The organism is Lysinibacillus sp. YS11 (assembly GCF_002896375.1).
GTDB classification, from domain to species: domain Bacteria; phylum Bacillota; class Bacilli; order Bacillales_A; family Planococcaceae; genus Lysinibacillus; species Lysinibacillus capsici.
In genome coordinates this window covers 3,305,506-3,363,176 of record NZ_CP026007.1, presented here as the reverse complement: position 1 = coordinate 3,363,176, position 57,671 = coordinate 3,305,506, and the positions used below count along the sequence as shown (strand labels likewise).

Here is a 57,671-nt window from a genome sequence, read left to right as displayed (position 1 = left end):
CTAATTCGAAGGTTTGCAAAGGGCCATGTGTTTGAAGAAGACTTAAAAATAGTGCCTGCTTTGTAGTTAATGTTTCATCTAATAGGGTGGAGAATTCTTCTGTTAGCATCACATTTGTTTCATATTCTACTTGGTTCAGCTCTTTGACCAGCTGTATCAGCTCTTTTTCCATTTTTTTCACCGCCTCAATAGTTAATGCATATTAATTATAAATATATATAAACTATAATGCAATTATTTAAGAATATGAATGTTTAGTAAAAAAGAAAACATGTATAAATATTCGCTTTGACGAATTTTTGACACATTTAATAACAAATGAATAATAATTAAGATTAATTATAAAAATTCAGTTGATTTTATATTTATGCATGTTATACTAATTTCAACAGCAACGATATAAGGAGCGAAGGCTATGAAATTACTCGAAGAAGTACAGTTAAAGTTAGTGTCTAGTTTAAAGGGAAAAGATTTACTAACTTTGCTAGACTATACAAGTCAAGAGGTCCAGGATCTTATTGAATTAGCAACACAGCTTAAGATGATTACAAAAGAGGGAAAATGTCCAAGATTACTAGAAGGTAAAACGCTTGGCATGATTTTTGAGAAACATTCAACTCGTACACGTATTTCATTTGAAGTTGGTATGAATCAATTAGGTGGGAAAAGCATGTTTATGCATGCGCGTGATTTGCAAATTGGTCGTGGTGAATCAATTTACGATACAGCGCATGTATTATCTGGCTATTTAGATGGCATTATGATTCGCGCAAACTCTCACAAAATGGTCAAAGAGCTTGCAGAGCATGCAGCAATCCCTGTCATCAATGGATTAACGGATATTTATCATCCCTGCCAGGCATTAGCTGATTTAGAGACGATTGCAGAAAATAAAGGCATGTTAAAAGGACTTAAAATTGCCTATGTAGGTGATGGCAACAATGTAGCACACTCACTCGTAGTAGCTTCAGCACACGTTGGCATAAATGTAGCTGTTGCGACACCTGTAGGATATGAATGTGATGGGGAAGTCATCGCTAAAGCACAGGCCATTGCGGCAGCAAATGGCAGTACGATTATAATCACGAATGATCCTGTTGAAGCAGTATTAAATGCAGATGTCGTCTATGCTGATGTTTGGACATCTATGGGTCAAGAGGAAGAAACAGCAAAACGTTTACAAGATTTTGCTGGCTATCAAATTAATGATGAGCTAGTAGCCTATGCAAAACCAAATTATATGTTCTTACATTGCTTACCAGCACATCGTGAGGAAGAGGTTGCGACTTCAGTTATTGACGGACCTAATTCTTACATCTTTGAGCAAGCCGAAAATAGATTGCATGCTCAAAAAGCTGTATTAGCATCGATTTTAGCTTAAATTGAGACATATGCTTTCTCGAGTTGAGAAGTACGATAGATAGAGTTTACATGGACAACAGAGGGTGCTCATGTGAATAACATAAAAGTGGTAGGCAGACAGAGGGATGTTCACCACGTGCGATGTTTGTTGTCAAGATGGATGGCTACATCGCTACATAGTAAAGTAACCTGGGAGACGCTGGGTTACTTTTTTTCTTTGTCAAAAATATAAAACATGGTTTTCTTATAAGTTATAGAGAATATAAGGAATTATTTATATAATAGGTTAAATAAGTAATGAAGGAGTGAACTCCTCGTGAATATAGACCATATCGAGGCATTTTTATATGTTGTCCATTACAAAAGTATCCATAAAGCAGCCAATGCATTATTTCTTTCACAGCCGACTGTAACTGCACGTATTAAGTCATTAGAACGAGAGCTAGGTGTTGAGTTATTTTACCGAGATGGAAGGAGTGTGAGCGTATCAGAGAAAGGGAAAGATTTTTTACCATTTGCCACGCAAATTGTGCAAACATTTCAGCAAGGAAAGAAGCAATTAGAAGAAACGCAGGAGACCGATGAGGTATGTATTGGTGCAAACGGTGTAACAGCCCAGTATTTTTTAGCCTATGCATTGCCTAAATGGAAAGAGCAATTTCCTTATTTGCGTTTTCAATTATTTACAGGTTCCACAACAAACATTTTAGAAAAGCTACAAAGCCACCAAATTCATCTAGGCTTTATTCAATATGTACATGGAGATGACATAGAGAACGAGCTTTTATTGAACAATACAGTGAAACTTGTCAAACACCGTGATCACCCATTACAACTAAATGAACTTATTCAAGCAAAAGAATTAGCTCAACAGAAAATGGTGTTTTTTGAATGTGGCGCGTTTGATTGGAATTATGTGCATAAAATGTTCGAGGTAGAGGGAGTAGCAGCCAATATTGAGGTACGAACAGATCATTTAGAAGTTGCCAAAGAGTTTATTCGGACAAAAGACTATCTAAGCTTTTTACCACATCTATGCATTAAAAAGGAACTGGAAAGCGGTGAATTTGTGGAGATAGACGTTAAGCATTTGCTGGATATGAATCAACATATATTTTTAACCTATAAAGAGAAAGAGACGTTGCCATCAGCCTTTTGGCAGACAATTTGTGAAACAGCTAAGCATTTTGAAAGCATAGGAGACACGTATTGATAAAAAATTTTATCACCACATAAAATTTTTTCTATTACTGTACCTATTGCATATCGTCTAAAGGAACGGTAATATCATTCTCAATCCAACAAAACATACTTAACCACTATGTTTAGTAAAATAAAGATTGAGGAGGAATTGACATGGCTAGACAGGATAAAATTCGATTTGGAGCAATTATTCATGGGGTAGGAGGAAATATTTCTGGTTGGCGTCATCCAAAGGTGGCGAGCAATCAAAGTGTAAGCTTACCTTTCTATATTCAGCAGGCTCAGAAAGCAGAGCAGGGAAAATTTGATGTAGCATTTATTGCGGATGGTTTATTTATTAACGAAAAATCCATCCCTCATTTTTTAAATCGATTTGAACCTATTACAATCTTATCGGCTTTAGCAGTAGCGACGAAAAACATTGGGTTAGTTGGAACAGTCTCAACTTCCTATAGCGAACCATTTACAGTAGCACGCCAATTCGCTTCATTAGATCATATTAGTGCTGGGCGTGCTGGATGGAATGTTGTAACGACACCATTAGAAAGTACTGCTTTGAACTATAACAAAACAATCGACCAACATCCTAGCCATGCAGAACGCTATCAAATTGCGGAAGAATACTTAGAGGTTGTCAAAGGCTTATGGGACTCGTGGGATGATGATGCGTTTATTGCAGATGTCAACAAAGATCAATTTTTTGATCCAGAAAAATTACACACATTACATCATAAAGGGCGATATTTTTCAGTCCAAGGACCACTCAATATTGGTCGAACAAAGCAAGGCCAGCCCGTTATTTTCCAGGCTGGGTCGTCTGATGCAGGCATTCGATTAGCTGCAAAAGATGCAGATGCCATTTTCACACATGGGGCATCTATTGAAGAGGCACAGAAATTTTACTCGAGAGTAAAAAAAGAGGTGGCAACATTTGGACGAAATCCCGAAGAAGTAAAGATTTTTCCAGGTATATCACCAATTATTGGCGATACGGTGGAGGAAGCAGAGGCGAAATATCAAGAAATTGTTGAGTTAGTTTCCATAGACCGTGCTCTTGCTTATCTTGGACGTTACTTTGACCATCATGATTTTACCCAATACGATGTGGATGCACCGTTTCCTGATCTAGGGGATATTGGAGCCAATAGCTTTAGAAGCACAACCGATTATATTAAACGTTATGCTAAGCAGGAGGGTCTGACATTACGTCAAGTCGCTTTACGCGAGGCGACACCAAAAACAGCCTTTTTTGGGACAGCTGAGCAAGTAGCAGATCTTGTACAAGAATGGTTTGAAAAGGAAGCAGCAGATGGTTTTATTATTGGCGTGACAGTACCTGGTGCTCTTGAAGATTTTGTTGATAAAGTAGTGCCAATTTTACAAGCAAGAGGGCTATATCGTAAAGATTATGAGGCAGATACTTTGCGTGGGAATTTAGGTTTACCATTCAAGGAAAGTCGCTATGTTAAACAGTCTGTCTAAAAACCTAGTAAGTTTATTTGAATAAAAGAAATTAGGAGGGGTTATATGAGTTATACATTAGGCATATTAGATCAAAGCCCTATTATTGAAGGAGCAAGCAATGAACAAACATTACAAAAAACGGTGGCTTTAGCACAACGAGCTGAGCAGTTAGGCTATTCACGTTTTTGGGTATCGGAGCATCATCATACAGAGTCATTAGCAGGTTCTTCTCCAGAAGTATTGGTTTCTTATTTACTTGCTAAAACCAAATCCATTCAAATTGGATCAGGTGGGGTTATGCTACAGCATTATAGCCCCTATAAAGTAGCCGAAAATTTCCATGTTCTAGCATCATTGGAGCCGGGACGCGTAGATTTAGGAATCGGTAAAGCCCCTGGTGGCTTGCCACTTTCCACGAAGGCTCTACAATATGGCACACTCAATCAAGGGGAAGATTTTGAAGAGAGACTAATATTTTTACAGCAATTAATTGAGCAATCCATACCAAAAGAGCACGAATTATATGGCATACAAGCAACGCCGATTCCAAAGGCAAAGCCGACATTATTTTTGCTTGGCGCTAGCCCTGAAAGTGCTGCTCTTGCAGGAAAACTAGGCATTGCATTTGTCTTTGCTCGATTTATTAATAGTGATAATGATGTTTTGGCGCAAGCGGCTAGAATCTATCGCAGTCATCATCCAAACGGCACTTTTGCGATTTCCATTGCTGCACTTGCTGCTCCAAGTAAAGAGGAAGCGAAAGAGCTAATAGGAGATCAAAAAATTACAAAGGTGCATTTAGCAAGTGGCAGAAGCCTGACGCTACAATCAGTAGAGCAAGCAGAGAAATTTGGTCAGGAATCTGGAGAGGAATATACAGTGGAACAGTATGAGGCCGATATTTTATACGGTACAGCAGAAGACATTAGAGCCAATTTAGATGACTACCATGTACGATTCCAAATTGATGAATTTATTTTGCATACGCCCATCTTGAAGGAATTTGAACGTCAACGTTCGTTTGAATTATTGGGACCAGTACATTTACAGCAAAAAGAAGCGGTAAGCTGAGGAGGCAAATTTAATGACAATAAATAAAGATGTAATCGTTTGGTCAAAGCAAGGCTGTAGTTACTGTAATGAGGTAAAAGCGTATTTAGAAGAAGAGGATATACCTTACAAGACAGTGGATGTAACGCATAATGATGCTTTCCGAGATATTCTTGATGCAAAATATGGAATTCGTTATGTACCCGTTGTAGAAATTGGTTCAAGTGAAAATGGTATCTATCAAGCAGTTACAGAACTTGGTCTTGAGCATTTAAAGGCTGCACTGGCTGGAGAAAAAATACAGTTGTAAAACGTAATATAGAAATGGGGTGTATTAATGATAAAATTAATTGTTAATCGTGGCTTAGTAGCAATATTTGTACTACTGGGTGCCCTTTTTTCAGTTTTTTCAATCAATTATTTTTTACCCACTGATATCGTTGATACATTACTAGCTGAAAATGCTACAAGCACTGAGGTAGCCGAAAATTTACGTAAAGAATTAGGGTTGGATTTACCATTTACAAAACAATTTTCTGATTATTTAGTAGATTTAATGCATGGTGATTTTGGGCAATCAACCATTGATGGCGAATTTGTGATAGAAAAAATATGGACACAATTACCTGCAACTGTTGTTCTAACCGTTGCAAGTCTACTGATTGCCGTCATTGTAGGTATTACACTTGGAGTGTTAGCAGCTGTTCATCGTAACACGGTAATTGATTATATTGCACGTTTAGTTGGACTCTTTGGGATTTCCATGCCTACATTTTGGTCGGGAATTTTACTAATCTTAATTTTCTCCATTTCGTTAGGCTGGTTTCCTGCGATGGGCTCAGATGGTTGGCGTTCTGTTATTTTGCCTGCTATTACATTAGGTCTTTTAGGTGCAGGGTTTATTGTTAGAGTAGTTCGAAATAGCATGCTAGAGGTTTTGAACGAACCTTATATACTGACGCTTAGAGCAAAAGGACTGACAGAGCATATCGTTTTATACCGACATGCCCTTAAAAATGCATTAATACCTGCAATTACAATGATTGGCGTGCTACTAGGTGATTTTTTAGGTGGGACGGTTGTCATCGAAACGGTATTTGCTAGACAGGGTCTTGGAAGAATAGTGGCAGATGCCATAACAGCTAAGGATTTGCCAATCATACAAGGTGTTGTATTTTTTATAGCTATTGTGTATGTCATAATTAATCTATGTATTGATATTTCATATTCCATCATTGATCCTCGAATTCGAAGTAGGCAGGTAAAGGGAGGATAAAGATGCAAAAGTTAGAAACTATTAAAACGAAATCAGTTTCAAAACTTAAATTAAAGCGATTTAGTAAAGGTATTCTTCACTTTGAAAAGATGATGTTAGCAGCTGCTATTTTCATTATCGCCTTTTTTACTATTTGTGCCCTAGTCCCACATTGGGTGGCGATGTATTCGCCTACAAAGATGTTTCCTACTACTATTTTACAGCCTCCATCATTCAAGCATCTCTTTGGGACAGATTATTTTGGCAGAGATGTATTTAGTTTAGTTGTATACGGTAGTAAAACTTCACTTTTACTCGGCATAAGCGCTGTTGTTGTAGGTGGATTCATTGGTGCTCTAATTGGAACTTTAGCGGGCTATATCGAGGGCATTGTCGACATGATATTAATGAGAATGATTGAAATCATACAAACAATCCCAAGTGTTTTATTAGCGCTTGCCATTGCTGCTGTATTGGGATCTAGCTTTACCAATCTTGTCATTGCCGTATCAGTATCAGCTATTCCGACGTATGCTCGGGTAATGAGAGGCCAAATATTAAGTATAAAAAATCGTCCTTACATTTTAGCGTCAAAATCGATAGGCATGAGGAATTCTGTCATTTTCTTAAAGCATGTGCTACCAAATGCTTATTCGCCATTATTAGTTATGGCTTCAAACGGTTTAGGAATGGCTATTTTAACAGGTGCCGGTCTCAGCTTTTTAGGATTAGGTGTGGTGTCAGAAATTCCGGATTGGGGTTTTTTATTATCACAAGGCAGAAACTATATAGCAGCTGGTTGGTGGATTTCAACGTTTCCAGGGTTAGCAATCGCACTCTTTGTGTTAGCAGTCAATATTTTGGGGGATAGTTTACGTGATCAGTTAGATCCTAAAAAGCGTTTGTCTTAAGGAAGAGGTGTTTATGATGGATAATTTATTGACAGTGGAAGGATTAACAGTAGATTTTAAATCTAAATCTAGTGTTCTAAACGCTGTATCTACTATTTTTTTCACTATAAAACCTAGTGAAACAATTTGTTTAGTAGGTGAATCTGGAAGTGGGAAATCAGTCACCTCGAAGGCAATCATGCGTTTAATTGAATATGAAAATGGTGTGATTACGAAAGGAACAGTGACGTTAGGCAACAGAGATATTGTCAAGCTTTCAAATCGTGAGTTGATCAATATACGAGGTAAGAAGATTGCCATGATCTTTCAGGAGCCCTCTACTGCCTTTGACCCCGTGTTTACGATTGGGCAACAATTGGTGGAGATGATGCAAAGGCATTTAAAATTATCCAAAAAGCAAGCATATGAACGAGGAGTTCAATTATTAACAAGAGTTGGATTATCAGATCCTAACGTACGTATGGAACAATTTCCTCATGAATTGTCTGGAGGCATGTTGCAACGTGCCATGATCGCTATGGCTATAAGTTGTAATCCTGATTTGATTATTGCTGATGAACCTACTACTGCACTCGATGTTACCGTTCAAGCACAAATTATTGCATTACTAAAAGAGCTGAAAGAGGAATATCACACGTCCATTTTACTGATTACACATGATTTAAGTGTAGCATCGCAGTTAGCTGATCGAATTTTTGTTATGTATGCGGGAGAAATTGTGGAGCAGGCATCCATGGAGCAGTTATTTTCTCTGCCTTATCATCCTTATACAAAGGGCTTATTACAATCCATTCCAAATGAACATCAGATCAAACATAAGAGACTGCCCTCTATAGAAGGTACAATCCCCACTCTTGCTGAGATGCCAGCTGGCTGTCGCTTTCATCCTCGCTGCACATTCGCCACTGAAAAATGTAGAGAAGAGAGACCTCCTCTAAGAAATTTTCAAGGACGAGAAAGTGCTTGTTGGCATATAAAGGAGCTAATTCAGAAACCGGAATGGTTGGTTAAAAACCATCCTGTTATAGAGGATGAGGTAGACTACAGGGAAAATCAAGAGCGTGAAGTATTGCTAGAGATAAAGTCTTTACACAAATATTATCCAATTAAACAAGCAAACAAGAAAATAAAAGCAGTGAACAACGTTTCATTTCAAATTTTTAAAGGTGAGACAGTAGGATTAGTAGGTGAATCTGGCAGTGGGAAATCTACTCTAGGCAGAACAATATTACAGCTAGAAACGCCTACTGCCGGAGATGTTCTATTTAATGGTCAATCCATCGTGCATTTAAGAAAGTCGGCTATGCGAGATAGAAGGAAACATATGCAAATGATTTTTCAAGATCCTTATGGTTCAATTGACCCTAAATGGACCATTAAGGAGATTATTGCAGAGCCGTTAAAAGTCCATCTTAAAGGAATTTCGGCTAATGAAATGGAAAATCGAATACAGCAATTATTACAAGTAGTGGGTTTAAATCCAGAGTGGAGCTCTCGTTATCCACATGAGTTTTCTGGAGGGCAACGCCAACGAATTGGTATTGCTAGAGCTATTGCGATCAATCCTAGTTTTATATTAGCAGATGAAGCAGTATCTGCATTAGATGTGTCCGTGCAAGCACAAATTATTAATTTATTGAAGGATTTACAGCAAAAGCTAGGTCTCACCTATTTATTTATTGGGCACGATTTGAATATCGTTCGTCATGTTGCAGATCGGGTGGCGGTGATGTATTTAGGTAAAATTGTAGAAATGGCACCAAGTGAGAAGCTTTTCCAAGATCCGAAACATCCGTATACAAAAGCCCTAATTGCAGCTATGCCTAAAATAAATAGTTCACATATTACAGAGCAAATTTCACTAGACGGAGAAATTCCATCACCAGCTAATCCACCGTCTGGTTGTGCATTTCGAACACGTTGCCCTTTTGCGACAGAACATTGTAGTCGAGAGGAGCCAGACTTTGTGGAAATAGCGCCAAACCATAGTGTTCAATGTCATTATGCTTTGAATTAAATCAATGACTTATAAAAAAGGAAGATGTCTATGTTTAATAAGAAACCATATAGTCTGATTATTACTGTAATAATGGTTATTCTATTAGCGCTAACAGGTTGTTCATCAAGCACCTCCAAAACAGAAGTTAGTGTGAATAAAACTACTGATTCAGAAAACAAAGAGAAAGAGCAGTCAGTGCAAGCGGGTGGCGATTTTACGTTCGCTTTATCAACAGCACCTGATACACTCGATCCTCATGCAAGTGGTATGGCAGTAGCAACACGGGTAATTAAAAGTATTTTTGAATCACTGGTCTATCAAGAAAAGGATAATACGATAAAACCATGGCTGGCTACGGAGTGGTCTGTATCAGATAACAAAAAAGAGTACACATTCTCATTACGTGAAGGGGTTAAATTCCATGATGGCACAGATTTTAATGCAGATGCCGTAAAGTATAATATTGAGCGAATTTTTGATGTCAAAACAAAGGCCTTCACATCTGCTACCTATCTGTCAGATGTTGAGTCTGTTGAGGTTGTAGATACTCATAAGATTAAATTCATTTTAAAGCAACCCTCTGCAACATTTTTAACGATCTTAGCACATTCTAATTTATCGATTGTGTCGAAGGAAGCGGCTGAAAAGGCTGGAGATAAATTTGGTTTACATCCTATTGGAACAGGTCCATTTAAATTTGTGGAGCAAGTTGAAAATGATCGGATTGTTTTAGCAAAGTTTGAAGAGTATAACGGCGGTTATCCATTTGCTAAACACGACGGTCCAGCCTATTTGGATAAACTAACGTTTAAAATTGTACCAGAGGAGGCTACTCGAGTAGGAAGTGTACAAAGCAATCAATTACAGGCGGCAGAAACGGTACCGCCACAGGATATTTTAGCGATTGAAAAGAGTGGTCAGTTAAAATTATGGGAGGTAGAGACAGCAGGCTTACCATATACACTCTTTATTAATAATACAACGGCTCCTTGGAATGATGTAAAAGCACGCCAAGCACTAAAAGCTGGAATTGATGTTGAGAGTATTGTGAACACCCTGTACCTAGGTACATATAAAAGAGCCTGGTCTGCACTTACTTCTACAACTTTAGGCTATGATGAGAGCTTAGAAGGTAAAGATGGGTTTGATGTGAAAAAATCCAATCAATTATTTGAAGAGCTGGGTTGGGAAAAAGGGAAGGATGGTATCCGAGAAAAGGATGGCAATAAATTGACATTGCGTATTTTAAATGATGCTATTAATCGTGAAAAACGCCAAGATATTAGCATTATGGTAAAAGAGCAATTAAAGGCCGTCGGTATTGATGTCATCATAGAAACAACGAGTGAGGCAAGATCAGTCTTAGCAGACGCTGCAGCCTACGATTTACGTGGGAATAGCCGTGTAGCGATCGATCCAGATGATTTACGCTTGTTTTATCATTCCAAGCAAACGACCGATAAAGGTGGCATTAATTTAGCTTGGTATCAAAACGAGGAGGTAGACCAATGGTTAGAGGCGGCAACGACTGAGCAGGATGCTGCAACACGTGAAAATTTGTATAAACAAATTCAAAATAAGCTTATTGAAGAAGTAGCGATCATTCCTATATATGTTTTTCCTTATACAGTTGCAGCTTCACTTCAGGTGCAAGATTTAGCATTTGATTCTATTGGTTATCCATTATTTTATGACGTTAATCTTACACAATAAGGAGAGGGATTATGAAATTTGTTGTTGGTAATTTGATTAATAATCTACCAAATATAAAAACTGGTCGTATATTAACAACACAGGAGGTTTTTACACATTTAATTGAGCAGGCTGTGCTAGCTGAAAATCTAGGGTTTGATGGATACGGCGTAGGAGAAAGGCACGGTACACCATTTTTATCATCATCTCCTACTGTGCTATTAAGTGCACTAGCGATGAAAACCTCAAAAATTCGACTATTAACAACCGTGACTGTGTTGAGCGTTCTTGATCCTATACGAGTTGCTGAGGATTATGCAACGCTGGATCATTTATCAAAAGGACGATTAGATGTCGTTATTGGCAAAGGGAATGACCCTAGACACTATCCTTTATTTGATGTCAAAGATGAGGATCAATGGGCAGCCTTAGCTGAAAAATATGAGCTTCTAAAACGCTTATGGAACGAAGAAAATATAAGCTGGCAAGGTAAGTTTCGTTCGAAAATTGATTCTGTAACGACTGAGCCTCGACCTTATCAGCAACAGATACGAATTTGGCATGGCAGTGCTTCAAGTGAACTATCAACAGAACTAGCAGCAAAAAATGGAGACCCTATTTTTTCCTCCAATACCTTTCATGAAATAGAAAAATATCAAGCCCTTATAGACCATTATCGCAGACGTTTAGATCATTATGGCTTTGATCCACAGCAGGCTGTCGTAGGTGCGGGTGCGAGAGGTTTATACATTGCTGATACAAATGAGGAAGCGATTGAGAAGTATCGACCTTATTATGAAGGTTTTATGAGCAGTGAAGCCTCCAAGGTGAATAATTCACCATTCAAAAACCTAAAGGACCATATTGAGCGTGGCTCCGCATTAGTTGGTAGTCCAGATGCAATTATTGAAAAAATCATCAAGTATCATCATGCTTTTAACCACCAAGTCCAAATGCTTAGTGTGGAAGGACTTGAATTGTCTGAGCAAAGTGAACAATTAGAGCGTTTTGCAACTGAAATCATGCCTGTTCTCAAAAAAGAGCTACCAAGCACGATTTGGGACAAAAACGAAGCCATCACGCTGCAATAAATACTACTATTTATCTTGGTTTACATCGATTAAAGTGAGGGATAATATGAAAAAAATTATATTTTTAAGTTTGCTATTATTAACATTGCTTCTAACAGCTTGTGCAAGCACTGAAAAGCTTGAGGGAGATACGAGTAAGAATGATACAGCACAGAGTGGCAAGGATGTTCAAAACATTATAGTTGGTACGGGAACACAGTTTCCAAACATCTGTTTTTTAGATGACAAGGGAAATTTAACTGGTTATGATGTAGAGCTTGTTCGTGCAATTGATGAGAAGCTACCAGAATATGAATTTGAATTTAAGACAATGGAATTCTCAAATTTATTACTAAGCTTAGAAACAAGAAAAATTGATTTTATTGCCCATCAAATGGAAGTCAATAGTGAGCGCGAGGAGAAATTTCTATTTAATAAAGAGCCTTATAATGTATTTCCATTAAAAGTAACCGTTAATGCAAAAAATAATGATATTCATTCGATTGATGATTTAAAAGAAAAAAATGTGAGTGTTTCTCCAACAAGTAATTCAGCAGTCTTTATTGAGAAATACAATAAGGAACACAATCTAGGTGCTAATCTCGTCTATTCATCAGGGTCAGTGGATGTAAATAATCAACTTGCGACAGGTCGTGTGGATGCTATTATTACAACACCATTTGCCGTGAAGTATTATAACGAAAACAATGAAGCACAGCAAAAGGTAGTGGGAGACGCATTATTAAATTCAAAAGTATATTTCTTATTAAATAAAGATGAGGTTACCCTACAACAACGCCTTGATGATGCTATTCGTGAATTGAAGGAGGATGGCGTTGTTAGTGAGCTAAGTAAAAAGTGGCTAGGTGATGATTATACGGTAGACTTTTAAAAAAATAGAGAGGATGAAGGAAGTATGGCAAATGACTTTGACATCGTGCTTATAGCAAAAGTACTTCCAATATTACTTCAATATTTACCAGTAACATTTGAAATTTTAGTGTTTTCTATTCTTTTTGGCATGCTGTTTGGTATAGCTATTGCTATACCAAAGCTGCTCCATATCAACGTTTTGAGGCAAATAATAACAGTCTATATTTCGTTTATTCGTGGCACACCGATATTGGTACAATTATTTCTAGTGTTTTATGGTATACCCGCGTTATTAAAGATTGTGCATATTGATGTAACCAGAATGGATGCCATGTATTTTGTCATTATTACTTACACCTTAAGTAATGCTGCTGCATTTGCAGAAATTTTTAGAGCCTCCATTTTAACGGTGGACCGAGGGCAAATAGAGGCTGCATATTCTGTTGGCTTAAACGGTAAGCAGGCTTTTGTACGGATTATATTTCCTCAGGCTCTTCGTGTTGCCTTTCCAAATATAACGAACACAATGATAAGCTCCTTAAAAGACACTTCGCTCGCATTTTCAATTGGGGTCATGGATATGGTCGGGAGAGGAGAGACGCTTATTGCCTCCACGACAAGGGCGCTAGAAATTTATTTAGCACTCTCTATTGTCTATTATGTCATTGTGCTGCTGTTAGAAAAGGTATTAAAGAGTAATGAGCGCTATCTTAATCGCTATATGCCGAAGGAAGCTGTATCTAGCTAGGAGGTAAGAGTTATGACCATAGATTTTGCATTTATTTTCGAAGCTTTTAAAGAAATTAGCAAGGTATTGCCGTTAACCTTATTTATGACAGCTACACCTGTCTTACTGGGTATTCTCATCGGTATCATTGTTGCCTTTGTTCGAATTCAGCAAACTAAATTTTTTGCACCATTATTAAATTTTTATGTGTCTTTTTTTAGAGGTACACCTATTATTATGCATATAATGCTCGTTTATTTCGGAGTACCTATTATAGTGGATGTCCTTGCGAAAGCATTAAAGCTAAATATTCAATCAAGCTCTATCCCCATATTATTTTTTGTTTTACTTGCTTTGACATTGAGCGCAGGTGCCTATGCCTCCGAAATCATTCGATCAGGAATTTTAAGTGTACCTAAGGGGCAGCTAGAGGCAGCTTATGCAATTGGTTTAACATTTTCACAGGCAATGCGTCGGTATATATTACCTCAGGCATTTAGTAAATCTATTCCTAATTTCACCAATGTTTTTATAGGCTTTTTACATGCTACATCGCTTGCTTTTTTTCTTTCAGTGAAAGAATTAACAGGTGTAGCAAATATTGTAGCCTCTATAAATTTGAAATTTTTGGAGGCATTTATCGCTGTCGGTCTTATTTATTGGGGTGTTTCAGCCATCGTTGAATGGCTCGCCCATCGCCTTGAAAAAAGAGTAACTTTCTATAATAAGGGAGGCATTTGACGAAATGCCTGTAAATTAGTTTGATAAAAAGAAAGGGGAATAAACAATGACAGTAGTGGAAATAGTGATTGAACAGTTGAAAGAGGAAGACCATGCACGTTATTTAGAAGTTCTTGTAGAGAGCTATTCACAATATGAGAAAGAATACAATAACCCTGAAGATTGGGCTTCATATTTAAGTGCTATACGTGCATCTGTAGGCAATCCTGACGCAGAAACAATTTTAGTGGCAAAGCGGGGATATGAGATTTTAGGAGGGCTTCAGCTATTTACGGATTCTGAAAAGGCTTATGGTTTGCCAGAGCTTACTATACATTCTACCATTGTTCGTTTACTTGGCGTACACCCTCAGGGAAGGGGATTAGGCATTGCGAAAAAATTATTATATGAAAGCTTTGCCTTCGCACGCGCTCGTCAGGATCAAGCTTTATATTTACATTCGGGCGATATCATGCAGGTTGCCATCAACCTTTATTTATCATTAGGCTTTATACGTGATGAATCTAAGGATTTTCGTAAAGGAGATACGCTAGTAAAAGGCTTCCGTTATGATTTGTAATAAAGAGTTAAGTTTCGTACGAATATCCCATTTAAAAGATTATTGACTCGGTATTGCCAGAACGCTTTTTCAGAGTCTGAAGTTTTGGTTTTAGATGAAGCAGATCCCCCAAATGATTTTCAAAACAATGAGCAAGGGAGCGTGAGATTACTTCTACCCTTTTCCTTAACCATGTGTTTTATCTATCGCAACAGATGTTAATGTCAGCGAAAGATGACAAAAGGAAGGATTAAGGGATATTTTGCAATATGATTAAAGGAAGAAGATACCACGTAACAGAGTGTGTCAATTGTTCTAGCAATCTTTAATAAAAAACACGATTCCGTCTTCATGACGAGATCGTGTTTTTTTGCAAGATTACATAGTGAAAATTTTCCCCGGGTTCATAATATTATGGGGATCAAGCGCTGCTTTTATGCTTTTCATGACGACTAAAGAGGTACCGTGTTCAGTGGCTTGGTATTTCATTTTGCCAATGCCAACACCATGCTCGCCCGTACATGTGCCACCTCGAAGTAATGCATATTGCACTATTTGTTCATTGAAGCGATCCGCTTTTGCCTGTTCCTCGGCGTCATTTGGATTTAACATTAAAAGTGCATGGAAATTTCCATCGCCCACGTGGCCCACAAGCCCACCTGCGAGTCCAACATGATCAAGCTGTTCTCGTGCATATAAAATGGTTTCAGCAAGCACAGAGATTGGTACACAGACATCCGTTGACATGAGCTTCTTACCAGGATAAGCATGAATATATGCATAGGCTAAAGAATGTCGTGCTTCCCAAAGCTTATTACGAGCAGCATTATCTTGCTCGAATTCGACGGATAGACAGCTGTAGTCCTCAAAAATTTCTGTAGCAAATGCGATGTCCGCATGCATACCCGCTTCGTTTCCGTGGAATTCTAAAAACAATGTTGGTTTTTCGCTAAAGGATGTATCGTTATAGACATTGGCCTGCTTCATAGAGGATTCATCGACCAATTCCACTCGACCAATTGAAATACCAGCCTGTAATAAGGCGGTAACAGCACTAACAGCATCTCCAACTGTGTCAAAAACAGCTTGCCCCGCTGTCACAAATTCAGGTATACCATACACTTTTAACGTTAACTCCGTAAAGCAGCCAAGTGTTCCTTCAGAGCCGACAAATAGACCATTTAAATGATAACCAGAAGAGGATTTCGCGGCTAAATTACCTGTATGGATGACAGAGCCATCTGCAAGGACAACCTCTAAATCACGAACCTGATCACGCATAACACCGTAACGCACAGCAGTCGTACCACTAGCATTCGTCGCAGCCATGCCACCTAGTGTTGCATCTGCACCTGGATCCACTGTGAATTGTAGACCGTGTTTTTTTAACTCCTTATTCAGTTGAGAGCGCGTGACGCCAGGCTGAACTTTTACAAGAAGGTCGTCAGGTCGAACTTCTAAAATCTTATTCATTTCAGAGAAATCAATAGAAATACCATGTGCAATAGGAATCGCGTTTCCTTCTAAGCTGGAGCCAACACCGAATGGTACAACTGGTACACGTTGTGCATGTGCAATTTTTAAGATGGCACTGACATCAGCTGTGGAACGGGGAAAGACAACGATATCAGGTAATCTCATCATATGATGAGATTCATCCTTTCCATGTAGCTGTCGTACCGTTTCGTTTGTTGACACTTGTTCTTCTAATAAAACCTGTTTGAGTTGATTGACAAGTAATTCTACTGCAACAGTCATTCCAATCCCTCCAAATTTTCTGATAAGTAAAACTTTATCACGCATTTATTGGAAATGGAATGCACAGTTCATTAAAAATCAGTTAGCAAATACTTTTTCTAGTTTTTGAACAAATTCATCTTGTTCTGATGGACTGGATTGCTTCCACCATTTTTCAAAAAACACCCCAAGCCCTGGTAGTAAATGCTCTTCTCCACGATTAATAGCATCTTCCACAATGTCTTTGAATTCTGCGGCAGATTGACCATGTACATTCGCTGTAATTGCATCTCTTATTTGAAAATTCATCTATATCGCCTCCTTAGTAGTAATTTGTCCAACTATCGTTTAAATATGTATGAAATACCAAAGAAAATAGATAATTTTTGCAATAACTTTGGAGGAATTATGACTAAATATGCCAGGCATTTTATTCTTTCTGCGCGCTGAAATGTTGAAAATGGGCATTAGCTCTCAAACAACATGACAGTCTAAGATTGTGTTACCTAGGAATATTAAACTGTGCACAGTTGACAGGAAGAGTGGTATGTCCATTCGCAACAATCACAAGCTTTCATTAACACAATCTTTTGAAGAAATTTTAGAGGCTGTGCAACCAATGATTACAGCCATTTTTACGCAGCTTCATATTTACAAGGATTTTGATTACTATCGTCATATTGCTTCTATTGCGGTATGGAGGGCATGGCTAAAAGCAGATCCAGCAAAGGGACAATTTTCTGCTTATCTTTATTCCTCGATAAAAGGTGAGATTCTAAATGAATTATCAAAGGAAAAAAACTATTCAGAGCGAATAACGGTTGTTGATGGTGAAACACTCAATTTTATTCTTAGTGATATGGAGGGATGGGACAATCAAAAAAATCCTAGCTTACTTGAAATTAAGTTGTCTCAGCTTAAGCAGATAGAAAGAGAAATATTACTACTTTATTATGTAGAAGGTTACAGTGATCAAGAAATAGCTAATGCATTAGGCTTATCCGCTGTTGCTATTAAAAAAAGAAGAGGTAGAATCATCCAGAGATTGAAACATCAACTTTCCAGGGTGGAATAAAGAACTAAAAATATCAAAAGTATGCTAATATTGAAATAAAATGAATATTAGCATACTTCACATAGGTGCATACAAATTCCGATAAAAGTGTTATGATTTGTAAGAAGTCAAAGAAATATACAATTCAAATTTAAATAATCGATATAGATAGATAAAATTTCCTAGTGAATGTTTATATAGTAGTATGGAGGGTTTGGAGTGGAGAGATGGTTTAATCAGATAGAGAAAAAAGAAATTTGGTACATGGTATTACCCTTATTACTTGTCATACCATTACTGAGCTTTAGCAATCAAATATATGGTGTTTTCCAAGGTAACATGTATCAAGATATAAAATTGGTGATACAAATATTAATCATTGTTTTTACAATGGCAATTGCGATCCAATCCTATTTAGTATTTTCACACTTATTATCCAATCAAACTTTATACATAGGAAACATGTTTTTCATTATTGCCTTATTAGAATTAGTTAGCTTGTTTTTTAGCCAATCTAGAGAATGGAACTTTATGAACGAGCCCCTACATATATTAATACGTTTATACTTAGCCATTGGATTTATACTTATTATTTTAAACCCTAAAAAGCGATTAACCATGAATCATCGGATACTGACATATGGTTGTTCGATGCTTTTCGTTCTAGGAAGCGTTTTTCTGGCTTATTATTCGCCCAAAGTATTGCCTAAAAATTGGTTAGATACGATTGATAATATGGTACACTTAATTGCTATTATTCTTCAAATTTTAACCATTGCTATTGTTAGTACATATGTAAAAAAATTACCAAAGCGTTCCATGTGGCTAATTAGCGCAGCTATTTCCCTTATTGTGAGTGATGTCTTCTTTATTGTTAGTCAAGATCAAAATGCGATATGGGATTTCTCAGCACTGATCTATCAGTTTTTAGCATTCTATTTTTTCCTAAAGGCGATTTATTATACATCTGTGGAAAAACCCTTTCAGCAGCTGTTGAAAATTAAAAAGGATCTTGAACAATCTCAAAAAGAGCTTCGATTTCAAGCTTATCATGATGATATTACATTGTTGCCAAATGAACATTTTTTACTTAAGACGTTAAAAGAAAATTTACATGAACATAAAGCGCAAAAGGCTATCATTGCCATAGAAATTGATCGCTTTGCGGCGATTCGTTCGTCCATTGGGATTAGTAACTCTAATAAAATGATGAAACTTGTTGCAGAGCGAATTCAATCGATTGTACCTCCACATTATTTTGCAACTAAACTGCGTGAAGGACAATTTGTTATTTATATTGACCATGTAAAGACGATTGAGGAACTACTACAATTTTGCTTAAATCTTAAAAGTGCCATGACAGATCCTTTACAGGTCCAATTATTTTCATTGAATGGCAGTCTAAATATTGGGATTGCTCTTTATGAGGAGCAATGGACTGGTGAAGAGCTATTAATGCATGCACAGTTAGCGATGCGAGAAGCTAGACAAATACCTCAAAGATTTCTTTTTTATAAACCATACATGTCTAAAGGTATTGCAGATCGAATATTGTTAGAGCAAGACTTACATAATGCGTTAGCCAATAATGAATTTTATTTAGACTATCAACCACAGGTCAACTTAAAAACAGGCACCATTGAATCGGTCGAAGCTTTGGTTCGCTGGCGTCATCCAACTCGGGGATTTGTTCCACCTGATGTCTTTATTCCTATTGCTGAAGAATGTGGCCTTATTATCCCGCTAGGTAAATGGATTTTAGAAAACGCATGCACTCAAGCGAAAATATGGGAGAAACAAGGCTTACCTCCGATGAAAGTGGCAGTGAATTTATCACTTGGCCAGTTATTTCAACAGGATTTAGTAGAAATGGTACAAGATATTTTACATCGTACCAATTTAGATCCGTCATTTTTACAATTAGAAATTACAGAAAGTATGACGATGAATATTGATCAAATGACACAGCTATTACATGAGTTAAAGGCATTAGGCATCCAAATTGCTGTAGATGATTTTGGAACAGGTTATTCCTCTCTATCTTATTTAAAGGAATTCCCAATTGATTGTTTAAAAATTGACCGAACATTTGTGAGAAACGTGCCACATAATCCAAATGATGAAGCACTTGTTTCCATGATTATTTCGATGGCTAAACATTTACGTTTGAAGGTTGTGGCAGAGGGCATTGAAGAAGTGGAGCAATTATCTTTTCTAATAGATGGTGGCTGTGATTATATTCAGGGCTATCTATTCAGTAAGCCAATATCCCCACAGCAAATTACGGAAACCTATAAAGATTTACATCATCGTGTGGAGGAAGTATTAACACAACTTCAATATATTGAAGATTATAGTATTTAAAAAAAGAACCTGCTTATTGCTATTGAGTAAGCAGGTTCTTGCTGTTTAGTGAACGAGATATTCTTCTTTTAATTCGGATATAGCTACTTCAGATCGCTCTTCTAAAGAACGGCGTAGGTGAACTGTCGCTGTTTTTTCATCATCGTGGAGCTGATCGATCCAGATGGAAACGCCATTATAGCTCACTTCAAATTCTAAAGGTGAGGCGACAATTTCTTGTGCACGTTGAAAATCCAACTGAAGCCCCCCTTATTTTTTCTGCTTATTCTTATTTTGCGTGACTGTGTTAATTAACTCCATAAACTCTTGAGAAAATTCCTCACTCACCTTGTTTGGTGCAATCTTTTGGTTTTTTGGCGTTTGAGGTAATGAGCCTTTATTATTGCTTTGACCTTGTTTATTGTCTCTTCCCATGTGAGTTGCTCCTTTCCTGTTGATATAAATTAATATGGCTTTGAAATGAACTTTTTATCCCGTCAGCACAGATCGCACTTCACAAGGGAAAATTCGCATAGCTCTTTGTTTATTGCGAACAATAATGAGTATTAAGATTGTTTAACAGAAAAATTATCGTTTAATAAAACCCAATTTTGAGGAAACGGGAATCCTAATGCCCAATAACTAATGCCACGTAAGTTGTAATGTTTAGTCATGTCAAATTTGGCTTGTGCACTTCTCGCATCTTCAAACCATACCTCGTGTTGCCTTCCTTGCTCATCAACATATCGATAAAAAGGAGATTGTGCCGTTGGATCATATTGGATTGTTGCCCCGTACTTGATGGCCCTATTGAGCGCTTCCTGCGGGCTAAACGTTTCGGCTTCTTGGCCTTTGACATGAGGCAAGAGCCAATCACGCGCATACAACTCAAAACCCAATAAGATTTTATCAGCTGGTATTTCAGTTAAAGCATACTCCACGACTCTTCGCATTTCATTAATCGGGGAAATAGCTTGTGGAGGGCCAAAACGATAGCCCCATTCATATGTCATTAATACAACAAAATCTGCTATTCTCCCATGTGCTTCGTAATCATGCGCTTCATATAATGTCCCAGTTTGTGAAGCACTTGTTTTAGGTGCGAGCGCTGTTGAAACTAAATAGCCTTTTGGATGAAGGGTATCCACAGCCAATTGAATAAAGGCATTGAAATTTTCGCGATCAGCAGGTAAAACATTTTCAAAATCAATATTTAATACTTGATAACCTTTATCTTGCATCACCTGTAATACATTATTCATGACCTTTTTACTTAACTCTGGACTGGACAAGACGACATGTGCTAAATTAGAGCCTTCTTCTGTAGAAGTAAAATTAGTGAGCGTTAACATTGGGATAATATGTTTAGCCTTTGCTGCCGCTATCATATTTTCATCATTAATGGGCTGTAATGTCCCATCTTCCTTCATCTTATAAGCAAAAGGACTAAAATAAGTTAGTAGATGACCAATAGCATTAATGGAGTCTACAGCTTCATCTGAAGGTTGGTAGGAATAAGCATTGACTTCAATCGTTGGTAATTTTCTTGGAATCATCAATTGTGAACCAACATAAAGCATATTGGGATTGTTTAGTTTATTTTCTATAGCAATGGCTTGAACGGTCGTACCATAGCGCTGTGCTATTTGCCATAAAGTTTCACCTGGCTGCACGATATGAACAATGGGTGGAATAATTAATTTCGTTCCTGGTGTTAATTGATTGGGATTCGTTAGATGATTTTCTAATATGATAGATTGCAAGGGAACGCTAAATTTTTGTGCGATTGACCATAACGTATCTCCTTTTTGAACGGTATAAATTGTATAAGGAGAAGGGATAACCAGTGATTGTCCGATGGCTAATTGATCAGGAGTAGTTAATGCATTTAATTGGCTAATAGATTGAACGGGTACGGCATAACGATTAGCGATTTGCCACAGTGTTTCGCCAGCACTTACCACATGGATAAGCATAGAACACCTCCAACACGTTGTTGTTATTAGTGCATCATATGTTTCAAGTGTGAAAAAGAGTATTTTAGTGTGATTCTAGAAAAAAGCTGAAATTTTAAATTCTTTATCAATGAGTTGCATAGGATAAGTATCATTGTGAGAAAGGGGCTTGATGTTGAAAAAGGCGAAGCTCACAGGAAGAATCGTCACGCCTGAAGATTCGGATTATGAACAAGCGAGAACGAATAATAATTTAAATAATCCCAAATATCCGAGTGTCATTGTGTTTTGTCAAAAAACGAAAGATGTGGTTAATGCCTTAAAATGGGCTAGAGAAAACAATGAGCCTTTCAGAATTCGAAGCGGTCGTCATAGCTATGAAAATTTTTCTTTAGTAAATAAAGGGCTTGTCATTGATGTAAGTGATATGAATGATATTTCGGTAAATCTATCAGAAATGACGGCTAGAATTGATGCTGGAGCTAATATGGGAAACGTATACCGTACATTATGGGAGCATGGTGTTACCATTCCTGCTGGTACAGAAAGTAGTGTTGGGGTGGTCGGTTTGACCCTTGGTGGTGGGATTGGGATGCTATCACGACCATTTGGATTAACTTGTGACAATCTTATTGAAATCGAAACGGTGGTAGCTAGTGAACATGAGGGTGCTCAGGTAATCAGAGCGAATAAGCAACAACATCATGATTTGTTTTGGGCAAGTCGTGGTGGAGGAGGAGGCAATTTTGGTATAGTCACTTCTTTGACATTCAAGCTTCATGCGATTAATGAGGTATCACTGTTCTCTATTACATGGGGATGGGATGACTTTGAAGTGGCCTTTGATGCATGGCAAAAATGGGCTCCCTATACAGATAAGCGTCTAACCTCACAGATTGAGCTAAAAACAAAGGAAGTAGGTGAGATAGTCGCACAAGGTGAGTTTATAGGAACAGCAGCTGAATTAAAGAAATTGCTTCGCCCTCTTAGAAATACAGGCTTGCCAACAAGTATTTGGATAAAGGAAGTGCCATATAGCAAGGCAATAGAATTTTTTGATTTACCAAGCGGTAATCAGCCTGCGTATCGAAAAAGATCAGGGTCATTTTTGGAGAGACCGTTTCCATATAAGGCGATTCAGAGGATGAAAGAATTTTTAGCCCATGCACCTAATTCAAATACAACAATATGGCAACAGTCTTTAAGAGGAGCAGTAGGTGAAATTGCTCCCCAGCATACAGCCTATTACTATCGCAATGCGATAATAGCTCAAGAATATAATACTTCCTGGAAAAAACCGAAAGAGGAAGAACAAAATATTAAGTGGGTAGAAAATTTACGTCAAGCTTTATCACCTTATACGTCTGGTGATTATGTGAATTTTCCAGATCGATATATTAAGGACTGGCATACAGCCTATTACGGACGTAATTTTAGAAGGCTTCGTGAAGTGAAAACAAAATATGATCCGTATAATGTATTTCAATTTCAGCAGAGTATCCCACCTATTAGGAAGTGGTTGTAGCTGGAGAATGGAGCAGGTGAAGCGGCACTCCTGCTCCTTTTTGATTTTCACGTTTTAGCTTGATAAATACTGTTTAAGGGGTCACAATAAAACTATTACATATATTTCTAAAAGGATTGATTGGAATGGAAAATATTGTTGTTCGTAATAATGTAACAATACTCGGACAAGGGGACCAACCGCTTATTTTTGCACATGGATTTGGCTGTGATCAAAATATGTGGCGTTTCATTACGCCTGCATTTATGGACAAATATAAGATTATATTATTCGATTATGTAGGCTCAGGTAACTCAGATATAAATGCTTATTCATCAGAAAAATATCAATCGTTACAGGGCTATGTACAAGATTTATTGGACATTATTGAAACGCTATCATTACAAAATAGTATTTTTGTAGGGCATTCCATTAGTGCCATGATAGGACTGCTCGCATCTATCCAGCACCCTGACTATTTTAAGAAATTGATTATGATTGGTCCTTCTCCCTGTTATTTAAATGATGATGGTTATCGAGGGGGATTTGAGCGAAGTGATATAGCAGAGTTACTAGACATGATGGAAATGAACTTTACAGGTTGGGCTAGCTATATGGCACCTATTGCAATGAGTAATCCTGAACAGCCAGCATTAACACAGGAATTGAAGCAAACCTTTATAGCAGCAGACCCTATCATTGCAAAGGAATTTGCTGAGGTCACATTTTTATCTGATCATCGAAGTGAATTACCAAAGGTCTCTGTTCCTTCGTTAATTATCCAATGCTCGGAAGATAGTATTGTGCCAAGTAGTGTTGGAGATTATTTGCATCAGCATCTCAAAAATAGCACGTTACAATTAATGGAAGCAAAAGGTCATTATCCACATATTAGTCACCCAAATGAAACGATACAATGTATTGCAGATTTTTTGTAGGGAAAAATGAAAGGATTTTCAACAATGGAAAAACGACTCAACAATGCACCATGTGGATTTCTTTCCATCACACATGAAGGGCTTATTTCAGAAATCAATCGAACCCTGCTAGATTGGATCGGCTATGAGCAAGAGGAATTATTACATATGCATCTAGAAATTCTTCTATCTACGCCCAATAAGATGATTTTTCACTCTTATTTTTATCCTATGATTAATCTAGAGGGGCAAGTAGAGGAATTATTCATTCATCTCAAACAGAAGGACGGAATGTCGGTTCCGTTTTTAATGAATGCCAAATTGTACAAAGAGGATTTGGTAGAGCGCATTGATTGTATTTTAGTAAAGATGAAAAAGCGCATAGATTATGAACAAGAATTACGATCAGCCAAAAAACTACTTGAGGCTGCCTATCAAGAAAAGGATCGTGCATTAGCTAATTTGGAGCAAATTCATGTAGAAATAGAACATCAGCAGGCGAAATTATTGGAAATGAATGCTGCTTTAGTAGAATTATCAATGACTGATAAACTGACCGGCTTGAAAAACAGGAGATTTTTCCAGGAACAACTCGAAAAACATTTTAATCATTTTCATGAGACAGCAGAAACTTTTTCGTTATGCATTTTAGATATCGATCATTTCAAAAAGGTCAATGATACTTATGGTCATCAAGTTGGAGACGATGTCCTCGTACAATTGGCACAACTATTACAAATACAAGTACGTCTAGAAGATATCGTCGCTCGTTATGGTGGGGAGGAGTTTATTATCATCTTACCAGAGACCGAGATACCTGTGGCAAAAGAAATCGGTGAAAAAATTAGACACACTGTGGAGCAGGATGGTTGGCCAACAGGCAGTCTTACGATCAGTATGGGAATTGCCACAGTAACTTCAGAAGATACAGAGACGACATTGATAAAAAAAGCAGATAAAGCATTGTATGGATCGAAAGAGAATGGACGAAACAAAGTCACTCATTTTCATGAGATAAAGTGAATAGCCTTTACAATTTTGCCATTAATTTTTGAATAGAAGGAAGATCTGCTGGAGCAAATGGAAGGTCAAGCAATTGGTTGCGGGGAACCCATCTTGCTTCAGCATGTTCTAGAATTTGGGGTGTGCCTTTAATAATTGAAGCTTTGTATGTTTCTAAATGAACGAAAAATTGTTCGTATTCATGGAGTGTTACAGCCACTTGTTTACCTACTTGAATCGTACAGTTAAATTCCTCAAGAATTTCTCGAGAAAGTGCCTGTTTTGGTGTTTCACCCTGCTCTATTTTACCGCCAGGGAATTCCCAATAATTTGCTAATACCATTTGGGGGTTTCTTAAAGCACAGAAAATTTCTTGTTGCTCATTTTCAATTATAGCCCCTACTACATGTATTGTTTTTTTCATTTATATACCTCACTTTGTGTCTTCGTTAGATATGTATGATTATAGCATGTTTAAGTTGTACGCCACTTGCCACCACAGGAAAATAACAGTTTTCTTACTTAGCTATGAAATTTGCTATTTCGTAGGGTATAATAGTGGTCAATATATAGGAAAAAGGCGGTAAGAGGTAGCGATGAAGAGAATTGAATCTACGCAAAATGCGTTAGTGAAATATTGGAAAAAGTTAGCGACAACAAGAAAAGAGCGTGAACGTTCGGGTGAATTCCTAGTAGAGGGCTTTCATCTTGTTGAAGAAGCATTAAAAAATAAAAACCAAGTATTACAAATTATAGTGCGTGAAGGTATCGATTTGCCAATGTTATGGCCAATCGATGATATAGCTATTGTAGAGGTATCGACTGCGGTAGCGAAGGAATTTGCGGAGACAGAAACTTCCCAAGGTGTTTTTGCTGTATGTAAACAGCCCGTCTTAGAGGATAATTTGATGACTACTTGGCGAAAAGTGTTATTAATTGATGCTGTCCAAGATCCTGGTAACATTGGAACAATGATTCGTACAGCAGATGCTGCAGGTTTAGATGCTGTAATTTTAGGAAAAGGCTGTGCCGATCTTTATAATCCTAAAACACTACGTGCTGCTCAAGGTTCGCATTTCCATATTCCGGTAGTGCGTGGAGATTTAGCAGAATGGATAGATATATTACAGGATCAAGGTGTACCAGTATTTGGTACTGCATTAGATGAGGAAGCGGTGCCGTATAGTGATATTCAGCATACGGGTGCATTTGCGATTATTATGGGGAATGAAGGAAGTGGCATTCAGCCTCAGTTATTAGCGATGACAGATCAAAATATGATCATTCCTCTTTTTGGACAGGCCGAATCATTAAACGTCGCAGTAGCAACAGGTATTGTTTTATATGGCTTTGCCAAGTAATTAATTGCTCATTGTGGGATTGAGGCAGTTGTCTCTTGATTTGCTACAGTCCATTATTGTATAATTTATTCTAAAATGTATGTTTAAATAATAAATGCTTTGACCGGGAAGTAGTAAAGATTGTGAATGGACGACAGGGAGCGTAGGCCAGAGATTGAGAGCCAACGCCGTATCAATGCAGTTTTGAATTCAGCCCGCGAGCAGCTACCGGGACCAGTGTACTGCTGTAAAGGTAAGCCGGCTTTATCAAGTCGTTATGTCAATGAAGTGATTGTAAGGCTTTGCTTTGCAATAACTAGGGTGGTACCGCGAAAATGTCCTCGTCCCTTTTTAGGGGCGAGTTTTTTTATGCCTAAAAAACAGGCATTTATTTTCTGAGGAGGTTTTAACATGGAAGAGCAATTAAAACAATTAGAGCAAGAAGCACTTGCTAAAATTGAAGCAGCTGCAAATTTAAAAGAATTGAATGAAGTACGTGTTGCGTATTTAGGAAAAAAAGGACCTATCACTGATTTACTAAAAGGGATGGGTAAATTATCAGCTGAAGAACGTCCGAAAATGGGTGCTTTAGTGAATAATGTTCGTGAAAATGTAACGGCAGTATTAGAAACAAAGATTACCGTGTTGGAAGAGGTAGCTATTGCTGAAAAATTAGCGAGTGAGTCGATTGATGTCACTTTACCAGGTCGTGAAATTAAAGTGGGGAACCGTCACCCTTTAACACGTGTCATTGAAGAAATTGAAGATTTATTTATTGGAATGGGCTATGAAATTGCTGAAGGTCCAGAAGTGGAGAAGGATTACTATAACTTTGAAGCACTAAATTTACCAAAAGGTCATCCAGCTCGTGATATGCAAGATTCGTTCTATATTTCCGAGGAAATATTATTACGTACCCATACTTCACCAGTACAGGCTCGTACGATGGAAGCCAAAAAAGGTGAATCGATTCGCATAATTTGTCCTGGTAAAGTATTCCGACGTGATAATGATGATGCAACACATTCACATCAGTTTATGCAAATTGAAGGTTTAGTCATTGGCGAAAATATTCGCATGAGTGACCTAAAAGGAACATTAGATACGCTAGCGAAAAAAATGTTTGGTGCAGACCGCGAAATTCGACTACGTCCGAGCTTCTTCCCATTTACTGAGCCATCTGTAGAGATGGATATCTCTTGTTTCAAATGTGGTGGAGCAGGCTGTAACGTATGTAAGGGCACTGGCTGGATTGAGATTCTAGGAGCAGGTATGGTGCATCCAAACGTATTAGAAATGGCTGGCTATGATCCAAAGAAAGTTTCTGGATTTGCATTTGGTATTGGTGCAGAACGTATTGCGATGTTGAAATATGGTGTTGACGATATTCGTCATTTCTATACAAGTGACACTCGCTTCTTATCACAATTCGAGCGAACAGAAGCGTAAGGGGGATAAAACATGTTAGTATCATTAGAATGGTTAAAAGATTATATCAATACGCAGGACTTAGCACCTGAGCTATTAGCAGAAAAAATTACACGCTCTGGGATCGAAGTAGATGCAGTAATTGATCGTGCTAATGCTATGGATAAAGTTGTAGTTGGTTATGTAGTTTCTAAGGAGAAACATCCAGAGGCTGATAAGTTAAATATTTGCCAAGTTGACGTTGGCGAAGCAGAGCCTCAACAAATAATTTGTGGTGCACCGAATGTTGATGCTGGTCAGAAAGTCATTGTTGCTCGTCCAGGTGCACATTTACCAGGTGGCATTAAAATCAAAAAAGCAAAACTTCGCGGTCATGAATCGAACGGAATGATTTGTTCCTTACAAGAGCTTGGAATCGAAGGAAAGCTTGTTCCTAAGGCGTATTCAGAAGGTATCTTTGTCCTACCAGCAGATGCAGAAGTAGGCACAGATGCACTGGCTATATTGGGCCTACGTGATACAGTGTTAGAACTAGGACTAACACCAAACCGCTCAGATGCCCTTTCAATGCTAGGTGTAGCGTATGAAGTAGGTGCCATTCTTTCAGAGGAAATTAAATATCCAGAAATTTCCTATCAAACTGCTAGTGAAAAAGCACAGGATTACCTGAAGCTTCATGTAGAAGATTTACAAGCAAATCCTATGTATGTAGCAAAAGTTGTGAAAAACGTAAAAATCGGTGAATCACCAATGTGGCTACAAAATCGTCTAATGGCTGCGGGAGTACGTCCACACAATAATGTCGTAGATGTAACGAACTATGTATTAATGGAATATGGTCAACCTTTACATGCTTTTGACTATGATAGTCTAGCAACGGGTGAAATCGTTGTTCGTAAAGCAACAGAAGGTGAAAAAATTACAACATTAGATGACCAAGAACGTACATTAAAAGCTTCAGATTTAGTCATTACAAATGGCAAAGAGCCAGTAGCCATTGCTGGTGTAATGGGTGGTGCTAATTCAGAGGTAACAGATTCAACAACGACTGTTGTCATTGAATCAGCCTATTTTGATGGTTTAACAGTGCGTCAAACGTCTCGTCATCTTGGCCTACGTTCAGATGCATCGGCTCGTTTCGAAAAAGGGGTAGACCCAAATCGTGTCTTACCAGCTGCTGAACGTGCTGCTGCTCTACTTGCTGAATTAGCAGGAGGCGAAGTATTAGAAGGTACATGTTTAGTAGATGAGTTAGATAAAACACCAGCGCGAGTAGTCGTTTCCCCAGATTTTATTAATGAACGTTTAGGTATGAAGATTGCATTAGAAGATATGCTTTCTATTTTAGAGCGTTTAAAATTTGGAGTAGAGGCAGCAAATGGTTTATTAATTATTGATGCACCAACACGTCGCCAAGATATTAAAATTGAAGAGGATATCGTGGAGGAAATTGCTCGTCTTTATGGTTATGATGAAATCCCAATGACATTACCAGAGGGTGCAACACAAGTAGGTAATTTATCACCTTACCAAGCAAATCGCCGTGTTGTTCGTCATTACATGGAAGGGGCTGGCCTGTATCAAGCGGTAACTTATTCGTTAACGTCGGATGCATTGTCACAACGTTTTGCTTTGAAAGCAGAGCCGGTAACTCGCTTGCTTATGCCGATGAGTGAGGAGCGTTCTACATTACGTCAAAGCCTTATTCCACATTTAATCGAAGCGGCGGCTTATAATGTTGCACGTCAAGCTGAAGGCGTGGCTTTATATGAAATTGGCTCCGTGTTCCTTGGTCAATCAGATGAGGGGCAACCATATGAGGAAGAGCATGTGGCAGCAGTACTAACTGGCAAATGGCTAGACCATGCTTGGCAAGGTGAGAAAAAAGCTGTAGATTTCTTTGTGCTAAAAGGTATCATCGAAGGTGTCATTGGCAAACTTGGCTTAGCAAATCGCATGACATTTGTGAAATCACAAGTGGATGGCTTACATCCAGGTCGTACGGCTAGCATTTTATTGGATGGCAAGCAAGTCGGCATCATTGGTGGACTTCACCCAGCAGAGCAAAAAGCATGGGGTGTAAAAGACACGTATGTAATGGAAATGAATTTAGTGGCGCTATTAAGTGCAACGGCACAAGAAGCACCACTTGCCTATACACCAGTACCTCGTTTCCCAGCTATGTCTCGCGATATCGCTCTTATAATGGACCGTACAACAACAGCGGGCGAAGTAATGGAAGCTATTGATGCAGCGGGTGTGAAACTATTAAAAGATATCCGCGTATTCGATGTTTACGAAGGGGAGAAAATGGAACCAGGTAAAAAATCGGTTGCCTTCTCACTGACATACTTTGATCCAGAACGTACTTTAACAGACGAAGAAGTAGTGGCCGCACATAACAAAGTGTTAAAAGCCATTGCTACGATTGCAGGCACAGAAGTACGCTAATATATGAAAAAAGACTGTCTTACGAGGCAGTCTTTTTTTGTTTGAGAATGGTGAAGATGATGATCCAAAAGGTGAAGAAAGAATGATCCAAAAAATGAGGAAAGCGCTCAAAAAGGTTCCTAATGCGTCTCACGCTCATCAGGAACCCCAAAAAAGCTTTTTTAAGCAACCAATAGTATGATTTACTTCATCTTCCGTGCTTTATCAGTGTTGGCGAAATGCCATTTTGTGATGGAGCGTAGAAATTCTTCGCCCTGATTACGCCAGATTCGGGCTGCTTGCACATCTACCTTGTTAGAGGCGCCCTTCATTAATGTAAGCCCTGTAATGTCACTCAAACGGTCCATTTCCTTTAAAAAGGCAGCACGAGCTAAAATAGATGCTGTAGCCACAGCTACATGTAATTGTTCTGCTTTAGTAGAAAAGTAGACATTCTCTTGTACAAGTTCACGTTCATTTTTTAAATAATTGTAATAGACACCACGTTCAGCAAACTGGTCGATTAAGATAAATTCAGGTTTTTCAGGTGCCATTTTTGATAGTGTGTTTTGTAGTGCCTTGTTATGCATCATGGCTTTCATTTTACCTTGGGAATAGCCTTTCGCTTGTAAGTTGTTATATTTCTCGTTGCGTAAGACGAGAACACTATGGACACAGGCTGCACGCAAATCAGGTGCAATTTTCCTCATATAGTCATCTGTTAGCATTTTTGAATCTTTTACGCCAAGCTCATTCATGAGTTCGATTTTGGAAGTAGGCACATACACTGCTGCTACAGTGATTGGACCAAAATAATCACCTGTGCCTGTTTCGTCTGAGCCTAAGACAGACATGGTTGCGAAATTGTTAGGCAGTACATCCCCTTTTGCCCCGATAGTGGAGAGTGGAGTAGCAGTTTTTTCAACAGTTCCCCAACGTGCTGCCTCACGTTCAGCACCGCCCCCCTGAAACATTAATTTGCCTGATTTATACATAGTTATGGCTGTATCTGGTAGTTTTGCCGCAAAAATGACTCCCGGAGCCTTTCGTTCTATAAAGTGCGATGCATAGTAAGCCATCACCTCTTTTTGAATATTTGTTGAAATGGAAAGCACAATATTTGCCATTTAATCGTTCCTTTCTGTCCTCGTTGTTCACAATTTTATACCTTTCATGGTATGATAATAAATAGCTTTTTTGTGTGATGGTGCTCACAAGCCTCTAAAATCGTGTGTGCATCGAATTTATAGGAGGGTGCGACTATGGAAAAACAAGAAAAGAATAAAATTTCTGTTGAAATATATGGTCATACATATAAAATGGTCGGCTCTGAATCCATTGGCCATATGCGACTTGTTGCTTCGATTGTTGATGACCGTATGCGCGAGATGAACGTACATAATCCCTCACTTGATAGCACAAAACTTGCTGTTCTGACAGCAGTAAATACAGTTCATGATTATTTACTATTAAAAGAACGAATGGAGCAATTAGAAGAAGAATTGAAAAAGTTAAAGGGTTGAAGAGAATGTTAGATTTAATCATATTAGTGGTACTGTTAGCTGGTATAGGCGTCGGTGCAAAACGAGGTTTTATTGTACAGATGATGCATATTGTCAGCTTTGTAGTAGCCCTAATTGTTGCGTATATTTATTATAAGCCATTAGCACAAAAATTTGTATTTTGGGTTCCGTATCCAGGTGTCACTGACACAGGTAGCCTTGGCGTTGTCATTGATAGTCTAGATTTAGACCGCACCTTTTATCGGGTAATTGCCTTTGCTGTTATTTTCTTTGCAGTAAAAATAACGTTGCAAATCGTGGCATCGATATTTGACTTTATCGCGTATTTGCCTGTGCTAAATACAGTGAATCGTTGGCTTGGGGCGTTACTTGGCATGATTGAAAACTATTTAATTATGTTTATTTTGCTATATGTGTGCGCTTTATTACCAGTAGATGCCATACAAAATTTAATGTCGAAGTCATTGTTAAGTGGTCTTATGTTGGAGCATACACCAATTATTACAAAGATGTTCCAAAACTGGTGGTATATTTATATGCAATAGTAACTGTGCACTTCTCTCTGTCTTGAGGGAAGTGTTTTTACGATAGGAGGAATTACCAATGAATAAAAAAACAATTATTCGCACACTCGAAAAAATTGCTTTATATATGGAACTACAGGGAGAAAATCCATTCAAGGTTTCAGCCTTTCGAAAGGCTGCGGCAGCACTAGAGGGGGACGAGCGTTCATTAAGCGAAATGGATGATGTAACAAAACTCAAAGGTATTGGAAAGGGTACTGCGGCTGTAATAGAGGACTTAATGTTAACAGGTGAATCGAGTTTGTTAAAGGAGTTAGAAGAGGTTGTACCTAAAGGGTTACTGCCATTGCTAAAATTACCTGGCTTGGGAGGAAAAAAAATTGCGAAACTACACCAAGAGCTTGGTATTGACTCTGCAGAAAGCTTGAAGGCAGCTTGTGAGGCAGGAAAAGTACGTGAATTAGCTGGATTTGCTGTAAAAACTGAGGAGAAGATTTTAAAGGAGCTAGCCAATTTAGCAAATCGTTCAGAACGACTACCAATTTGGCAGCTTGAGCCTGTGGTTTTACAAATTGAGGCGCTTCTAGGTAGTATGAAGGAAGTAGACCGGTTTTCAGTTGCTGGGAGTTTCCGTCGAGCGTTAGAAACTAGCAAAGATATTGATTTTATTGTTGTGACAGAAGCAGTGGAGGAAGTACGCGAAAACTTGTTAAATAGCTTGGCCATTCAAGAAGTCGTGGCGGCAGGGGATACAAAAATTTCGGTGATTTTAGACTTAGATGAACCAGTTAGCGTTGATTTCCGTTTAGTGAAAGATAATGAATATGCGACTGCGTTGCATCATTTCACAGGTTCAAAAGATCATAATGTTCGTATGCGGCAAATTGCCAAAGCCCGTGGTAAAAAAATAAGTGAATATGGTGTGGAACAGGAAGATGGTACCGTTTTGACGTTCCAAGACGAGGCAGCATTTTTCGCTCATTTTGATCTACCTTGGATTCCACCGAGCTTACGGACAGGAACAGCAGAATTTGACAAAACAAACATAATTCAAAACTTAGTTCGACTAGAGGATATTAAAGCTGATTTGCATATGCATACAACATGGTCAGATGGTGCATACTCTGTTGCAGAAATGGGCGAGGCGTTACTAGCACGGGGCTATCAATATAGCGTTATTACAGACCATTCGCAATTCCTAAAAGTAGCAAATGGATTAACGCCGGAGCGTTTAGAAAAGCAACGTGTAGAAATTGAGGCATTTAATGCAGCACATCCAGATTTTCATTTGTTTAAAGGGACGGAGATGGATATTTTACCAGACGGCTCACTTGATTTCGAAGATCAGGTGTTAAAAGAGCTCGATTTTGTTATTGCTTCCATTCATTCTAGTTTTACACAATCACAAGATAAAATTATGGCACGTTTACTAACAGCTATGCAAAATCCCTATGTTCATATGATTGCCCATCCGACTGGTCGAATTATTGAAGATCGCGATGGTTATAATCCTGATATGAAACAGTTAATTGCCTGGGCAAAGGAATATGGTAAAATTTTAGAGTTAAATGCAAATCCGTATCGTCTCGATTTATGTGTAGAACATTTAGAAATGGCATGCGCTGCAGGTGTGCCAGTAGCCATCAACACAGATGCGCATGATATTGCACATTTACGTTTTATGGATATTGGGGTTCGCTATGCAAATAGAGCATGGTTACCGAAAGATATGATTGTGAATACATGGACGCGTGAACAGTTTGAAGCGTTCATACAACGAAATAAATAGGCTGAGGAGGTGTTCTCAGTGATTGCTGAACGCGCATTGAAAACACTAGAATACGATAAAGTTAGGCAACAAGTGGCTTCCTATTGTACTTCCTCCATTGGTAAATCTGCCATTGAGGAGCTTGTGCCACAAACAGATTTTGATAAAGTAGTACAATTATTAGAGGAAATGGATGAGGGACTTTCCATTTTGCGTGTGAAGGGCAATGTACCAATGGGCGGAATTTTTGATGTCCGTCCCTCTGCCAGACGTGCTCAAATAGGAGGCATGTTAGCAGCAGTAGAACTAATGGAAATTTCAAGCACGATTCGAGCAAGCCGAATTCTACGTAATTTTATTGAAGATTTAGAAGCCGATGAAGTGATTGATATTCCCCATTTCATCTCCAAAAAGGAAGCAATGCCTGTCCTAACAGGATTGCAACATGAAATTAATAACTGTATTGACGACAATGGAGCTGTCTTAGATTCTGCTAGTCAAACATTGCGCTCTATTCGCCAATCTTTGCGTGCTGAAGAAGGGAAAGTCCGCTCTAAGCTGGAAAGTTTAATTCGGGGAAGTAATGCAGCGAAAATGCTTTCTGATACACTTGTGACAATTCGTAATGATCGCTTTGTTATTCCCGTAAAGCAGGAATATCGTCACCACTATGGTGGGATTGTCCATGACCAATCTTCTTCTGGTCAAACCTTATTTATTGAGCCAGATTCTGTTGTCCAAGCAAACAATGAAATTCATCGCTTGAAAATGAAAGAGCAGGCAGAAATTGAACGTATTTTACTAGCATTAAGTGCAATGGTGCAAGAAGTAGCATCAGATTTATTTAACTTAGTGAAGGTATTAGGCGATATCGATGTCATTTTAGCAAAGGGCAAATATGGCCAAGCCAATAAATGTACAATGCCTAAAATGAATCAGGATGGCTATATCCGACTAATACGTGCACGTCATCCACTACTACCAATAGAATCAGCTATTCCAAATGATATTGAATTTGGTAAAGACATTACAGCTATTGTCATTACAGGTCCTAATACAGGTGGTAAAACGGTGACATTAAAAACGGTTGGTCTGTGTACATTAATGGCACAAGCTGGATTACCAGTGCCAGCATTAGATGGCTCAGAACTTGCTGTATTTGAGCAATTATTTGCCGATATTGGTGATGAGCAATCAATTGAGCAGTCACTTTCTACGTTCTCGTCCCATATGGTTAATATTGTTGACATCCTACAAAAATTTGATCACGAATCACTTGTTCTTTTTGATGAGTTAGGGGCAGGTACTGACCCACAGGAAGGGGCAGCCTTAGCCATCTCAATCTTAGACGAAGTACATGGGCGCGGTGCTCGTGTAATGGCTACAACTCACTATCCTGAGCTAAAAGCTTATGGCTATAATCGACCAGGTGTAGCCAATGCCAGTGTAGAATTTGATATTGAAACTTTGAGCCCGACCTACCGTCTACTTATCGGTGTACCTGGGCGCTCAAATGCATTTGAAATTTCCAGTCGTCTTGGTTTACCTGAATCCATTATTGATCGTGCTAAAGGCTTTACTGGAACCGATCGACATGAGGTTGAATCGATGATTGCCTCATTGGAAGAAACACGTCGCCAATCTGAAGATGATGCAGAGCGTTCGCATGCATTGCTATTAGAATCAGAAACATTACGTAAAGAGCTTCAAGATAAATTGCAAGCCTATGAGGAGCGTAAAGAGGCGCTTGATAAGAAGGCGAAGGAAAAGGCGCGTAAAATTGTTGATGAAGCAAAACGTGAAGCAGAAGCGATTATTGCAGAGCTTCGAGAAATGCGTAAAAATGCTGATCAAGTTGTCAAGGAGCATGAATTGATTGAAGCACGTAAACGCTTGGAAGAAGCAACACCACTTGAAGACAATAAAGTGCTAAAAAAGGCGGCACAAGTCAAAGCTCGTGCACAAAACTTAGTTGTCGGAGACGAGGTAAAGGTGTTAAGCTATGGTCAACGAGGTACTTTGTTAGAAAAGGTGTCGAATACCGAATGGGTTGTCCAAATGGGGATTTTAAAAATGAAAATCTCAGATAGTGATTTGGAATATATTAAACCTGAAAAAGAGCCTGTATTACGAACAGCTGGTGTGAAAAATCGAAATAGTCATGTGAAACTAGAATTAGATTTACGTGGTGAACGCTATGAGGATGCAATCGTAAGAACAGAGAAATATATTGATGATGCATTACTATCTAATTATGGTCGTGTGTCCATTATTCATGGAGTTGGTACAGGGGCTTTACGTCAAGGTATTCAAAGCTATTTGAAAAAGCATAAGCGCGTAAAATCCTTCCGTTTTGGTGAAGCCGGTGAAGGGGGCTTAGGCGTCACAGTTGTTGAATTGAAATAAGCTATAAAGGGGACGGAGAAAAATGCTGAATTCTGGCTTTTGGCGATATCCAATTATCGAAACGGCAGGATATTTTAGTGTTGTAGTATTATGTTTAGTCGTCTCGATGGCATTGTTCGAAGTCGTTACGAAATATAAAAATTGGGAAGAAATTAAAAAAGGTAATGTCGCTGTGGCTCTTGCAACAGGTGGAAAAATACTAGGGATTTGTAATATCTTCCGCTTTTCCATTGCACGTCATAGTACATTAAGTGAAATGATCGGTTGGGGCCTTTTTGGCTTTACATTATTGATTGTAGCGTATTTCTTATTTGAATTTATGACACCTCGTTTTAACGTTGATCAAGAGATTGCCAATGATAATCGCTCAGTTGGTTTCATTTCCTTTACCATTTCAGTCGGTCTTTCGTTTGTAATTGGGGCAAGTATTGCATAGGAGTGTCATGACATGGAAAAATTAGCAAAAGTACTAATCGTTGTCTGTATTGCATTTTTGGCAGTAGGTGTCTACTATATGTTAACGATTTAAATAAAAAACGCATTCTCTTTATGAGGATGCGTTTTTTGTTAATTGTACATAGCATAAATTTCTACTACAACCTATTAACTTTCTTTCATATAACTCTATTAAAGGGTAGAAAAATTATTTTTATAATATAGGAATATGCTCATTATTTTTTTATGGAGTGACTCAAGAATGAACGAGCATTCATAAGGTGTATGCAAATAAATCCCGATAAATACCAATCATATTAATGTTGTTAATTGCATAATAATTAATCGAAAATGCATTTATTTTCTATTTTCTGTTTGAAACTGTATTTCTTTTTCATTATAATAAATATAAGAATTGACAAAGTTTGGGACAAAGGGGAGAGGACGTATGACAGCAAAACCATGGCTAGCAAATTATCCTGAAGAAGTACCATCGTCTTTAACGTTTGAGGAAATTCCAGTGCAAGAGTTTTTGACACGTGCCTATAAAAAGAATCCATCCAAAGTAGCGATTCATTTTATGGGAAAGGATTTGACGTACACCGAGCTATATGAGTCAGCTTTAAGGTTCGCAAACTATTTACAAGCACTAGGTGTGGAAAAGGGAGATCGAGTAGCAATTATGCTGCCTAACACGCCACAAAGTGTAATCGCTTACTATGGTGCCATGTATGCAGGTGCTGTTGTAGTACAAACAAATCCACTTTATACTGAACGTGAGCTTCAATATCAAATGGCTGATTCAGGAGCAAAGGTTATTCTCGTAATGGATATTTTATATCCGAGAGTCATGAAAATTATGAAAGAGACAGCTCTTGAAAATGTCATTGTGACAGCTATTAAAGATTATTTACCATTCCCAAAAAATTTAGTCTATCCATTTATTCAAAAAAAGCAGTATGGCTTTAGTGTCAAGGTTGAACATAGCGGCCAAAATCATCTGTTTTCAGAAATAATGCGTTCAGCACCAATTAAGATAATTGACAATATGCCATTTGATTTTGAAGAAGACCTAGCACTCCTTCAATATACGGGTGGGACAACAGGTTTCCCAAAAGGCGTTATGCTGACCCATAAAAATTTAATTGCCAATACGACAATGTGTGATGCTTGGATGTATAAATGTGTTCATGGTGAAGAAACCATTATGGGCATTCTACCATTCTTCCACGTCTATGGCATGACAACTGTTATGCTTTTATCTGTATTTACTCAAAATAGAATGGTGCTTTTACCGAAGTTTGATGCTGAAACGGCATTAAAGACGATTGATAAACAAAAACCAACACTGTTCCCCGGCGCACCAACCTTATACATCGGCCTTTTAAATCACCCAGACATTGCGAATTATGATTTATCATCCATTAAGGCATGCCTAAGTGGCTCTGCTTCATTGCCAATTGAAGTGCAAGAGAAGTTTGAGGCAGTGACTGGTGGAAAGCTAGTAGAAGGATATGGGTTAACAGAAACCTCACCTGTAACACATGCTACGCCAATTTGGGGGAAGCGGGTGATTGGCTCAATTGGTTTACCTTGGCCAAATACAGAAGCGGTTATTTTACGTACAGGTGATACAGAAGAGCTACCTATTGGTGAAGTTGGTGAAATTGCTGTTAAAGGACCACAAGTAATGAAGGGCTACTGGAACCGTCCAGAGGATACAGCTGCGACATTTGCTGATGGTTGGTTTTTAACAGGTGATCTTGGTTATATGGATGAGCAAGGCTTCTTCTATGTAGTAGATCGTAAAAAAGATTTAATAATAGCAGGCGGCTTTAATATTTATCCACGTGAAGTAGAAGAAGTGTTATATGAACGTGAAGAGATCCAAGAGTGCGTAGTAGCAGGCATACCTGATCCGTATCGTGGTGAAACAGTTAAAGCTTATATTGTATTAAAAGAAGGATATTCGATTACTGAGGACGAATTAAATAAATATTGCCGTCAGCATCTAGCAGCTTTTAAAGTTCCGCGTTATTATGAATTTAGAGAAGAGCTGCCAAAAACAGCTGTAGGAAAAATTTTGCGTCGTACGTTAGTTGAAGAAGAAAAAACAAAATTAGCGAATAAAGAAGCGAAATAAATACGTGTGAAAGTATTGACAAGCAATGCTGTAAAATATAATATGAAAATATGAATGAATGACCATTCATATTTTCATATTTTTTTAGGTTAACACGTCATATCGACGTGCGCATGTTTTTTAGGTGGTGATATAAAAGTGAAACGAGATAAGCCAAAATATAAACAAATTATTGATGCAGCTGTCATCGTTATTGCGGAAAATGGGTATCACCAAGCGCAAGTATCGAAAATCGCCAAACAGGCAGGGGTGGCCGATGGAACAATCTATTTATATTTTAAAAATAAAGAAGATATATTAATTTCTGTCTTTAATGAAAAAATGGCTGTTTTTGTAGAGTCATTACAAGATATAATAGAAAAGGGGAGTACGTCTAAAGACAAACTTTCACGAATGATTGAAAATCATTTTAATGTTCTAGCGACAGATCGATACCTAGCAACTGTCACACAATTAGAGCTTCGCCAGTCAAACAAAGACTTACGATTAAAAATTAATTCCGTATTGCGCGAGTATTTACAGCTACTTGATCAAATTTTAATCGAGGGTATGCTTACAGGTGAGTTCAATCAGACGATGGATGTACGCTTGGCTCGACAAATGGTTTTTGGAACAATTGATGAAACTATTACGTCGTGGGTTATGAATGACTATCGATATGATTTGATGGAACAGGTTCCAAAGGTTCAGGCATTAATCCTGAACGGCATTAAAGCTTAAAAGGATGTGGAGAAATGGAATTTCTAAGTTGGAAAGTAGAAGATGGAGTAGCGATTATTACAATTGCACGTCCACCAGCAAATGCATTATCTCGCGGTATTATTGCAGAAGTTAACGCTGTGCTTGATGCTGTAGAACACGATGATGCTGTAAGAGTCCTTGTACTTCATGGTGAAGGCCGTTTCTTCTCTGCAGGGGCAGATATTAAAGAATTTATTGGGGTAGAATCTGGTGAGGAATTTACAAAGCTAGCTAGCAACGGGCAGCAGGTTTTTGAGCGTGTTGAATCGTTTTCTAAGCCTGTAATTGCAGCCATCCATGGTGCGGCATTAGGCGGAGGGCTTGAGTTAGCAATGAGCTGTCATATGCGATTTGTCACTGAATCAGCAAAATTAGGTTTACCTGAATTACAATTAGGGCTTATTCCTGGTTTTGGTGGTACACAGCGCTTACCACGCTATGTTGGAGTAGCAAAGGCTGCTGAAATGATGTTTACAAGTGAACCAATCTCTGGTAATGAAGCTGTTCAGTGGGGCTTAGCAAACCGTTCATTCTCAGACGAAGCATTGCTAGAAGAAACGTTAAAGATTGCTAAGAGCATTGCTAAGAAAAGCCCAATCGCTTTAAAAGCAGCTATTCAAACATTGCAATATGCAAAGCATGCATCATTCTATGAAGGCATTGAAGCAGAGGCTAAATCCTTTGGGACAGTATTTGTCACAGAAGATGCCAAAGAAGGAATTCAAGCATTCATTGAAAAGCGTGAGCCTGTGTTTACTGGCAAATAATTTTCCAAATGTCGATAGCAACGTTCAGTATGTTATCGGCGTTATCGAAACTGAAAATATATAATATTTATAAGTTTACTTAGAATTATAAAACGTTCCAGGAGGTATGGATATATGAACATTTTTGCATTAATTAAACGCACATTTGATACAGAAGAAAAAATCGTTGTGTCGGGTGGTAAAATCCAAGAGGACGGCGCAGAATTCATTATCAACCCTTATGATGAATATGCCATTGAAGAGGCAATCCAAGTTCGCGATGCTGCTGGTGGTAAGGTAACAGTGGTGACAATTGGTGGCGAGGATGCAGAGAAGCAATTACGTACAGCACTTGCTATGGGAGCAGACGAAGCAGTGCTTATTAATACAGAAGATGATTTAGATGAGCTGGACCAACATGCAGCAGCTTATCTACTAGCAGAATACTTAAAAGATAAAGATGCAGATTTAATTTTAACAGGAAATGTTGCGATTGATGGTGGTTCAGGGCAAGTTGGTCCACGTGTTGCTGATTTATTGGATATGAATTATGTAACTACGATTACAAAACTTGAAATTGACGGAACATCTGCGAAAATTGTTCGCGATATCGAAGGGGATTCAGAGGTAATTGAAACTTCTTTACCGTTATTAGTAACTGCTCAGCAAGGTTTAAATGAGCCTCGTTACCCATCTCTACCAGGTATTATGAAAGCGAAAAAGAAACCGCTTGCAGAGCTTGAGTTAGATGATTTAGATATCGATGAAGATGATGTAGAAGTGAAGATTGAAACAGTAGACATCTTCTTACCAGCTCAAAAAGCAGCAGGCCGTATTTTAGAAGGCGACCTTTCTGCACAAGCAAAAGAACTGGTAAATCTACTTCACACGGAAGCAAAAGTTGTTTAATTATTTGATGTCAATCGAATCTTAAAGGGTAACGGAGGGAATATGCTATGTCAAAAAAAGTATTAGTATTAAGTGAAGTTCGTGAAGGAAGCTTACGTAATGTTTCTTTCGAAGCAATTGCAGCTGCAAAACAAATCGCTGATGGTGGCGAAGTTGTTGGGGTACTTTTAGGAGATGCTGTAGCAGGTTTAACAGGTCCATTATTTGAATATGGTGCTGATCGAGTAGTAACAGTGGAACACCCGCATTTAAAACAATATACATCTGATGGCTATAGTCAAGCACTATTAGCTGTTATCGAGCAAGAACAACCAGCAGGTATTGTCTTTGGTCATACAGCAAATGGGAAAGATTTATCGCCAAAAATTGCAAGCAAATTGCAAGCAGGTCTAGTATCTGATGTCACTGCTATTGAAGGTGCAGGCGATGATGTGGTATTTATCCGACCAATTTACTCTGGTAAAGCCTTTGAAAAAGTAAAAGTTAAAGAAGGCGTTGTCTTAGCTTCTATTCGTCCAAATAACATTACACCTTTAGAAAAAGCAGAAGGTAAAACAGGTGATGTGTCTGCCATCTCTGTAGAGATTACAAATCTGCGCACAATTATTAAAGAAGTTGTTCGTAAATCTTCAGAAGGTGTAGATCTTTCAGAAGCGAAAGTAGTTGTTGCAGGTGGTCGTGGCGTGAAGTCAGAAGAAGGCTTTGAGCCATTAAAAGAGCTAGCTGATTTACTAGGCGGTGCAGTAGGTGCATCACGTGGTGCATGTGACGCTGAATACTGTGATTACTCGCTGCAAATCGGACAAACAGGTAAGGTTGTAACACCAGATCTTTATATTGCAGCAGGTATTTCGGGCGCAATTCAGCATTTAGCTGGAATGTCCAATTCAAAAGTCATTGTTGCTATCAATAAAGATCCTGAAGCAAATATTTTCAAAGTAGCGGATTATGGTATCGTAGGAGATTTATTTGAAGTTATTCCGCTGCTAATTGAAGAATTTAAAGCATTAAAAGTGAACGCATAATACAGATGCAGGAAGGGATAACCCTTCCTGCTTTTTTATATTGCTTTCCATTTTAAAAAGTACTATTTGAAAATTATTGCAAAATAAAATATTGACATAATTAACGATAGACATTATAGTGATGGATACATTAATGATTTGAAACGCAAAGATTAGGAGTAGTAAAAGCTCGTTATTCGGTGAAGAGAGCTGCGGGTTGGTGCAACGCAGACCAATAAGACTTTGAACTTGCCTAGGAGTGGTAACACAAATAGAATTATCAGATTATTCTATTTGTTTGACGGTTAACCTTCGTTACAAGGTTTTTTAAGCTGGGTTCTCAAGAGCCAATTAGAGTGGTACCGCGGTTTGCTGATAGCATATCGTCTCTTCTTTCATTTGATGATGAAGGAATAGATGGTATGCTTTTTTGATATTTAGGAGGTAAGAAAGTGGAAAAAAACAAGCAACAATTAACAAGAACAATGACCTCGCGTCATATCACGATGATGGCGTTAGGTGGTGCCATTGGCGCGGGATTATTTAAAGGAAGTAGTGCAGCCATTGATATGGCAGGACCATCTGTGTTGATTGCGTATTTAATCGGCGGCATTATTTTATTATTTGTTATGCAAGGCTTAGCAGAAATGGCCGTGCGTAATAAAGAAGCAAGAACCTTTAGAGATTTAGTGCAATCCGTGTTAGGTAAATACCCTGCGTATTTCCTAGATTGGATCTACTGGAAAATGTGGGTTTTAAATATTGCAGCAGAGTCTGTCGTGGCTGCTATCTTTATTCAATATTGGTTACCAGAATATCCAATTTGGATACTGGCACTATCTGTTTCTGTGTTAGTAACAGCGATTAATTTATTATCCGTAAAAATCTTTGCAGAAACAGAATATTGGCTAGCATTAATCAAAATTACTGTTATTATTGTCTTTATCATTGCAGGACTTATTTTATTGCTTGTGACGTTTGGAAATCATAGTGCTGTTGGTTTTGCTAACCTAACGGAGCATGGTGGGTTTTTCCCTAATGGCTCGACGGGATTAATTGCTGCAATGCTTGTAGTTATCTACTCCTATGGTGGGACAGAAATCATCGGGATTACATTAGCTGAAACGAAAAATCCGGAAAAAGTAGTGCCAAAAGCTGTTCGCAGTACATTAGTACGTATTGTTACTTTTTACTTACTGCCATTCTTTATTATCGTAAGCTTGATTCCTTGGAATGAAGTAAATGGGGTTCCTGAAAGCCCGTTTGTCATGGTTTTTAAAATGGTTGGTATTCCAGGGGCAGACCATATTATGAACGCTGTTGTTTTACTTGCCATTATTTCATCAATGAATTCAGGACTGTATGGATCATCACGCGTACTATATACACAGGCTGTAGATGGACGTGTGCCTAAAATCTTTGCTTATTTATCGAAACGAAAAGTACCAGTGTATGCTATTTTAATGTGTACTTTAGCGATGTATTTAGGCGTCATTTTATCTTTATATGCGGGAAGCAAAACATTTGATTTTCTAATGGGATCACTTGGTTATACTGTGTTATTTATTTGGTTAATTATTGCGATTGCACATTTAAAATCACGTAAAAAACAAGCAGAGCACACAAGTGCCTATGAAGTAAAATGGTTCCCTTATACGACTTGGATAGCTATATTGGCGTTAAGTGCGATTCTCATCGGAATTATTTTCACCACATCTATTATTGTGACAGGCATTACGTTAGCTATTTACCTTTTTATTACGTTAACCTATGTATTGAAGGGGCGTTATCAAGTCAATTAATGACTGTGTATTGATTTTTCGACACAGATTTGCATAAAAAATACATTGTAGGCAGATTGTTCGCTCAAGTGAATTTATCCATGCTATACTACAAGCATAGTAAGTTTAAGGAGGATTTCAAATGGCAATTGTACATGCAACAGATGCTACGTTCCAGGACGATATTAAAGAAGGGTTAGTACTAGTAGACTTTTGGGCTGCTTGGTGCGGACCATGTAAAATGATTGGGCCAGTTCTTGAAGAAATGGACGCAGCAGGTAGTGCGGCTAAAATTGTAAAAGTTGACGTTGACAATAACCAAGGTACTGCAGCTCAGTATCAAATTATGTCAATCCCATCTTTACTATTATTTAAAGATGGAGAATTAGTTGACAAAACAGTAGGCTTCCAACCAAAAGAAGCTTTAGAAGCATTTATCGCAAAACATGCGTAATGAATGAAGTTCACAAAGCCGAGCCATCAATTGATGTGTTCGGCTTTTTTTCGTTATATAATAAAGAAAATAACTAACATTATTCTAATGAGGGGAATTTTTACTTAGGGGGGCAGGTAGGTAATGAACGATTTAATAAAGCGAAAACTGGATATTTTACCAGATCAACCTGGCTGCTATTTGATGAAGGATCGACAAGGGACTATCATTTATGTCGGTAAAGCAAAAGTTCTAAAAAACCGTGTACGTTCTTATTTTACTGGAACACATGAAGGGAAAACGCAAAGGCTTGTAGGTGAAATAGAAGATTTTGAGTATATTGTAACGTCATCAAATATTGAAGCACTTATTTTAGAGCTGAATCTCATCAAATTACATGATCCAAAATATAATGTCATGTTAACGGATGATAAGACCTATCCATATTTAAAAATTACGAATGAAAAACATCCTCGTCTGATTACGACACGGAAGGTAAAAAAGGATAAGGCAAAATATTTTGGTCCTTATCCGAATGCCTATGCAGCAAGTGAAACGAAAAAGCTATTGGATCGATTGTATCCGCTGCGCAAATGTGTACAATTACCTTCCAAGGTTTGCTTGTACTATCACATGGGTCAATGCTTAGCACCTTGTGTGAAGGAAATTGAAGGTCAGGTTTATCAAGAAATGATTGAGGATATGACGAAGTTTCTAAATGGTGGTGTGGAGGCAGTCAAAAAAGAGCTTGAAGTTAAAATGCTAGCAGCTGCAGAAAACCTGGAATTTGAGCGAGCGAAGGAATTCCGAGACCAAATTGCCCATATTGATACGGTTATGCAGAAACAAAAAATAGTTTCAAGTGATACAACAAATCGAGATGTATTTGGCTATGCTGTTGAAAAAGGATGGATGTGTGTTCAGGTTTTCTTTGTGCGCCAAGGAAAGCTGATTGAGCGCGATGTCTCAATTTTCCCCATCTATCAAGATGCAGAGGAAGAATTTTTAACATTTGTTGGGCGCTTTTATGAAAAGCCAGAGCATATTAAGCCAAAAGAAATTTTTATTCCACAAGCCATTGATGCAGCTATCTTAACAGAATTATTAGAAATTAAAGTGCTCACACCGAAAAGAGGTCAAAAGAAGGAATTGGTTGAATTAGCTACCAAAAATGCTGAAATTGCTGTGGCAGCTAAATTCCAGCTAATAGAGCGTCAGGAAGAACGTACGATTGGTGCTTGTGAGGCACTTGGTGAAGCAATGGGTATTAGTACACCTTTACGAATTGAAGCTTTTGATAATAGTCATATGCATGGAACGGATGCAGTGTCTGCTATGGTTGTTTTCATTGATGGGAAGCCTGCGAAAAAGGAGTACCGAAAATATAAAACGCGTACAGCAGCCAAGCATGATGATTACGGTGCAATGCAGGAGGTTATACGTCGTCGCTATATACGTGTTTTAAAGGAAGGACTACCATTACCAGATTTAGTCTTAATTGATGGTGGTAAGGGACAAATGGAAGTAGCCCGTGAAGTACTAGAAGATGAGCTTGGTCTTGTTATACCGATTGCTGGTTTAGCCAAGGATGATAAGCATAATACATCTCAGCTCTTGTTTGGTGATCCACCAGAAGTGATTAGCTTAAAACGTACAAGTGATGGCTTTTATTTATTACAACGAATTCAAGACGAAGTCCATCGCTTTGCTATTACCTTCTTGCGTCAACAGCATGAGAAGCATGCCATTCAATCTGTATTAGATCATATTGAAGGGGTAGGACCAAAACGAAAGCAACAGCTGCTTAAACATTTCGGTTCAGTCAAAAAAATTCGAGAGGCGAGCGAGCTAGCATTACAGGAGGCTGGGATGCCCGCTAATTTAGCAAGCCAAATTTTTAGCTATTTTCAGCAACAATCATTGTCAAAGGAATAGGCATGTGCTATGGTTATAAATAACATTGTTTTCAATGTTATGGAGAGCCAACTGCGTGACTAGTTTGTTTACGCTAAGGCTTAATGAATTGAATACATTCACTTTAAAGTGATGATAGAGGTGCAAGATTCAAGAGTAACACGATGGAGGATGGACAAGTCCAGAGATATTGTGTGAAAGGGGAGCTTGCCGAAGTACAGTATTGTTGTTCCATTGCCGTACTGGTTTTGCATTTAAGAAATGTAAGACTGTCGATTCTAAACGTTTCGGAGAGCTATCACACATGCGCAAGTTATGATTATTGTACATGTTATAGGCAGCTTTCACGTTATGTGGAGGCTGCCTTTTAGTTTTCTAGAAACGGTTTTACCCCCCATAATTTGGTGAAATACATGAACTGGAAGGGAGAACGAAAGAAATGGCTAAAATCGTGATGAAGTTTGGAGGAGCTGCATTAGCTTCTTCTGAACAAATCCAAGAGGCTGCTAGGAAAGCGATTGCTGAAAAGGACAAAGGATTGGATGTAGTAGTGGTCGTTGCAGCAATGGGACACACTGCGAAAGAGATGAAAATGATGGTACACCAACTAACTGACGATGTGTCGAAAAGAGAATTAGATGCAGTTTTGTCAACTGGCTCTCAATTATCTAGTGCTTTATTTGCCATCGCTTTGCAGGAAGCAGGCTATGAGGCTGTATCTCTAACTGGATGGCAAGCTGGTATACATACGGATGGTATGTATCGACATGCTCGTATCGACTATATAGATATTAGTCGTATGGAAGAACATTTTGCACAGGGACAAATTGTGGTTATTGCTGGAGAACAAGGGATTGACGAAGTGCATAATATCACCACGCTTGGGAAAGGTGGAGCTGAAACAACTGCTGTTGCGCTTGCCATAGCGTTGGAAGCGGAGAGAGTAGATATGTATACAAATGTGGACGGTGTTTATACAGCAGATCCACGATATGTTCCCAATGCCCAAAAGCTTCAAGAAATTTCCTATGATGAAATGTTGGAATTATCGAATTTAGGGTCTCATATCATACATCCTCGTGCGGTGGAGTTAGCGAAGAAATTTCAAATGCCTGTTATTATACGTTCAAGTTTAATAGAATCAGTAGGCACTTTATTGAAGGAGGAAGTGGAAATGGAAAAAAATTTAGTCGTTCGTGGTGTTGCATTTGAATCAGATATTATTCGTTTAACAGTAGGGTATGATGCTTTTTCCAATGCTTCATTAGCAGATATATTTACGGTTCTTGCAGAGAACCGTATTAATGTAGATATTATTGTCCAAGCCATTATTGATGGGTTGAAGCCAACTGTATCGTTTTCAATTTTAAAAGAGGAATTTGCGGAAGCATTACGTGTTTTAGAGGATAGTAAATTATCACTTGGATTTAGTTTTGCTGACTTCGAAATTGGACTAGCAAAAGTTTCTATTATTGGTTCAGGCATGGCTTCTAATCCAGGCGTTGCTGCTCGTATGTTTGATCGGTTACGTCGTGAAAATATCCCTGTAAAAATGGTTAGTACTTCTGAAATAAAAGTGTCCGTTGTTGTACCACAGGATGATATGATCCAAGCAGCTAATGCTCTCCATGATGAGTTTAATTTAGAGCAAGCACTTTACATATAATAATAGAAGAAACAGCATTTTATGTAATTGACCGAAATAAAAGGAAGAAAAAAGAAGGATTGTCATCCCATTCTTTAATGGGAAACAATCCTTTTTAATTATTCTGAGGGAATGGTATTCATAATACGTTCTTTAACGTCCCATTTGACTGTAAACATGACGTATTGTTGCTTTTCCCGTTTTTCATTATAGCATTCTGTCAGATAGCCTTTAGCTAGTTGAATTTGCTCTGCTATAAATCCTGCTTCAAGTTTAAAGCTGCGCTGCTTTATTTGAAGAATTTCAGGGTCATTTGTCAACTGGAAAATACGTCCATCTTTTGATTCCTTTATGAGTTCTAATGTACCCCAGCAGGCATCTGCGAAAAATGCGATAAGTTCATCTTGACTTTTACATGGGAACTTGCGAGCAAGCTCTTTACCTGCCCAATAAAGGACGTCATCTTCATGTTTACCGAGTATAGAAGATAGAATATGATCACGAATGATCTCATAGCCAAATGATGAGATTGTAGGAGATGGAGTGTTTAACATTGTTATCCTTCTTTCTTAGAATTTTCTTAAAATTTAACGGTAATAAAGTAATGATAGATTTTTCGAGAAAAAACGACGCATCATGTACTAGATTAGTTCTTTAATAAGCTCTATGAAAAACTCCGAGTTGCCTTGACGCTCGTAGCTCTTGAGAGTACAATAAACATGTCATAATATTGTACCATGATGAAATACACAGTCAATGAAGTATCATTTACAAAATGATGACTTCTTTTGTTGTGCTATTTTAAGTACTAAGGGGGGTAACAGTCTTGTCGAAAGATCGAGAGTTTTTATGGCGTCGCTTACATTCTCTACTTGGGATCATTCCAGTAGGTCTGTTTTTAACGATGCACCTGTTCATTAACTTTACAGCAACAGGCGGGGCAGAAAGTTACAACGATGCTACCGCAGTAATGGAAAAGATTCCATTCCTTATCCTAGTTGAATGGATTGTCATCTATATTCCATTAATGTTCCACGCATTCTATGGTGTCTACATTGCATTCACTGCTACACCAAACACAGGACGTTTCAGCACGTACCGTAACTGGATGTTCTCTTTACAACGTTTTACTGGTGTATTCTTAGTGATATTTATTGCATGGCATATTTTCCAAACTCGTATTCAAAAAGCACTTGGCACACACGTTGATTACGACATGATGGCGAATATTGTTGCTAATCCATTCATGCTTGGATTCTACATTGTTGGTATTTTATCAGCAACTTTCCACTTATCTAACGGTTTATGGGCATTCCTAGTAAGCTGGGGTATTACACAATCTCCTCAGTCTCAAAAGATCGCTACTTACGTAACAAACATTCTTTTCGTAATTCTAAGTGTAGTTGGTGTGGCTGCTATTTTAGCTTTCGTATAATTCAATAGAAGCTACGATAGAGCACATGCAATCATTGCAATTTTTTAAGAGGAGTGAGAAATAATCATGGCGAAAAGCAAAATAATTGTTGTCGGCGGTGGTCTTGCCGGTCTGATGGCAACGATTAAAGCAGCTGAAGTTGGTACTGAAGTTGATTTATTCTCATTAGTTCCTGTAAAACGCTCACACTCTGTTTGTGCGCAAGGCGGAATTAATGGTGCGGTAAATACTAAAGGTGAAGGGGATTCTCCATGGATCCACTTTGATGATACAGTTTATGGTGGGGACTTCCTAGCGAACCAACCACCAGTTAAAGGTATGTGTGATGCAGCACCTGGCATTATCCACTTGATGGACCGTATGGGTGTTATGTTCAACCGTACACCAGAAGGACTTTTAGATTTCCGTCGTTTTGGTGGTACTTTAATGCACCGTACAGCTTTCTCTGGTGCAACAACAGGTCAACAATTACTATATGCGCTAGATGAGCAAGTTCGTTCTCATGAAGTAGCTGGTTTAGTAAATAAATATGAACACTGGGAATTCCTTGGTGTTATTATCGATGAAGACGGCGTTTGTCGTGGTATCGTAGCGCAAGATATGCGTACAGAAGAAATTAAATCATTCCGTGCAGACGCTGTTATTATGGCGACTGGTGGCCCTGGTATTATCTTCGGTAAAACAACAAACTCTGTTATTAACACAGGTTCTGCTGCTTCTATCGTTTATCAACAAGGTGCTTCATATGCGAATGGTGAATTCATTCAAATTCACCCAACAGCGATTCCTGGAGATGACAAAAACCGTCTAATGTCAGAATCAGCTCGTGGTGAAGGTGGTCGTATTTGGACTTATAAAGACGGTAAACCTTGGTACTTCTTAGAAGAGAAATACCCAGCTTATGGTAACTTAGTACCACGTGATATTGCGACACGTGAAATTTTCGACGTTTGTGTAAACCAAAAACTTGGTATCAATGGCGAAAACATGGTATACCTAGATCTTTCACATAAAGATCCACATGAATTGGACGTTAAACTTGGTGGTATCATCGAAATCTACGAAAAATTCGTAGGGGATGACCCACGTAAATTACCAATGAAAATTTTCCCAGCAGTTCATTATTCAATGGGTGGATTATGGGTTGACTACAATCAAATGACTGAAATTCCTGGTCTATTTGCAGCAGGTGAATGTGATTACTCTCAACATGGTGCAAACCGTCTTGGTGCAAACTCATTATTATCTGCTATCTACGGTGGTATGGTTGCAGGACCAAACGCAGTAGACTATGTAAAACACCTTAAAAAGCATGCTGAAGATCTTCCACAAGAGATTTACGATGCTCGTGTAAAAGAGGAACAAGCGAAATGGGATGCTATCATGAAAATGGAAGGCACAGAAAACGCTTACTTACTGCATAAAGAGCTTGGTGAAATGATGACTGCTACAATGACTGTAGTACGTTACAATGATCAGCTTGAAGATACATTGAAAAAACTTGATGAGCTTACTGAGCGTTGGAACAACATCAACATCAATGATACGCAAAAATGGAGCAATCAAGGCGCACACTTTACACGTCAGCTTAAAAATATGTTAGTGCTTGCAAAAGTAATGACAAAAGGTGCACTATTACGTAATGAATCTCGTGGTGCACACTATAAACCTGATTTCCCTAACCGTGATGATGAGAACTTCTTAAAAACAACAATGGCGAAGTTTGACCCAGCTACTGGTAATCCAATCATCACGTACCAAGAAGTCGACGTTTCATTAATCCCACCACGTAAACGCGACTACTCTGCGAAAGGAGACTAAAAGTTATGCAAATCGCAGCTAATACTGGAAGAATGGTCAAAGTGGAAATCTTACGTCAAGATACACAAGGCGGCAATAGCTACTGGCAAAAATTCCAAGTGCCTTACCGTCATGGTATGAACGTAATTTCAATTTTAATGGAAATTCAAAAAAATCCTGTTACTGAAGATGGTGTAAACACATCACCAGTATCATGGGATATGAACTGTTTAGAAGAAGTTTGTGGTGCATGTTCAATGGTGATCAATGGCCGTCCACGTCAATCATGTTCTACACTAGTAGACCAATTGACAGAGCCGATTAAATTGGAGCCAATGAAAACATTCCCTGTTATTCGTGACCTACAAGTTGACCGTGAACGTATGTTCAACGCGCTTAAAAAAGTTAAAGCATGGGTACCAATCGATGGTACGTATGATTTAGGTGAAGGTCCACGTATGCCAGAAGGTAAACGTCAATGGGCTTATGAACTATCTAAATGTATGACTTGTGGTGTATGTATGGAAGCATGTCCAAACGTGTCTGAAAAAGCTTCATTCATCGGACCAGCTCCATTATCACAAGTACGTCTTTTCAACACTCACCCAACTGGTGCTATGATTAAAGATGAACGTTTAAATGCGATTATGGGTGACGGTGGCCTTGCAAACTGTGGTAACTCTCAAAACTGTGTTGCTGCATGTCCAAAAGGGATTCCTTTAACAACATCCATCGCTTCATTAAACCGTGCAACTACAGTGCAAATGTTCCGTAACTTCTTCGGTTCTGACCACTACGTAGACTAATATACGGACAAGCTGAACTCCCTTACACGAAGTGTAAGGGAGTTTTTTATAGTTATAGAAATGAAATTTATCAAGTTGTTTATTTACATTTTTTCTATGATAATATAGCATTTTCTTTTATAATGAATAAGTATTCATTTTGTTTGCCGTTGATTGATAAAAGACGGGCAATTACATGACAGGGGATGGTATATCATGAAGGCAAATTATATCGATAATTTTCAAGAGTGGGAAAAGGGTTTTTCATTTTTTAGCGAGGTACGAGTGCGATTTTCAGAAACAGACATGTATGGTCATATGAACAATACGATTAGCTTTACATATTTTGAGCAAGCAAGAATTGATTACTTCAGACATTTAGGAATTTTAATGCCCCCAGTTGGAGAAGAGAATGTGAAATCTATACCTATTGTAGCCGATTTACAATGCGATTATGTAAAGCAGGTTTTCTTTGATGACGTACTACGAATCTATACAAAAATCGCGCAAGTTGGGAATTCGTCGATGGACATTCACTATCTAGCAAAAAATCAAAAGGACGAAATCTGTTTCACTGGTCGTGGAACAATTGTACAAATGGATCCTCGTACAGGTAAAAGTGTGCCGATTTCAGAGGAAGAAAAAACGAAATTCATTCAGTTGGCCATTCTGCCTCACTAGTTCAATATATAAGTATATGTAAATTTATTGAAATAGTAGGTTTTGCTTTTTACGTAAAATTTATGAATGTAACAATGTAATTTTCGAAATTTTTAAGGAAACATGGAATAATCATGCAAATAGCCGTCACCGCTTCCTGCCCCTTAACATAAGTTACAATACGTGCGGGGGAGGAGGGTGTAACTGAATGAATGGCTCTCATCATCGTTCTCTTTTAACAAACCGAGAACGTGAAATATTTGCGCTTTTATTAGCTGAAAAAACAACGAGAGATATTGCAGAGCAGCTTGGTATTAGTGAAAAAACAGTGCGAAATCACATTTCCAATACAATTCAAAAGCTAGGTGTAACGAATCGATCTCAGGCGTTAATTGAGCTGTTACGCTTGGAAGAATTTAAATTAGACTAATGGACACTTGCTATTTCGTGAAAAAAACGACAAAATAGAACTATTCAACGTATTTTTAGGAGTGAAATAGTTATATGTCGGATGAAGTAACAAAGCACTCACCTGAAACCGTTGCAACGGTTGAAAAGGAATTACGCTATATAGCGGCCATCGTGAAGCAAAAGGGAAGAGAAATTGTTTCCGATTATGCGATTACGCCGCCACAATTTGTTGCATTACAGTGGTTAGAAGAGCTTGGTGATATTACAATTGGCGAATTATCAAACCGTTTATATTTAGCTTTTAGCACGACAACAGATTTAGTGGACCGAATGGAGAAAAATGAATTAGTCAAGCGTGTGCGTGATGAAAATGATCGCCGTGTCGTTGTCGTTCATCTTCTCGAAAAGGGCGAACGTATCATTCAAGAAGTAATTGAAAAAAGACAGCAATATTTGCAAGAGATGCTTGTTGGTTTTAATGAACAAGAAGTCGCGCAATTATCAAGCTATTTAGAAAAACTACATGTACACATGAAACAGGATTGAGGCGGAAAGTATGAATGCCCCGATAGGCGTTATTGACTCAGGAGTAGGCGGTTTAACCGTAGCAAAAGAAATCATGAAGCGATTACCAAACGAAACGATTTATTATATTGGCGATACAGCAAGGTGTCCGTATGGTCCAAGAAGTCGTCAGGAAGTACGGAATTTTACTTGGCAAATGGCAAAAGCACTCGAAAAATTGAATGTTAAGATGCTCGTTATAGCTTGTAATACAGCGACTGCAGTAGCACTCGAAAGTTTACAAAGAAATATGCCTTTTCCAGTACTAGGTGTTATCAATGCTGGCGCACGTGCAGCTGTAAAAAAAACGAAGCGACATGAAGTCGTTGTGCTTGCAACAGAAGGAACAATTAAAAGTGGGGCGTATGAAGAAGCCTTATTGTCACTTAATACGTCAACACATATTATTCCACTAGCTTGTCCCACATTCGTACCACTTGTAGAAAGTGGCGAATATAAAGGTGACTTTGCAAATAATTTAATAGCAGAAGGCTTAAAGCCGTTGAAAAATCGACAATTTGATACGGTTATTTTAGGGTGTACACATTATCCTATTTTACAAAAACAAATTGAAGCTGTTGTCGGAGAAGATGTGAATGTTTTATCTTCTGCGGAGGAAACAGCAAAGGATGTACAGGAAATGTTAGCGTATAATGGCACTTTAGCAAATGCAAATGCGGTGCCTGCTCATAGATTTTTTGCAACTGGTTCTGTCCCAATTTTCCGTTCGATTGCTGAGAATTGGTTAGAGCAAGGTACTCTCGACATAAAACGTATCACATTAAAATAAAAAATCAGCTTAGCAACAGGCTAGGCTGATTTTTGCCGTTTTCAGCATTGTACATAAGCCACCGAGTACTTTTTTGATGGCACAAATTATGATAAGATGAGGGCGCGAAAGTTTTTAGGAGGAACGAAATATATGACAAGATATGATGGTAGAAATGCAGATGGGCTACGACCTGTGAAAATAGATAGTGAGTATCTATTACACCCTGAAGGCTCCGTATTAATTCAAGTAGGCAATACAAAAGTAATTTGCACCGCAACGATTGAAGACAAGGTACCTGGTTTTCTACGTGGGCAAGGAAAAGGGTGGATTACAGCCGAGTATTCCATGTTGCCTCGTGCAACCGCTCAACGGACACCACGTGAATCCTCTCGTGGGAAAGTCAATGGTCGTACAATGGAGATTCAGCGTTTGATTGGGCGTGCATTGCGTGCTGTAGTCGATTTAGAAGCGCTAGGCGAACGTACTGTATGGATTGACTGTGATGTCATTCAAGCGGATGGAGGTACTCGTACAGCATCCATTACGGGAGCATTTGTTGCCATGACACAGGCCATTGCTAAATTTGCTGAAGAAAAGCCATTTGAAAAATTCCCAGTAATAGACTTTTTAGCAGCTACAAGTGTTGGGATCGTTGAAGAACAAGGCGCTATTCTTGATTTAAATTATGTAGAAGATGTTGCTGCAGCTGTTGATATGAACATTGTGATGACAGGCGCAGGACGATTTGTTGAATTACAAGGTACTGGTGAGGAAGCTACTTTTTCTCGTGAAGAACTAAATGAATTGTTAGCATTAGGTGAAAAAGGCATACAACAATTAGTTGAGCTTCAAAAAATAACGCTTGGTGAACTGGCACACAAAGTTGGAGGGAATCAATAATATGAAACAAGTAGTCATCGCCACAAAAAATAAAGGAAAAGCAAAAGATTTTGAAGCATTATTTGGACCACTTGGTTATGAAGTCGTAACAATGTTTGAAGTGGCACCAGATATGGAAATAGAAGAAACAGGAACAACATTCGAAGAAAATGCCATCTTAAAAGCAGAAGCATTGGCGAAGGAGCTTAATACCATTGTTATTGCAGATGACAGTGGTTTAGCAGTAGATGCATTAAATGGTGAGCCAGGTGTGTACTCCGCTCGCTATGCAAGTGACCATGACGATGAAGCAAACATGATTAAACTGTTAGAAAATTTACAAGGTGTCGAAGATGACAAACGTACAGCACGTTTTTGCTGCTGTATTGCAATTGCAGGACCTGATTTCGCAACAACAACGGTATTTGGTACATGTGAAGGCGTCATTGCCCATGAAAAGCGTGGAACGAATGGCTTTGGCTATGATCCAATCTTTTTTGTGCCAAGCTTAAATCGAATGATGGCTGAGCTTTCACCAGAGGAAAAGGGTTCTATTTCTCACCGAGGCAATGCAATTCGCAAGTTAAAGGAGCAATTACCGAATCTTATCAAATAAGAGGTGATATCCATGAAAATGCTTGTTATGAGCGATACACATGGTGACAGCCATGTCATCGAAAAGGTTAAAGGTTTTTATCCTGAAATAGATATTGTGGTTCATTGTGGAGATAGTGAACTTCCCTATTCACATGAGGCATTAGAAGGATTGAAAAAAGTACGTGGAAACTGTGATCGTGAGAAGGCTTTCCCTGAAGAAGAAATTTTCACGGTCCATGATGTAAAGATTTTTGTGACACACGGTCATTTATTCAATGTGAAAAATTCCATCTTATCATTATCCTATCGTGCTAAAGAAGTAGGTGCACAGATCGTTTGCTTTGGTCATTCACATATTCTTGGTGCCGAAATGATGGATGATATCCTATTTTTAAATCCAGGCAGCTTATTAAAACCACGTGGTCGTAAAGAGAAAAGCTTTGCTGTTGTGGAAATCAATGCGACATCTTTTAAAGTTGATTGCATGACAGATGATAATCAATGTATGGCTACATATACATTTGATCGACGATAATAGAGAAAATCCGCATAACTAGTAAAGTATGCGGATTTTTATTTGGGCTACTGATAATGGTAAAATTGCCTATGAATGATTCATGCTGAAATAGCAAAAATAAATCGTAAAGGCAATAAAGGAGAAAACATGAAAAAAACAATTGGCTGGCATTTTGATAATAGTTACGTTCAACTACCAAGTATTTTTTATTCCGACATATCGTTAAATCCTGTTCGTTCACCAAAATTGATCTTATTAAATGAATCAGTTGCAGCCTCACTTGGGTTAGACATTCAGGCTTTAAAGAGTGAGGAAGCATTAGCCGTTTTAGCTGGTAATACAATTCCAGAAGGTGGCGAACCGATTGCACAGGCTTACGCAGGGCATCAATTTGGTCATTTTAATATGCTAGGTGATGGTAGGGCTCTATTATATGGGGAGCAAATCACACCTCAAAAGGAACGGTATGATATTGCTTTAAAAGGATCAGGTAGAACACCTTATTCTCGCGGTGGAGACGGGCGAGCCGCATTAGGTCCAATGCTAAGGGAGTATATTATTAGTGAAGCGATGTTTGCACTAGGGATCCCAACTTCACGTAGTCTAGCAGTAGTCACTACAGGTGAAATGATTATTCGAGAAACAGAACTACCAGGCGCTATTGTCACAAGAGTTGCAAGTAGT

The 57,671-nt window shown here is 38.3% G+C and carries 56 protein-coding genes, 1 riboswitch and 1 other annotated feature (2 of these 58 only partly in view); of the genes, 47 read left to right on the top strand and 9 right to left on the bottom strand.

The genetic code is table 11. From position 1 onward, the window contains the following. On the bottom strand, window positions 1–172 hold the start of the coding sequence (locus tag LBYS11_RS16825) for a MarR family winged helix-turn-helix transcriptional regulator (protein WP_054549962.1). The gene continues 275 nt to the left of window position 1, outside the view; the window shows 172 of its 447 coding nt (coding positions 1–172); it begins with the start codon at window positions 170–172; its stop codon lies off the left edge, out of view. Window positions 173–415: 243 nt separating this feature from the next. Here LBYS11_RS16825 and argF point away from each other — a divergent pair, with 243 nt between their 5' ends. From argF to LBYS11_RS16755, 14 genes are all read left to right on the top strand, one after another. Continuing rightward, a complete protein-coding gene (gene argF, locus LBYS11_RS16820) occupies window positions 416–1,381 on the top strand; it encodes an ornithine carbamoyltransferase (protein WP_103118640.1) in 966 nt (321 codons plus the stop codon). A gap of 297 nt (window positions 1,382–1,678) precedes the next feature. After that, complete coding sequence (locus LBYS11_RS16815) at window positions 1,679–2,575, top strand: LysR family transcriptional regulator (RefSeq protein WP_048393626.1); 897 nt, start codon at window positions 1,679–1,681, stop codon at window positions 2,573–2,575. A gap of 143 nt (window positions 2,576–2,718) precedes the next feature. Then, the gene (locus tag LBYS11_RS16810) at window positions 2,719–4,047 is read left to right on the top strand and encodes an LLM class flavin-dependent oxidoreductase (protein WP_048393628.1); all 1,329 of its coding nucleotides are present in this window, start codon (window positions 2,719–2,721) and stop codon (window positions 4,045–4,047) included. Between the two features lie 45 nt (window positions 4,048–4,092). Then, window positions 4,093–5,100, top strand: a complete 1,008-nt coding sequence (locus LBYS11_RS16805; RefSeq protein WP_103118639.1) for an LLM class flavin-dependent oxidoreductase — start codon at window positions 4,093–4,095, stop codon at window positions 5,098–5,100. Between the two features lie 13 nt (window positions 5,101–5,113). Further along, entirely contained in the window at window positions 5,114–5,389 is a 276-nt protein-coding gene (locus tag LBYS11_RS16800; RefSeq protein ID WP_103118638.1) for a glutaredoxin family protein, read from the top strand. Window positions 5,390–5,416: 27 nt separating this feature from the next. Next, window positions 5,417–6,355 carry an ABC transporter permease gene (locus LBYS11_RS16795; protein ID WP_103118637.1) on the top strand — a complete coding sequence of 313 codons (939 nt, stop codon included), beginning with the start codon at window positions 5,417–5,419 and terminating at the stop codon, window positions 6,353–6,355. A gap of 2 nt (window positions 6,356–6,357) precedes the next feature. Next, complete coding sequence (locus tag LBYS11_RS16790) at window positions 6,358–7,245, top strand: ABC transporter permease (protein ID WP_103118636.1); 888 nt, start codon at window positions 6,358–6,360, stop codon at window positions 7,243–7,245. A gap of 16 nt (window positions 7,246–7,261) precedes the next feature. Beyond that, window positions 7,262–9,262, top strand: a complete 2,001-nt coding sequence (locus tag LBYS11_RS16785) for an ABC transporter ATP-binding protein (RefSeq protein WP_103118635.1) — start codon at window positions 7,262–7,264, stop codon at window positions 9,260–9,262. Between the two features lie 30 nt (window positions 9,263–9,292). Next, window positions 9,293–10,957, top strand: coding sequence for an ABC transporter substrate-binding protein (locus tag LBYS11_RS16780; protein WP_103118634.1), 1,665 nt, complete (start codon window positions 9,293–9,295; stop codon window positions 10,955–10,957). Between the two features lie 11 nt (window positions 10,958–10,968). Continuing rightward, window positions 10,969–12,027, top strand: coding sequence for an LLM class flavin-dependent oxidoreductase (locus LBYS11_RS16775; RefSeq protein ID WP_103118633.1), 1,059 nt, complete (start codon window positions 10,969–10,971; stop codon window positions 12,025–12,027). A 46-nt stretch (window positions 12,028–12,073) separates the two neighbouring features. Then, complete coding sequence (locus tag LBYS11_RS16770; protein WP_103118632.1) at window positions 12,074–12,898, top strand: transporter substrate-binding domain-containing protein; 825 nt, start codon at window positions 12,074–12,076, stop codon at window positions 12,896–12,898. Between the two features lie 24 nt (window positions 12,899–12,922). After that, entirely contained in the window at window positions 12,923–13,627 is a 705-nt protein-coding gene (locus tag LBYS11_RS16765) for an amino acid ABC transporter permease (RefSeq protein ID WP_103118631.1), read from the top strand. A gap of 12 nt (window positions 13,628–13,639) precedes the next feature. Further along, the gene (locus LBYS11_RS16760) at window positions 13,640–14,347 is read left to right on the top strand and encodes an amino acid ABC transporter permease (RefSeq protein ID WP_103118630.1); all 708 of its coding nucleotides are present in this window, start codon (window positions 13,640–13,642) and stop codon (window positions 14,345–14,347) included. A 46-nt stretch (window positions 14,348–14,393) separates the two neighbouring features. After that, a complete protein-coding gene (locus LBYS11_RS16755; protein ID WP_103118629.1) occupies window positions 14,394–14,906 on the top strand; it encodes a GNAT family N-acetyltransferase in 513 nt (170 codons plus the stop codon). A 357-nt stretch (window positions 14,907–15,263) separates the two neighbouring features. On the opposite strand, the gene LBYS11_RS16750 is transcribed toward LBYS11_RS16755, so the two are convergent. Continuing rightward, a complete protein-coding gene (locus tag LBYS11_RS16750; protein WP_103118628.1) occupies window positions 15,264–16,643 on the bottom strand; it encodes an FAD-binding oxidoreductase in 1,380 nt (459 codons plus the stop codon). Between the two features lie 78 nt (window positions 16,644–16,721). Continuing rightward, complete coding sequence (sspI, locus tag LBYS11_RS16745; protein WP_004226361.1) at window positions 16,722–16,931, bottom strand: small acid-soluble spore protein SspI; 210 nt, start codon at window positions 16,929–16,931, stop codon at window positions 16,722–16,724. A 238-nt stretch (window positions 16,932–17,169) separates the two neighbouring features. On the opposite strand from sspI, the gene LBYS11_RS16740 reads away from it, so the two are divergent. Together LBYS11_RS16740 and LBYS11_RS16735 are read left to right on the top strand one after the other, a co-directional pair. After that, a complete protein-coding gene (locus tag LBYS11_RS16740; RefSeq protein WP_054549971.1) occupies window positions 17,170–17,697 on the top strand; it encodes an RNA polymerase sigma factor in 528 nt (175 codons plus the stop codon). Window positions 17,698–17,895: 198 nt separating this feature from the next. Next, window positions 17,896–20,040 (top strand): bifunctional diguanylate cyclase/phosphodiesterase, encoded by a 2,145-nt coding sequence (locus LBYS11_RS16735; RefSeq protein ID WP_233732137.1) that lies wholly within the window; start codon window positions 17,896–17,898, stop codon window positions 20,038–20,040. Window positions 20,041–20,085: 45 nt separating this feature from the next. Here LBYS11_RS16735 and LBYS11_RS16730 read toward each other — a convergent pair whose 3' ends face one another. The 3 genes from LBYS11_RS16730 to LBYS11_RS16725 all read right to left on the bottom strand — a co-directional run bounded on the left by LBYS11_RS16730 (window position 20,086) and on the right by LBYS11_RS16725 (window position 21,995). After that, window positions 20,086–20,277: an H-type small acid-soluble spore protein gene (locus tag LBYS11_RS16730; RefSeq protein WP_004226369.1), complete on the bottom strand. Its 192-nt coding sequence runs from the start codon at window positions 20,275–20,277 to the stop codon at window positions 20,086–20,088. A 12-nt stretch (window positions 20,278–20,289) separates the two neighbouring features. Further along, window positions 20,290–20,454 carry a YfhD family protein gene (locus LBYS11_RS23145; protein WP_004226371.1) on the bottom strand — a complete coding sequence of 55 codons (165 nt, stop codon included), beginning with the start codon at window positions 20,452–20,454 and terminating at the stop codon, window positions 20,290–20,292. Window positions 20,455–20,585: 131 nt separating this feature from the next. Further along, window positions 20,586–21,995, bottom strand: a complete 1,410-nt coding sequence (locus LBYS11_RS16725) for a glycoside hydrolase family 18 protein (protein WP_103118627.1) — start codon at window positions 21,993–21,995, stop codon at window positions 20,586–20,588. A 154-nt stretch (window positions 21,996–22,149) separates the two neighbouring features. On the opposite strand from LBYS11_RS16725, the gene LBYS11_RS16720 reads away from it, so the two are divergent. From LBYS11_RS16720 to LBYS11_RS16710, 3 genes are all read left to right on the top strand, one after another. Further along, the gene (locus LBYS11_RS16720) at window positions 22,150–23,499 is read left to right on the top strand and encodes an FAD-binding oxidoreductase (RefSeq protein ID WP_103118626.1); all 1,350 of its coding nucleotides are present in this window, start codon (window positions 22,150–22,152) and stop codon (window positions 23,497–23,499) included. A 125-nt stretch (window positions 23,500–23,624) separates the two neighbouring features. Beyond that, a complete protein-coding gene (locus LBYS11_RS16715) occupies window positions 23,625–24,416 on the top strand; it encodes an alpha/beta fold hydrolase (protein ID WP_048393651.1) in 792 nt (263 codons plus the stop codon). 24 nt (window positions 24,417–24,440) lie between these two features. Then, window positions 24,441–25,418, top strand: coding sequence for a sensor domain-containing diguanylate cyclase (locus LBYS11_RS16710; RefSeq protein WP_103118625.1), 978 nt, complete (start codon window positions 24,441–24,443; stop codon window positions 25,416–25,418). Between the two features lie 7 nt (window positions 25,419–25,425). Here LBYS11_RS16710 and LBYS11_RS16705 read toward each other — a convergent pair whose 3' ends face one another. Next, the gene (locus tag LBYS11_RS16705; RefSeq protein WP_103118624.1) at window positions 25,426–25,821 is read right to left on the bottom strand and encodes a (deoxy)nucleoside triphosphate pyrophosphohydrolase; all 396 of its coding nucleotides are present in this window, start codon (window positions 25,819–25,821) and stop codon (window positions 25,426–25,428) included. Between the two features lie 172 nt (window positions 25,822–25,993). Between LBYS11_RS16705 and LBYS11_RS16700 the strand changes: the two genes are divergently transcribed. The 3 genes from LBYS11_RS16700 (at window position 25,994) to pheT (ending at window position 30,616) form a co-directional block, all read left to right on the top strand. Next, complete coding sequence (locus LBYS11_RS16700; RefSeq protein WP_103118623.1) at window positions 25,994–26,758, top strand: TrmH family RNA methyltransferase; 765 nt, start codon at window positions 25,994–25,996, stop codon at window positions 26,756–26,758. A 390-nt stretch (window positions 26,759–27,148) separates the two neighbouring features. Next, window positions 27,149–28,186 (top strand): phenylalanine--tRNA ligase subunit alpha, encoded by a 1,038-nt coding sequence (pheS, locus tag LBYS11_RS16695; protein ID WP_103118622.1) that lies wholly within the window; start codon window positions 27,149–27,151, stop codon window positions 28,184–28,186. Between the two features lie 12 nt (window positions 28,187–28,198). Further along, a complete protein-coding gene (pheT, locus tag LBYS11_RS16690; protein ID WP_103118621.1) occupies window positions 28,199–30,616 on the top strand; it encodes a phenylalanine--tRNA ligase subunit beta in 2,418 nt (805 codons plus the stop codon). Between the two features lie 182 nt (window positions 30,617–30,798). On the opposite strand, the gene rnhC is transcribed toward pheT, so the two are convergent. Further along, window positions 30,799–31,722, bottom strand: a complete 924-nt coding sequence (gene rnhC, locus LBYS11_RS16685; protein WP_103118620.1) for a ribonuclease HIII — start codon at window positions 31,720–31,722, stop codon at window positions 30,799–30,801. 135 nt (window positions 31,723–31,857) lie between these two features. Here rnhC and zapA point away from each other — a divergent pair, with 135 nt between their 5' ends. The 14 genes from zapA (at window position 31,858) to LBYS11_RS16615 (ending at window position 48,588) form a co-directional block, all read left to right on the top strand. After that, window positions 31,858–32,118 (top strand): cell division protein ZapA, encoded by a 261-nt coding sequence (gene zapA, locus LBYS11_RS16680; protein WP_016991554.1) that lies wholly within the window; start codon window positions 31,858–31,860, stop codon window positions 32,116–32,118. A 5-nt stretch (window positions 32,119–32,123) separates the two neighbouring features. Next, window positions 32,124–32,663: a CvpA family protein gene (locus LBYS11_RS16675; RefSeq protein ID WP_004226395.1), complete on the top strand. Its 540-nt coding sequence runs from the start codon at window positions 32,124–32,126 to the stop codon at window positions 32,661–32,663. A 58-nt stretch (window positions 32,664–32,721) separates the two neighbouring features. Then, a complete protein-coding gene (polX, locus tag LBYS11_RS16670) occupies window positions 32,722–34,431 on the top strand; it encodes a DNA polymerase/3'-5' exonuclease PolX (protein WP_054549977.1) in 1,710 nt (569 codons plus the stop codon). A gap of 18 nt (window positions 34,432–34,449) precedes the next feature. After that, window positions 34,450–36,816, top strand: a complete 2,367-nt coding sequence (locus tag LBYS11_RS16665; protein WP_048393664.1) for an endonuclease MutS2 — start codon at window positions 34,450–34,452, stop codon at window positions 36,814–36,816. A 22-nt stretch (window positions 36,817–36,838) separates the two neighbouring features. After that, window positions 36,839–37,252: a DUF350 domain-containing protein gene (locus LBYS11_RS16660; protein WP_008179180.1), complete on the top strand. Its 414-nt coding sequence runs from the start codon at window positions 36,839–36,841 to the stop codon at window positions 37,250–37,252. A 447-nt stretch (window positions 37,253–37,699) separates the two neighbouring features. Continuing rightward, window positions 37,700–39,394, top strand: a complete 1,695-nt coding sequence (locus LBYS11_RS16655; RefSeq protein WP_048393666.1) for an AMP-binding protein — start codon at window positions 37,700–37,702, stop codon at window positions 39,392–39,394. 138 nt (window positions 39,395–39,532) lie between these two features. Beyond that, entirely contained in the window at window positions 39,533–40,114 is a 582-nt protein-coding gene (locus LBYS11_RS16650) for a fatty acid metabolism transcriptional regulator FadR (RefSeq protein ID WP_054549980.1), read from the top strand. 14 nt (window positions 40,115–40,128) lie between these two features. Further along, the gene (locus tag LBYS11_RS16645) at window positions 40,129–40,902 is read left to right on the top strand and encodes an enoyl-CoA hydratase (protein WP_004226413.1); all 774 of its coding nucleotides are present in this window, start codon (window positions 40,129–40,131) and stop codon (window positions 40,900–40,902) included. Window positions 40,903–41,016: 114 nt separating this feature from the next. Then, window positions 41,017–41,790, top strand: a complete 774-nt coding sequence (locus LBYS11_RS16640; RefSeq protein ID WP_004226415.1) for an electron transfer flavoprotein subunit beta/FixA family protein — start codon at window positions 41,017–41,019, stop codon at window positions 41,788–41,790. Between the two features lie 47 nt (window positions 41,791–41,837). Next, window positions 41,838–42,815 (top strand): electron transfer flavoprotein subunit alpha/FixB family protein, encoded by a 978-nt coding sequence (locus LBYS11_RS16635; protein WP_054549982.1) that lies wholly within the window; start codon window positions 41,838–41,840, stop codon window positions 42,813–42,815. 139 nt (window positions 42,816–42,954) lie between these two features. Next, window positions 42,955–43,188, top strand: a binding site (T-box leader). Window positions 43,189–43,279: 91 nt separating this feature from the next. Continuing rightward, on the top strand, window positions 43,280–44,596 hold the full coding sequence (locus LBYS11_RS16630) for an amino acid permease (RefSeq protein ID WP_284705897.1): 1,317 nt from the start codon (window positions 43,280–43,282) through the stop codon (window positions 44,594–44,596). Between the two features lie 121 nt (window positions 44,597–44,717). Beyond that, window positions 44,718–45,029 carry a thioredoxin gene (gene trxA, locus LBYS11_RS16625; protein WP_004226420.1) on the top strand — a complete coding sequence of 104 codons (312 nt, stop codon included), beginning with the start codon at window positions 44,718–44,720 and terminating at the stop codon, window positions 45,027–45,029. A gap of 123 nt (window positions 45,030–45,152) precedes the next feature. After that, window positions 45,153–46,943, top strand: coding sequence for an excinuclease ABC subunit UvrC (uvrC, locus tag LBYS11_RS16620; RefSeq protein WP_048393674.1), 1,791 nt, complete (start codon window positions 45,153–45,155; stop codon window positions 46,941–46,943). Between the two features lie 107 nt (window positions 46,944–47,050). Further along, window positions 47,051–47,228: riboswitch (Lysine riboswitch) on the top strand. Window positions 47,229–47,361: 133 nt separating this feature from the next. Continuing rightward, on the top strand, window positions 47,362–48,588 hold the full coding sequence (locus LBYS11_RS16615) for an aspartate kinase (RefSeq protein ID WP_103118619.1): 1,227 nt from the start codon (window positions 47,362–47,364) through the stop codon (window positions 48,586–48,588). 98 nt (window positions 48,589–48,686) lie between these two features. Here the strand turns inward: LBYS11_RS16615 and LBYS11_RS16610 are convergent, their stop codons facing one another. Then, entirely contained in the window at window positions 48,687–49,121 is a 435-nt protein-coding gene (locus LBYS11_RS16610; protein ID WP_048393678.1) for a YslB family protein, read from the bottom strand. 272 nt (window positions 49,122–49,393) lie between these two features. On the opposite strand from LBYS11_RS16610, the gene LBYS11_RS16605 reads away from it, so the two are divergent. The 11 genes from LBYS11_RS16605 to LBYS11_RS16555 form a co-directional block, all read left to right on the top strand. Further along, window positions 49,394–50,002, top strand: coding sequence for a succinate dehydrogenase cytochrome b558 subunit (locus LBYS11_RS16605; protein WP_004226428.1), 609 nt, complete (start codon window positions 49,394–49,396; stop codon window positions 50,000–50,002). Between the two features lie 66 nt (window positions 50,003–50,068). Beyond that, window positions 50,069–51,823, top strand: a complete 1,755-nt coding sequence (sdhA, locus tag LBYS11_RS16600) for a succinate dehydrogenase flavoprotein subunit (RefSeq protein WP_004226429.1) — start codon at window positions 50,069–50,071, stop codon at window positions 51,821–51,823. A 5-nt stretch (window positions 51,824–51,828) separates the two neighbouring features. Beyond that, entirely contained in the window at window positions 51,829–52,608 is a 780-nt protein-coding gene (sdhB, locus tag LBYS11_RS16595; protein ID WP_004226431.1) for a succinate dehydrogenase iron-sulfur subunit, read from the top strand. A gap of 195 nt (window positions 52,609–52,803) precedes the next feature. Next, on the top strand, window positions 52,804–53,268 hold the full coding sequence (locus LBYS11_RS16590) for an acyl-CoA thioesterase (RefSeq protein ID WP_066037526.1): 465 nt from the start codon (window positions 52,804–52,806) through the stop codon (window positions 53,266–53,268). 187 nt (window positions 53,269–53,455) lie between these two features. Further along, window positions 53,456–53,677 carry a helix-turn-helix domain-containing protein gene (locus tag LBYS11_RS16585; RefSeq protein WP_004226437.1) on the top strand — a complete coding sequence of 74 codons (222 nt, stop codon included), beginning with the start codon at window positions 53,456–53,458 and terminating at the stop codon, window positions 53,675–53,677. Window positions 53,678–53,751: 74 nt separating this feature from the next. Then, a complete protein-coding gene (locus tag LBYS11_RS16580; RefSeq protein ID WP_016991542.1) occupies window positions 53,752–54,204 on the top strand; it encodes a MarR family winged helix-turn-helix transcriptional regulator in 453 nt (150 codons plus the stop codon). A gap of 10 nt (window positions 54,205–54,214) precedes the next feature. After that, the gene (gene racE / locus LBYS11_RS16575; protein WP_103118618.1) at window positions 54,215–55,012 is read left to right on the top strand and encodes a glutamate racemase; all 798 of its coding nucleotides are present in this window, start codon (window positions 54,215–54,217) and stop codon (window positions 55,010–55,012) included. A 132-nt stretch (window positions 55,013–55,144) separates the two neighbouring features. Further along, window positions 55,145–55,894, top strand: coding sequence for a ribonuclease PH (rph, locus tag LBYS11_RS16570; RefSeq protein ID WP_066037525.1), 750 nt, complete (start codon window positions 55,145–55,147; stop codon window positions 55,892–55,894). A 1-nt stretch (window position 55,895) separates the two neighbouring features. Next, the gene (locus tag LBYS11_RS16565) at window positions 55,896–56,489 is read left to right on the top strand and encodes an XTP/dITP diphosphatase (protein ID WP_066037524.1); all 594 of its coding nucleotides are present in this window, start codon (window positions 55,896–55,898) and stop codon (window positions 56,487–56,489) included. A 12-nt stretch (window positions 56,490–56,501) separates the two neighbouring features. Further along, complete coding sequence (locus tag LBYS11_RS16560; protein ID WP_103118617.1) at window positions 56,502–57,005, top strand: metallophosphoesterase; 504 nt, start codon at window positions 56,502–56,504, stop codon at window positions 57,003–57,005. A 129-nt stretch (window positions 57,006–57,134) separates the two neighbouring features. Beyond that, a protein-coding gene (locus tag LBYS11_RS16555; RefSeq protein WP_103118616.1) for a protein adenylyltransferase SelO crosses the window boundary here: on the top strand, window positions 57,135–57,671 show its 5' end (the start). The gene runs 921 nt beyond the window's last position; only the first 537 of its 1,458 coding nucleotides appear in the window; the start codon lies at window positions 57,135–57,137; its stop codon lies off the right edge, out of view.

What these genes read in the sequence shown, in the direction of transcription:
- LBYS11_RS16705 (WP_103118624.1), bottom strand. Translation starts at nt 25,821, where the DNA reads ATGAAAAAAACAATACATGTAGTAGGGGCTATAATTGAAAATGAGCAA.
- uvrC (WP_048393674.1), top strand. Translation starts at nt 45,153, where the DNA reads ATGAACGATTTAATAAAGCGAAAACTGGATATTTTACCAGATCAACCT.
- LBYS11_RS23145 (WP_004226371.1), bottom strand. Translation starts at nt 20,454, where the DNA reads ATGGGAAGAGACAATAAACAAGGTCAAAGCAATAATAAAGGCTCATTA.
- LBYS11_RS16740 (WP_054549971.1), top strand. Translation starts at nt 17,170, where the DNA reads ATGTCCATTCGCAACAATCACAAGCTTTCATTAACACAATCTTTTGAA.
- trxA (WP_004226420.1), top strand. Translation starts at nt 44,718, where the DNA reads ATGGCAATTGTACATGCAACAGATGCTACGTTCCAGGACGATATTAAA.
- LBYS11_RS16645 (WP_004226413.1), top strand. Translation starts at nt 40,129, where the DNA reads ATGGAATTTCTAAGTTGGAAAGTAGAAGATGGAGTAGCGATTATTACA.
- argF (WP_103118640.1), top strand. Translation starts at nt 416, where the DNA reads ATGAAATTACTCGAAGAAGTACAGTTAAAGTTAGTGTCTAGTTTAAAG.
- pheT (WP_103118621.1), top strand. Translation starts at nt 28,199, where the DNA reads ATGTTAGTATCATTAGAATGGTTAAAAGATTATATCAATACGCAGGAC.
- LBYS11_RS16660 (WP_008179180.1), top strand. Translation starts at nt 36,839, where the DNA reads ATGCTGAATTCTGGCTTTTGGCGATATCCAATTATCGAAACGGCAGGA.
- LBYS11_RS16725 (WP_103118627.1), bottom strand. Translation starts at nt 21,995, where the DNA reads ATGCTTATCCATGTGGTAAGTGCTGGCGAAACACTGTGGCAAATCGCT.
- sdhB (WP_004226431.1), top strand. Translation starts at nt 51,829, where the DNA reads ATGCAAATCGCAGCTAATACTGGAAGAATGGTCAAAGTGGAAATCTTA.
- LBYS11_RS16565 (WP_066037524.1), top strand. Translation starts at nt 55,896, where the DNA reads ATGAAACAAGTAGTCATCGCCACAAAAAATAAAGGAAAAGCAAAAGAT.
- LBYS11_RS16585 (WP_004226437.1), top strand. Translation starts at nt 53,456, where the DNA reads ATGAATGGCTCTCATCATCGTTCTCTTTTAACAAACCGAGAACGTGAA.
- LBYS11_RS16765 (WP_103118631.1), top strand. Translation starts at nt 12,923, where the DNA reads ATGGCAAATGACTTTGACATCGTGCTTATAGCAAAAGTACTTCCAATA.
- LBYS11_RS16580 (WP_016991542.1), top strand. Translation starts at nt 53,752, where the DNA reads ATGTCGGATGAAGTAACAAAGCACTCACCTGAAACCGTTGCAACGGTT.
- LBYS11_RS16610 (WP_048393678.1), bottom strand. Translation starts at nt 49,121, where the DNA reads ATGTTAAACACTCCATCTCCTACAATCTCATCATTTGGCTATGAGATC.
- sdhA (WP_004226429.1), top strand. Translation starts at nt 50,069, where the DNA reads ATGGCGAAAAGCAAAATAATTGTTGTCGGCGGTGGTCTTGCCGGTCTG.
- LBYS11_RS16810 (WP_048393628.1), top strand. Translation starts at nt 2,719, where the DNA reads ATGGCTAGACAGGATAAAATTCGATTTGGAGCAATTATTCATGGGGTA.
- LBYS11_RS16780 (WP_103118634.1), top strand. Translation starts at nt 9,293, where the DNA reads ATGTTTAATAAGAAACCATATAGTCTGATTATTACTGTAATAATGGTT.
- LBYS11_RS16590 (WP_066037526.1), top strand. Translation starts at nt 52,804, where the DNA reads ATGAAGGCAAATTATATCGATAATTTTCAAGAGTGGGAAAAGGGTTTT.
- LBYS11_RS16770 (WP_103118632.1), top strand. Translation starts at nt 12,074, where the DNA reads ATGAAAAAAATTATATTTTTAAGTTTGCTATTATTAACATTGCTTCTA.
- LBYS11_RS16790 (WP_103118636.1), top strand. Translation starts at nt 6,358, where the DNA reads ATGCAAAAGTTAGAAACTATTAAAACGAAATCAGTTTCAAAACTTAAA.
- polX (WP_054549977.1), top strand. Translation starts at nt 32,722, where the DNA reads ATGAATAAAAAAACAATTATTCGCACACTCGAAAAAATTGCTTTATAT.
- LBYS11_RS16675 (WP_004226395.1), top strand. Translation starts at nt 32,124, where the DNA reads ATGTTAGATTTAATCATATTAGTGGTACTGTTAGCTGGTATAGGCGTC.
- racE (WP_103118618.1), top strand. Translation starts at nt 54,215, where the DNA reads ATGAATGCCCCGATAGGCGTTATTGACTCAGGAGTAGGCGGTTTAACC.
- LBYS11_RS16775 (WP_103118633.1), top strand. Translation starts at nt 10,969, where the DNA reads ATGAAATTTGTTGTTGGTAATTTGATTAATAATCTACCAAATATAAAA.
- LBYS11_RS16655 (WP_048393666.1), top strand. Translation starts at nt 37,700, where the DNA reads ATGACAGCAAAACCATGGCTAGCAAATTATCCTGAAGAAGTACCATCG.
- zapA (WP_016991554.1), top strand. Translation starts at nt 31,858, where the DNA reads ATGGAAAAACAAGAAAAGAATAAAATTTCTGTTGAAATATATGGTCAT.
- LBYS11_RS16630 (WP_284705897.1), top strand. Translation starts at nt 43,280, where the DNA reads ATGACCTCGCGTCATATCACGATGATGGCGTTAGGTGGTGCCATTGGC.
- LBYS11_RS16560 (WP_103118617.1), top strand. Translation starts at nt 56,502, where the DNA reads ATGAAAATGCTTGTTATGAGCGATACACATGGTGACAGCCATGTCATC.
- LBYS11_RS16760 (WP_103118630.1), top strand. Translation starts at nt 13,640, where the DNA reads ATGACCATAGATTTTGCATTTATTTTCGAAGCTTTTAAAGAAATTAGC.
- LBYS11_RS16795 (WP_103118637.1), top strand. Translation starts at nt 5,417, where the DNA reads ATGATAAAATTAATTGTTAATCGTGGCTTAGTAGCAATATTTGTACTA.
- LBYS11_RS16700 (WP_103118623.1), top strand. Translation starts at nt 25,994, where the DNA reads ATGAAGAGAATTGAATCTACGCAAAATGCGTTAGTGAAATATTGGAAA.
- LBYS11_RS16785 (WP_103118635.1), top strand. Translation starts at nt 7,262, where the DNA reads ATGGATAATTTATTGACAGTGGAAGGATTAACAGTAGATTTTAAATCT.
- rnhC (WP_103118620.1), bottom strand. Translation starts at nt 31,722, where the DNA reads ATGGCAAATATTGTGCTTTCCATTTCAACAAATATTCAAAAAGAGGTG.
- LBYS11_RS16635 (WP_054549982.1), top strand. Translation starts at nt 41,838, where the DNA reads ATGTCAAAAAAAGTATTAGTATTAAGTGAAGTTCGTGAAGGAAGCTTA.
- LBYS11_RS16640 (WP_004226415.1), top strand. Translation starts at nt 41,017, where the DNA reads ATGAACATTTTTGCATTAATTAAACGCACATTTGATACAGAAGAAAAA.
- LBYS11_RS16715 (WP_048393651.1), top strand. Translation starts at nt 23,625, where the DNA reads ATGGAAAATATTGTTGTTCGTAATAATGTAACAATACTCGGACAAGGG.
- LBYS11_RS16750 (WP_103118628.1), bottom strand. Translation starts at nt 16,643, where the DNA reads ATGACTGTTGCAGTAGAATTACTTGTCAATCAACTCAAACAGGTTTTA.
- LBYS11_RS16710 (WP_103118625.1), top strand. Translation starts at nt 24,441, where the DNA reads ATGGAAAAACGACTCAACAATGCACCATGTGGATTTCTTTCCATCACA.
- rph (WP_066037525.1), top strand. Translation starts at nt 55,145, where the DNA reads ATGACAAGATATGATGGTAGAAATGCAGATGGGCTACGACCTGTGAAA.
- sspI (WP_004226361.1), bottom strand. Translation starts at nt 16,931, where the DNA reads ATGAATTTTCAAATAAGAGATGCAATTACAGCGAATGTACATGGTCAA.
- LBYS11_RS16755 (WP_103118629.1), top strand. Translation starts at nt 14,394, where the DNA reads ATGACAGTAGTGGAAATAGTGATTGAACAGTTGAAAGAGGAAGACCAT.
- LBYS11_RS16615 (WP_103118619.1), top strand. Translation starts at nt 47,362, where the DNA reads ATGGCTAAAATCGTGATGAAGTTTGGAGGAGCTGCATTAGCTTCTTCT.
- pheS (WP_103118622.1), top strand. Translation starts at nt 27,149, where the DNA reads ATGGAAGAGCAATTAAAACAATTAGAGCAAGAAGCACTTGCTAAAATT.
- LBYS11_RS16800 (WP_103118638.1), top strand. Translation starts at nt 5,114, where the DNA reads ATGACAATAAATAAAGATGTAATCGTTTGGTCAAAGCAAGGCTGTAGT.
- LBYS11_RS16805 (WP_103118639.1), top strand. Translation starts at nt 4,093, where the DNA reads ATGAGTTATACATTAGGCATATTAGATCAAAGCCCTATTATTGAAGGA.